Consider the following 57,671-nt stretch of genomic DNA (forward strand, 5'->3'; position numbering starts at 1 on the left):
ATGGCGGACGGCAAGGTGCTGATCTGCGACGCCAACCGCGGTCTGCTCACCCTGGATCGCAACGGCCGGATCGCCACCCTGCTGGCCGAGATCGACGGCCGGCCGATGAAGTTCTGCAACAACGCCGACATCAGCGCGGACGGCACGATCTACTTCACCGACTCGTCCACCCGGTTCGGCGTCGACGAGTGGATGGCCGACCTGCTCGAACACTCCAGTACCGGCAGTCTCTATCGGCTCACCCCCGACGGCGAGCTGACTCGTCTCGCGACCGGCCGGCCGTTCCCCAACGGCGTCGCGTTGAGCGGTGATCAGAAGACGCTGTTCTTCGCCGAGACCGCGAGCTACGGCCTCTACAAGCTCGACCTCACCAAGGACGGCGCCGAGCCCGAGCTGGTCACGTTGGTCCCGGGCCTGCCGGACAACATCGCCCGCGGCTCGGACGGCCTGATCTGGGTCACGATCGCCTCACCCCGCAACGCGCTACTGGACCTGCTGCTGCCCAAACCGCCCGTACTGCGAAAGGTCGTGTGGGCGCTGCCGGAGGCTCTCAAGCCGAAGGCGGAGGACATCATCGAGATCCAGGCGTACGACGACGCCGGCCACCAGGTGCACGATCTCCGCGGCAAACACCCCAAGTTCATGACCCCGACCGGCGTCCGCGAACGCGACGGCAAGGTCTGGCTCGGCAGCATCCACACCACCCACCTCGCCACCTTCCCAACCCCATCCCGCTGACACGCGGGGCGCCGCGGACCGTCGTATTGCGGTGCGCGGCGCCCGGCTCGGGTCAGGGTTTCGGTGGTGGCACTTCGCCGCGTGGCTGCGGCGACTCCGGTACGGGTGTGGACGTGTCGTGTCCGTTGCCGGCGACCACCAGGGAGAAGTCGTCGCCGTGGGCGGAGACGCCTTCGATCACCGCGGCCTCGACCGCCCCGCTGCCGATCTCCTTGCGCAGCATCAGCGGATCGGTCCGCAGGTCTTTGGCCAAAGCGATCGCCAGTCCGACCATCACCAGCGCGAACGGGAGCGCGGCCACGATGGTCAGGTTCTGCAATGCCTGCAGCGCCTTTGCTCCGCCTCCGGCCAGCAGCATCACCGCCGCGACAGCGCCGGTCAGCACGCCCCAGAACACGACGACCGGCTTTCTCGGTTCGATCGCCCCGCGCTCGGACAGTGTCCCCATCACGATCGAGGCCGCATCCGCGCCGGATACGAAGAAGATCGCGACCAGGACGACGACCAGCAGCGTCGTCACCGAGGACAGTGGGAAGTTCTCCAGCACTCCGAACAACTGCCCCTCGGTGGTCGACTGCCCGGCGACGTCGACGCCGGACCGCTGGGTGTTGATCGCGGCGCCACCGAAGACGCAGAACCAGACCAGGCTGACCAGCGACGGCACCAGCAACACGCCGGTGACGAACTGCCGGATCGTCCGCCCGCGGCTGATCCGGGCGATGAACATCCCGACGAACGGCGTCCAGGAGATCCACCACGCCCAGTAGAAGACCGTCCAGCCCGACAGCCATTCAGCCATCGGATCGCCGCCGCTCGCCTCGGTCCGCGCGGCCATGTCGGCGAGATCGCGGAAGTACACGCCGATCGCGGTCGGCACCAGGTCGAGGATCAGCACGGTCGGCCCGACCACGAACACGAAGAACGCGAGCGCGACCGCCAGCACCATGTTGATGTTCGACAGCCATTGGATGCCCTTGGCCACTCCCGAGACGGCCGAGACCACGAAGGCAGCGGTGAGTACGGCGATGACGCCGACGAGTACGGCGTTCCCGGTCCGGTCCAGCCAGCCGAGGATCTGAACGCCGGAGCCGATCTGCAACGCGCCCAGGCCGAGCGAGGCGGCCGAGCCGAACAACGTCGCGAAGATCGCCAGGCCGTCGATCAGCTTGCCGATCGGCCCCTCGGTCCGCTTGCCCAGCAACGGCGCGAAGGCCGAGCTGATCAGCTGCGATCGGCCGCGCCGGAAGGTGCCGTAGGCGATCGCGAGCCCGACCACCGCGTAGATCGCCCACGGGTGCAGGGTCCAGTGGAACAAGGTGGTCGCCATCGCGGTCTGCAGCGCTTCGGACGTGCCGGCTTCGACCGTCCCCGGCGGGGGAGCGGTGAAGTGGGACAGCGGTTCGCTGACGCCGAAGAACATCAGCCCGATGCCCATCCCGGCGCTGAACATCATCGCGACCCAGGAGACGGTGCGGAACTCGGGCTGCTCGTCGTCCGCGCCGAGCGGGATCCGCCCGTACTTGCCGGCGGCCAGCCAGAGCACATAGACGACGAATCCGGAGGCCAGCAGGACGAACAGCCAGCCGGTGTTGTGTTCGACCCAGGTCAGCGCCGAGGTGGACGTCGTACCCAGGCCGTCGGCGTCCGCGAAGCCCCAGGCGACGAAGGCCAGGGCGATCAGCGCGGTGACGCCGAAGACGATCCGATCGAGGCCGGAGCCGCTACTTCGGCTGCCGGGTGGTGGGGGTGCTGCAAGTGCAGGATGTTCCTGCGTCTCAGTTGCGTGGTCGGGGTTCTTTTGCGGGCTGTCGAAATCGATCGCCACAGCTGAAATCACGCCTCGCTTCGGCGCGCCTCCGTTTCCTTGGGCTAGGGGGACAACCGTCACGACCCTTCCGAAAATCGTGGCATAACGCAACTAACGTGGTTCGGACACATTCGGGCCCCCGCTCGCGTCCGCTGTACGTACGTCGGGTCCGGATACGCCGTACTGTGCGGTGCATGCGCTTCGGAATAGCCATCCTGCCGGAGTACCGCTGGGCCGACGCCGCACCGCGGTGGCGCCGGGCGGAGGACCTCGGCTTCGACCACGCCTGGACCTACGACCACCTCACCTGGAGCGGTCTGCAGGACGCGCCCTGGTACGGCACCACCCCGACGCTGACCGCGGCCGCGCTGGTCACATCGACGATCCGGCTGGGCACCTTCGTCACCTCGCCGAACTTCCGCCACCCGCTCACCCTGACCCGCGACATACTCGCCCTGGACGACGTCTCGAACGGCCGGTTCGTCTGCGGGATCGGCGCCGGCGGCGGGATCGACACGACCATCCTCGGCGGTGACGACCTCGGCCCGGGACAGAAGGTGGACCGGCTGGCGGAGTTCACCGAGCTGCTCGACAAGCTGCTGACCACCGACCGGGTGGACTTCGAGGGCGAGTACTTCGAGACCCGCAACGGCCGCACGCTGCCGGGGTGTGTGCAGCGCCCCCGGGTCCCCTTCGTGATGGCGGCGAACGGCCCGCGCTCACTCCGGCTGGCAGTCCGGTACGGCGCCGGCTGGGTGACCACCGGCGGCAAGGTGGACGATCTCGACACCTGGTACGCCGCGGTCGCGGACCTCAGCCACCGGATGGACGACGTACTGGCTGGCCGGCCGTTCGACCGGTATCTGTCACTCGACTCGAAGCAGTATTCGCTGACCAGCGTGGCCGCCTTCGAAGACGCGGTCGGCCGGGCCGCCGAGCTCGGCTTCACCGACGTGATCGCACACTGGCCCCGCGCCGAGGGCGTCTACGCCGGTACCGAGGACACCCTCGAACAGGTCGCCGCCGAGGTCATTCCCCGCTACCGCTCCTAGGCCCACGCGAGGTACTGGTTCGGCGGACGTACTCGGGCAGCAGATACCAGAAGGCGACGAACCAGGCGAGTACGAGCGCGACGACGACGATCGCGGCCGTCCGGCTCAGAACCGCGTCGAGGGCGAGCAGGACGCCGCCGGACATCGCGATCACCAGCAGGGCCAGGCCGCCGTTGGCCAGGTGATGCGCGACCGCGATCAGCTGGTCGCGGAGCTGCTGCTGGAAGACCAGCCGGTGGAACGACACCGGGGCCAGCAGCAGGCCGGCCGCGAGCGCGGCGGCGATCAGGGTGCCGGCGTACACGGCGTGGGTGAAGCTGTCCGCGTCCTGGAACCTGTTCTGGAAGGCGATGGTGAGCAGGAAGGCGAACAGGATCTGGGTGCCCGTCTGGGCCAGACGCAACTCCTGGAGCAGTTCGTTCCACTGCCGGTCCAGCCGCTGCCGCTTGTCCTCGCCCTGCCGGTCGTAGTGTGCCGTGCTCCGCTCCTCGCTCATGTCCTCACCGGTACCCAGAACCAACCCGGCCGGACACGGCGAACGGGCCGCACCCCCAGCCAGGGGTACGGCCCGTTCGTTCGGTTTTCAGAAGGTGCCCCGACCTCACCGGAGCAGCGCTGCCTCAGATCGGGCGGATGTTCTCCGCCTGCAGGCCCTTCTGGCCCTGGGTGATCTCGAACTCGACCCGCTGGTTCTCGTCCAGCGAGCGGAAGCCCGAGGTCTGGATGGCCGAGTAGTGCGCGAAGACATCCGCGCCACCGTCATCCGGGGTGATGAAGCCGAAGCCCTTGTCAGCGTTGAACCACTTGACAGTACCGACAGCCATTGTGTCTATCTCCTTGATGGCTTGAAACAAACCGCGACCCACACCTCATGAGCCACGTGTCGCCGAAAGGCCCCAGACGACAGAACCGGCCATGCAGCACAGCGAAAGTCAATGGGAGTCCAAAACTGCAACGGGACAACTGTAGCCGGTTTGGGCCGTCCTGGAAGGGGTGATCACCAACACGTGTCGCGGATAGTTGCTGGCCGCCACTCTCCGTATCGGTGCCCTGACAGCCCTTTCCGCCCGCTTTGGCGGCCCGGTGAACCGGTCCGCGGATCGCCAATCCCGCGCCGACCTGCTCGTTCGTGTGCGGCGGAAGTTCGCGGGGGCGCTGCCGGAACGGGCCGATGGCGGGTTATGCGCCTGCACGCCGGGTGATGGGCGTTTGAATCGTGTTGTTTTGATCGGCGTGTCGCGCGGGCCTGGACAAACTCCGACCGCAGCCGGGAAGGTTTGGAGCGACATCGACGCGGGGAGGACCAGGTGTTGGTCAAGGTGACCCGGAGCGGCGGATTCGCCGGTCTGCAGGTCGGCGGTGAGCTCGACACGGCCGGTCAGCCGGACCGCGAGCAGTTGGACGCGGCAATCGGCCGGCTGGACCAGAAGCGGCTCGGCTCCGGCGTCCCGCAACCCGACCGGTATGTGTACCGGGTCGAGCTGCGGGCGGCCGACGAGGCGGACCCGGTCCGGTTCACTGTCGCCGAGCAGGACCTCGACGAGACCACGGCTTGGCTCCTGGACCGGGTCCTCTCCCAGGACTGACGCTCACACGACTAGCGCCAGCTGATCTCCGGGGCGCGGAAGAAGTTGACGCTCAAGACATCCCACCGGGAGCCCTGGGCGCCGAGCCGGACCTTGTAGGCGTCCCAGCCGAGCGCGGAGGCGGGTGACCAGCCGAGCTCGGCGATCCCGGGGGCAGCCGCGGGAAGGCCTTGACGTCCTCCCCGCCGTGAAGGTCGGGGATTCCAACTACTACGCGGAGGTAGCGTGTTGAGGTTCACGCTTCGGCGAGACCCGTGGTGGCGTCTCTCGGCGTGCGCTGACGGCCCGTCCGGCCGCGATGTTGACTGCCGCGTTCACGTCCGCGTTGGCCTGATGTCCGCAGGCTACGCACCGGAAGACCGCTTGGTTCTCGCGGTTTTCCGGTGCGCAGTGCCCACAGACGCTACAGGTCTGCGACGTGTACGCAGGGTTGACTTTCTCGACCCGTCCGGCGGCCTTGTGCTCCAGGCGCTGAACGAGCAGTCCCCAGCCGTTGGCCAGGATGCCGCGGTTGAGCCCGGCTTTGGCTCGGCGACGGTTCGGCCGGTATCCGCCCGGTCGTCCGGGGTTGGGTTTGGGTCGCCGGGTCATCTGGGTAATGCGCAGGTCCTCGACGCGGATGACGTCGAACCGTCGGGCGAGGTCGGTGCTGGTCTTCTCCACCCAGTCCTTGCGCCGGTCGGCGGCCCGGGCGTGCAGCTTGGCGATCGCGGCCTTCACCCGATGGCGGCGTTTGGAGCCGGGACGGCAGCGGGCCAGCCGACGCTGCAGCTGCGTGAGCCGTGCCTGCTCGCGGTCCGACAGCCCGGGGCAGGTCAGGAGTTCGCCGGTGGACAGGGCCGCCGACACCATGATGCCGCGGTCCACGCCGACGACCTCACCGGTACCGGGTGCGGGGATCGGCTCCGGGATCGCGGCGAAGGCGAGGTGCCAGCGGCCCATCCGGTCGCGGGTGATCCGGTAGGACTTCGCGTCGGGAACGGGTCGGGACAGCCGGAACCGGACCCGGCCGACTTTGGGCACGTTGACCGCGGCCCACCTGCGGTTCAGCTTGACGATCCGGGACGCCTGACCGCCGACGATGCGGAACCCCTCGTGCACCCCGGCCTTGCGCCACGTCGGCCGCCGGTGGGTCCCGGCGTGGAAGTTCTTGACCGCCTGGTCGAAGTCCCGCAAAGCTTGCTGCTGGACGGTCTGCGACCCGGCCCGCAGCCACTCGAACACGGCCCGCGCCTCGGTCAGTTGCCGGGCCTGCTCGACGTATCCGGGTGTCGGGCGTTTGTCGGGGGGCCACATTGACCACTGCTCGAGCGCCAGGTTCCACACGTACCGGGCGTGCCCGCAGTGCGCCAACAACGCAGCCTGCTGCGCGGGAGTCGGGTCCAGCCGGTATCGGGACATGCCACTTACCTAATCAGCCGGGACCGACAGTCCCCGATCCCCGAAGGGAGGCAGTTGCGGTTCCTCCCCGCCCTGAAGGACGGGGGTTCCCCGCGATTAGCCGGATGAACTCAAGCTTGTCGCCGTTGTCCGGCCTCTCCGTCCACAGCGGCGCCTCGGTCAGCAGTACTTGTGCGCCATCGCGACCGCCTGCGGGACGTAGCTCGCGCCGAACATGACCACATGCGTGAGCAGCGGATGGACCCGGTGCAGGCCGACCCGGTCGCGCCAGCCGTCCGTCAGCGGGTGCGCCTCGTCGTACGCGTGCAGGACCCGTTCCAGTTGGGGCATGCCGAACAGGCCGAGCATGGCGAGGTCGGTCTCACGATGACCACCGTGCGCGGCCGGGTCGATCAGGTGCACCCCGTCGGTTGACCAGACGACGTTGCCGGACCACAGGTCGCCGTGGATCCGGGCCGGCTGGTCCGACGGGTCGTCGTACATCCCTGTCTCGAGCCGACGGCAGAACCGCTCGAACACGTCCAGGTGGTGCTCGTCGATCGTGCCGTGGTCGTACGCCGCCCGCACGTACGGCCGCACTCGCAGGTTCGCGTAGAACTCGCCCCACGACTTGATCGGATCGAGCGTGTGCGGCAACCCGATCGTGCCGATGTAGCCGTCGGTCTCCCAGTCGTCCGGTGGGACTCCGTAGTGCCGCGCGCCGGCGTCGTGGGTGGAGGCGAGGTGTTGGCCGAACTCGTCCGCTGCCCTACTGCTCGGGGCGACCGGGTGGAGCCTCGGCAGGGTCAGGTGAGTGGGGGAGACGTCCAGGGGTTCGACGATCGCGGCGCCGCCCGGTACGGCGAGCCAGCGCAGACCGGCGGCCTCGACCTCGAAGAACCCCTCCGGTGCGTCATGCCGCCTCTTCACAAACCTGTCGCCCGGGGCGCTCATGCACGCACTCTCCCATCCCCATGCCGCGCCGAGCCAGCACGGGCTCGTCGGCTGTGATGGCCACCAGAGCCAGGATCGCCAGCAGGCCGCCGACCAGCGCCACGCTCCGCACGCCAGTGCTGTCGAGCAGCCCACCACCGATGAACGCACCTGCCGCGATCCCGATGTTGAACGCCGAGCTGGTCCCCGCCGACGCGAGGTCGGTGCTGCCGGGAGCCACCTGGAGAGTCCTGCTCAGTACGGCGACCGCCAGCGCGCTGAAAGCCATCCCGGCAGTGGCGATGAGCAGCACTGTCGGCACCTGCCGGTGTCCGAGTGTGTAGAGACCGAGCAACGCCGCACCGATCAGGGCGAGCGGCAGGGCAACCGCGGCCCACGGATTGCGGTCGAGTATCCGGCTGACGAGCAGAGTCCCGGTCAGACCGCCCAGTCCGCTGGCCAGGAGGATCGGTCCGAGTGCACCGGAAGTGAAGCCGCTGATATCCAGCAGGAACGGCGTGACGTAGGTGTTGAATGTCAGGAAGCCGGCCACGCCGAGAGCCGTGCTGACGACCAGTACGGCGTACCGGCGAACGTCAGGAGCGCTGCCGCGGCCCGACGTGGACTCCCGGGCGTCGACGCGCGGCAGCAGACTCGCGATGCTCAGGCAGGTCGCTGTCCCGAGCACGGCCATGAGCGCGAAGGGGATCCGCCACCCGGCCTGCTCACCGAGCCAGGTGCCGAGCGGTATGCCGATCACGGGGGCGAGCGCTGAGCCGACCGAGATCTTCGCGACCACCCGGCCGCGGACAGCCGATGGGACCAGCCCGGCCGCGATCGGGAAGATGATCGACCAGAAGAGCGCGTGGGAGAGCGCCGTGAACAGCCGTGCGATCAGGAGGACCTCGTACGTCGGTGCCAGCGCGGCGCCGGCGGCTCCGACGGCCATGAGACCGAGGGTGGTGCCGAGGACGGGCCGGCGGGGGAGCCCTAGCGTCAGCCGGGCCAGTGGGATCGATGCGAGGACGACGACCACGGCGTACCCGGTGACGAGGAGTCCGATGTCGGAGCGTGAGCGGTCCAGATCGGCGGCCATCACAGTCAGCAGGCCGATCGGCAGCACTTCGATGGTCACGTAGGAGAAGGTGCCGACACCGAGCATGACCAGCGCGGCGTGGGCTCTGCGGGACGTGTTGAGCATGACGTCACCTGCGATTCCAGTAAAAGGACTTATGGTGGTAGCATGTCATGCATGGATCAGGATCGCAATGACACATTCCGGATCGTCGGCGGGCATCCGGCCCTCGAGTTGGTGAACACGGTCTCGCCGCGGGTGGCCGGTGGTGCGGCCGACGAGCAGGACTACATCCCGGTCCCCGATGAGTTGCTGGCGTGGAGTCGGCGTACCGAGTTGCTCGACGAGAGTGAGGTGGCTGCGGTCGCCGCTGCGTGGGGGAGTGCGCCAGTCACGGCCGAGCAGGCCCTGCATGCGACGGTCGAGATCCGTGAGGCTGTCTACACCGTGCTGGCCCGGCGTGATGAATCCGCTGAAGTAGCTGCTGCGCTTGAGCTTTTGTCGCTGCGTTGGTCGGCGGCCGCGGCTCGCTCGGTGCTTGTGCCCGGCGGTGCTGTCGCCGAGCTCGTTGTCGGTACGTCGCCTGCCTTGATGATCCCGGATCGGCTGGTGGCCGCAGCGGTCGACCTGGTCCGGACGGTCGACCTGCGGCAGCTGCGGGCGTGTCCGATCGACGAGGGCGGGTGCGGTTGGTTGTTCCTCGATCGCAGCAAGAACGGGTCCCGCCGCTGGTGCGCGATGGCGGATTGCGGGACCCGGGCGAAGGTCCGCAAACTCGGCGAGCGCCGGCGCCGATCGCTACCTGCATAGGTGCTGTTTACCGGTACGAACACCGCCCACTTACTATCCGCGACGGGCCGCGTGCTCACTGAGCCGTCAACGAGGCGTGTCGAAAGGTGCGAACTGTCGGTCCGACCTGTCATCGTAGGCGGCCGGGCCTTCTGACCATGAGGGCCTCACCGCCAGGAGACACTCCTGATCACGGGAAGTTGGAGGACAGATGACGCAGGTGGCAGAGCAGCCGGGCACCAGTGCCGGGCGGCTCGGCTCGGTGGTGCTGGACTGCCCGGAACCACGCGAGCTCGCCCGGTTCTACTCGACCCTGTTCGGACTGGAGATCGACGAGAACGGTGACGACGACTGGCAGAGCCTGACCAGTCCCGGGTCGTCGCTGGGCCAACGTCTTGGTGATTGGCCTACCCTCGCTTTCCGCCGCTCGGAGGACTACCTGCCCGCGACGTGGCCGGGCACCGATGCGCAGCAGCTTCACCTCGACCTGATCGTCGAGGACCTGTCCAGTGGTCACGCCGCCGTGGTCGCCCTCGGCGCCGAACCGCTCGAGCCCCTGGACGCCCCCCCGGCCGGCAACGAGCAGGGCTGGCGCGTGTACGCCGACCCGGCCGGCCACCCGTTCCGGATCTGCCTGGAGTAGCACCTGACTCGACCCGATCGGCCGGCGCGCCAACTTGGCTGCCGGCCGATCGGTTTGTCAGGTCCGGTCGGATCGGATGCCGGCTGGTTGGCGTTGTCAGGTCCAGTCGGAGCTGCCGGTGAAGGGGAAGTGCCGGCCGTCGACGTACCGGGGTTTGGGCTGGTAGCTGTTGACCCCGGGATCGCCCTGCAGGTGGAAGGCGCTCGGGTACGGCACCTCGGGATCCGTGATCCGCGTCGAGGTCGGGATGTACCGGATGGTCAGCCCGCACCGCCGGTTCGGCGAGGTGTTCGCGGTGCTGCCGTGCACGATGTTCGGGTGGTGCACCTCGACGTCACCCGGCGCCAGCACCATGTCAACGGCCTGGTCCTCGTCCACCTCGACCGCGATCTCCTTGCCCAGCACGCTTTCCACCGCCGTGTTGTCGCGCATCTCGGCGATCGCACCCCGATGACTGCCCGGGATCACCCGCACGCAGCCGTTATCCGGCGTCGAGTGGTCGACCGCGAGCCACAGCGTCACCACACTCATCGGGTCGAGCGGCCAGAACGCCGCGTCCTGATGCCACAGCACCGGCTGCCCGGAGTACGGCGGCTTCGAGATGTAGTGCGACGCGAACAGCGCGAGATCCGGTCCGACGAACTGCGAGGCGATGTCCAGCAGCCGTTGATCGCTCACCAACCGCACCCAGAACGGGTCGTCCTTCAGGAACACGTGCCCCAGCTGCTCGGGCCGGACCTCGGGATGCCGCTCTTGTAACCACTCCACATGATCATTCACTTCCTTGATCAACTCCTGGTCGATCACCTCCCGGAAGATCGCGTACCCATCGCGCTGAAACTGTCCCAGAAGTTCGCTCATACAAGAGATGATCCGCGCACGGTATACCGCAGGACTAGCAGCCCGTGCGCGAGAACTTGTAATTTGTTGATGTGAGCCAAGTACTGCGCTTCGCCCTGTGGGCGTTGGGTCGGCCGTACCACGCGGCGCGGGTGAGCTTCGCGGCGAGGACGCCGGTCTCCGAGCTGCACGCGCATGCGGACTTCTATGAGTTCATGGGGGTGGTGTCCGGTCGAGGCGAGCACCTGTTGCCGACCGGTTCGCAACCGCTGGAGGCAGGCGATGTCGTTCTGGTCCGGCCGCGGGATCAGCACGCGTTTCGGGGCACCGCGCCGGACCGGCTCGAGTTCATCAACGTGGCCTTTCCGAGCTCGGCCTGGCAAGGATTCCTCACTCTGACGCGCACCGACGCGGCCGGCACGTGGGATGCGGCCCGCACGCCGATCACCTTCCGCCCCGACGATCCGGCCGCCGCGGTCGAAGTATTTGAGCACGCACTCCGGCGCTTTCAGGACGAGCCGAGCCAGTTCGACCTTGTCCGTTTCTGGATCGACCTGCTGCCGTTGATCTCACCGGACGAGGTGGCGGTCCGCACTGACGGCACTGTCGGTCCGACGGCGCCGGCCTGGCTCGCCCGGGCCTGCGCCGCGATGCGCGCCGAGGAGAACCTCCGCGGCGGCGTACCGCGTCTCCTCGAACTCGCGGGCGTCAGCCCAGCGCACCTGTCCCGCACCGTCCGCGCGGTGTATGGGCTGACCCCGACCGACTTCGTCACCGACCTCCGGCTGGAACACGCCGCCTCGTTGCTAGCGGCAACCACCGACCCGATTGCCGCGATCGCCACCCGCTGTGGCTTCACCAGCCAGTCCTACTTCACCCGCCGCTTCACCACTGCCCACCAGGTCTCCCCGCGAACCTTCCGCCAACAGTCCCAACGCGCCTTCGTGCCCTGAGCGTCAGGCGGTCGCGAGGGCTTTGCGGATGCGCTTTTCGGAGACGGGGTACGGCGTGCCGATGGTCTGGGCGAAGAGGGAGATGCGGAGTTCCTCCAGCATCCAGCGGACTTCGAGGAGCTCGGGGCTGGGGAACTTGCCGGTCGGTACGGCGGCCAGGCGGTTGCGGTACTCGTCGGTGAGGGTCTGGACGATCGCCATCCCAGAGCGGTCCCGCATCGCGTTGGCGGCGACCTTGTCGAGGCGTTGCTCGATCCCGCGAAGGTAGCGGACGAGATCGGGGAGTCGCTTGGCACCGGTCTCGGTGATGAAACCGCGATGGACGAGACCCTCGAGCTGACCTCGTACGTCGGACAGCGCGGCCAGCAACGCCGGACTGGACGACCGCGAGATCTGCTTGTCGACCGTGCGCGCATTCGCGAGAACCTGCTCGACCTGCTTGAGGATCGTGAGCACCGTGTCCGCGAGCTCCGACCGTACGGCGTCGCGCAGTACGGAGAAGGCGGTCAGGTTCCAGGCAGGGCCGTGTGCCTCGGCCATCAGCTGATCCACGGCCGCGGAGATCGCGTCGTCCAGGAGCTCACCGACATTGCGGTGCGGGCCGGCCATCAGCGTCATCTTCTGCTGGTTGGTCAGATTCCGCTGGACCACGTCGATCACCGACGGCATGGTCAGCAGCAGGAGCCGCCGGGTGCCGTTCCACATCGCGGCCGCCTGGTCGCGTTCGGTCTCCTGCAGCCGGATCGCGACAGTCTTGCCCTCGTCGACCAGCGCCGGGTAGCCGGCGACGGTGAGGCCGTTGCGGTGCTCGGAGAAGCTGCGCGGGAGGTCGCCGAACGTCCAGTCGGTCAGGCCGGACCGCTCCAGCCCGCTGACCGCCTTCTTCGCGACCTGCGAGATCGCCGCTGTCGTCTTCGGCTTGAGCCGCTCCTTCAACCGGGCCAGATCCTTGCCCTCGGCCACGGTCTTGCCCTGGTCGTCGATCACCCGGAACGTCATCCGCAGGTGCTCGGGGACCCGGGTCCAGTCCCAGTCGGCCGGCTCGATCAGCACGTCGCGCAGGTTCCGCAGTTCGCGGGCGAGCGCGTCGGTCAGCGGTCCTGATGCCGGGTCGAGGTGGGGGAGCACCTGCCGGGCGTGGTCCGGGGCCGGCACGATGTTCCGCCGGATTGCCTTGGGCAACGACTTGATCAGCGTGGTGACCAGCTCCTCGCGGAACCCGGGCACGCTCCACTCGAACCCGTCGGCCGTCACCTGGTTCAGCACCAGCAACGGGAGGTGCACGGTCACGCCGTCGGCGTCGGTACCCGGCTCGAAGGCGTAGGTCAGGTCGAAGGTCATCCCGTTCTGGGACCAGGTGACCGGGAACTCGTCCGCCTTGATCTCGGCACCCTCGCGAACCACCAGCGACCGCTCGAAGTCGAGCAGATCGGGATCACGCTGCCGCGCCTTCTTCCACCAGGTGTCGAAGTGGCGCCCGGTGACGACCTCCGACCCGATCCGCTCGTCGTAGAACGCGAACAGGGTCTCGTCGTCGACCAGCAGATCGCGTCGCCGGGTGCGTTCCTCGAGCTCCTCGACCTCTTCGATCAGTTTGCGGTTCTCGTGGAAGAACTTGTGGTGGGTGTCCCAGTCGCCCTCCACCAGGGCGTGCCGGATGAACAGCTCGCGGCTGACCTCCGGATCCACCGACCCGTAGTTGATATTGCGCCGGGCAACGATCGGTACGCCGTACAGGGTGACCTTCTCGTACGCCATCACCGCGCCGGCCTTGCGTTCCCAGTGCGGCTCGGAGTAGCTGCGTTTGATCAGGTGCTGCGCGAGGTCCTCGGCCCACTCGGGCTCGATCTTCGCGTTCACCCGGGCCCAGAGCCGGGAGGTCTCGACGAGTTCGGCGGCCATCACGAACTGCGGTGGCTTCTTGAACAGCCCGGAGCCGGGGAAGATCGCGAACTTGGCGCCGCGGGCCCCGAGGTACTGGTGCTGGTTCGCCGGGTCCTTCATGCCGAGGTGGGACAGCAGGCCGGACATCAGCGAGATGTGCACGCTCTGCGGGTCGGCCGGTTCGCCGGAGTTGAGGGTGACGCCGATCTGGGACGCGACCTGGCGGAGCTGGGCGAAGATGTCCTGCCACTCGCGGACGCGGAGATAGTTCAGGTACTCGCTGCGGCACATCCGGCGGAACTGGTTGCCGGACAGCTCCTTCTGCTGCTTCTTCAGGTAGTTCCACAGGTTGAGGTAGCCGAGGAAGTCCGAGTTCGGATCGCGGAAGCGCGCGTGCTGCTGCTGGGCCTGCGCCTCCGCGTCGGTCGGCCGCTCGCGGGGGTCCTGGATCGACAGCGCGGCCGCGATCACCATCACCTCGCGGACACAGCCGTGCTTGTCCGCCTCGACGATCATCCTCGCCAGTCGTGGGTCCAATGGGATCTGGGCAAGCTGGTGACCGACCGGGGTGAGTCTGCGGTGCCGGTCCGCGGCCTTCGCGGATTCGATCGCGCCGAGCTCGGTGAGCAGCTGCAGGCCGTCGGTGATGCTGCGCTTGTCCGGCTCGTCGATGAACGGGAACGCCGCGATGTCACCGAGCCCGATCGCGGTCATCTGCAGGATGACGGAAGCGAGGTTGGTCCGGAGGATCTCGGGGTCGGTGAACTCGGCGCGGCCCTCGAAGTGCTCCTCGGAGTACAGCCGGATACAGATGCCGTCGCTGGTCCGGCCGCAACGGCCCTTGCGCTGGTTCGCGCTCGCCTGCGAGACGGGTTCGATCGGGAGATGCTGAACCTTGGTGCGATGGCTGTAGCGGGAGATGCGCGCGGTGCCGGGGTCGATGACGTACTTGATCCCGGGTACGGTCAGCGAGGTCTCGGCGACGTTGGTGGCGAGGACGATCCGGCGACCGCTGTGCGACTGGAAGACGCGGTGCTGCTCGGCGTTCGAGAGCCGGGCGTAGAGCGGGAGGATCTCGGTCGCGTGCGGGCCGCCGCGCTGCTGGGCGAACTTGTCGCTCAGTGCGTCGGCGGTGTCGCGGATCTCCCGCTCGCCGCTGAGGAAAACGAGTACGTCACCCGCTGCCTCGATGCTCAGCTCGTCGACAGCGTCGAGGATCGCCTGGGTCTGGTCCCGGTCGATCGTGCTCGGGTCGTCGGGGTCGTTGATCGGGCGATAGCGGACCTCGACGGGGTAGGTGCGTCCGGACACCTCGACGATCGGTGCCGGTTTGCCGTTGCCGTCCGCGAAGTGCTCGGCGAACCGTTCGGGGTCGATGGTCGCCGAGGTGATGATCACCTTGAGGTCGGGGCGGCGGGGGAGCAGCTGCTTGAGGTAGCCGAGGATGAAGTCGATGTTGAGGCTGCGTTCGTGGGCCTCGTCGATGATGAGGGTGTCGTAGCGGGACAGCAGGCGGTCGCGCTGCAGCTCGTTGAGCAGGATGCCGTCGGTCATGAGCTTCACCAATGACCGCTCACTCACCTTGTCGGTGAACCGGACCGCGAACCCGATCGTCTCGCCGAGTTCGGTGCCGAGTTCTTCGGCGATCCGCTCCGCGACTGTACGGGCCGCGAGGCGGCGGGGCTGAGTGTGGCCGATTATCCCGTGTACGCCGCGGCCGAGTTCCATGCAGATCTTCGGGATCTGGGTGGTCTTGCCCGAGCCGGTCTCGCCCGCGATCACCACGACCTGGTGATCCCGGATCGCCGCCGCGATGTCGTCCTTGAGCTGGCTGACCGGCAGCTCCGCCGGATACGTGATCTCCGGTACCGCCAGCCGCCGTTGCTCGACCCGCCGCTCGGCCTGCTCGATCGCCCCGATCACACCCTCGAGCGCCGCCGCCCGCTTCCGCGCGTCCTTAGTACCCCGAACCCGCTCCAGCCTCCGCCCCAGCTGCTCCCGGTCATACGCCATCAACCCATCAAGCCGACCAACAACCTCCCCGAGCGAAACCGTCTCCTCGGCCTCCCGGCCGCCGCGCCCTGACGCCGCCCCAGTCCCCCGCCCCGCCGTACGAGCACCGCCGGCACCGCCTGCATCCGCCGTACGACCACCACCGGCCCCGGCGTCCGCCGTACCAGCACCGCCTGCATCCCGGCTGCCGCCCTTCGACGACCCCCCAGCCGCCCGACTCGCTGTACCGGCACCACCTGCATCCGGCGTTCCGGCAGTACCCGGCTCCGGCGTTCCGGCAGTACCCGGCTCCGGCGTACCGGTTGCCCCGGCGTTCGGCGTGCGGGCTGACGGCTTGCGGCCGCGGCGCCTCGGTCGGCGGCGCGCGGCGGGGTCCTGGGCGGGACCGGTGACTGGGGAAGGACTCGACGACTCGGTCCGGGCATCAGGCATAACACCCACCAGTTTAGGCGGCGCACCCCAGCACCTCATCCGGATTAACCTCGACGCCGCTCAGTCAGGCTGCCTGGGTTCCGGGCGCCCCGCGAGCACCCCCGGCCCGCCTGTGCCGTCCCGGCCGTGGCTCTTCAGGCAGGTGTGCTCGGGGTTCGGGGTGGGTTATTGCCCGCCGGCAGGCAGAACCCCTCCCAGGTCGCGGCGAAAACCCTCCCCAGTCCATCGAGTGGTCCGCCGGGCGGCGCCGCGGGGGCGACCTTGGGCTCCGCCGGGCGGGGCCGCCGGGGCGACCTTGGGCACCGCCCAGCCACGTTTCGCGACAGCGGACGCCTGGCGGGTGCTCAAAGCGGGGTCGCGCGGGCCGATCATGGGTGTCGGGCGTTCGAGTCGTGGATTCAGGGGCGGAAATCGGCCGACGCCAGGGATCTTGAACAACATCGCGGGACCGTGAACACCGCACAGCTTGTTCAAGCCCCCGGCTACTTGTTCAAGCCCCCGGCTACTTGTTCAAGCCCCCGGCTACTTGTTCAAGTCCTCGGCTACGTGTTCGAGCTCCCGGCTACGTGTTCAAGCCCCCGGCTACTTGTTCGAGCTCCCGGCTAGGTGTTCGAGCTCCCGAGCGGCGTTGGGTTTGAGCGGGTGCGGGTCAGTCGTGGCGGGGTGGGACCTTGACGGCCAGGACTGGGACGGGGGATTCCAGCAGGACTCGTTGGGCGGTGCTGCCGAGGATTAGTTTGCCGACTGGGCTGCGGCGGCGGAGGCCGAGGACGATCATGGCGACGTCTTCGGCGGCCGCCGCCTTCAACAGCTCCGTGGCGACGTCGTTGCCGCCGTCCGCCTGCTGGATCGTCACCTCGACGCCCCGTTCACGCAATCTCGCCTCGGCGGTCGCCAGTTCGTCGGCGCTGGCGTAACGCCGGTCGAGGTACGCGTCACCCCGGCTGGTGTTGAGCAGCAGGACCGACGCTCCGCGGAGTACGGCCTCGGCGGCCGCGGCGTCGAGGGCGGCTTCACCCTCCGGCGTGGGGACATAGCCGACCAGGATCTTCACGGAGACCACTCTCCCATCCGTCCCGGTGATCCCTGCAGCGATCCACGCCGGGCCGACCGTATCTGCACCACTCACCAACATCGCTCCACCCGAGGAACTCACGCTCAGCCAGCGGCCGACCCCGGCTGTTCGGGGGTTTGGTGAGTGCTGGGGATACGCGTAGCCGACCTGGCCCGCCGCTGGCAAGTGCCGGGTCTCAGGAGTCTGTCAGCCGGCGTTTGAGGACTTTGCCGGTGGCGTTGCGGGGGAGTTCGTCGACGATGACGACCTCTCGGGGTGCCTTGTAGCGAGCCAGGTTGGTGCGGACGTGGTCGATCAGTTCGTCGGGGGTCGCCTCGCCGGACAAAACGACGTACCCGATCAGGCGCTGGCCGAACTCCTCGTCGGGTACGCCGACGACCGCCGCGTCCACGACCGCCGGGTGGCTCATCAGGCAGTCCTCGACCTCGATCGGGTACACGTTCTCGCCGCCGGACACGATCATGTCGTCCTCGCGACCGTCGACGAACAGTCGCCCCTCGGCGTCCAGGTGGCCGAGATCGCCGGTGCTCATCCGGCCGTCCACGACGGTCTTGCTGCTGCCGTCGGAGTACCCGCCGAAGACCAGGCCGCCGCCCGCGAAGATCCGCCCGGTCTCACCGGCCGGGAGCGGTCGGTCGTCGAGGTCGAGGATCCGGACCGAGCTGCCGAGGCAGGGCCGACCGACGGTGCCGGGTGCGGCCAGCAGATCGCGGGAGGACGCTATCGTGGCGATCCCGATCTCGCTTGACCCGTACGCATCGCACAGCACCGGGCCGAACTGCGCGATGAACCGCTCCGCCAACGCGGGTCCCAATGCCGAAGCGCCGGACAGAACCGTCCGCAACGACTTCAGCTCGTACTGCGCGATCGCCTCCGGACCAAGGTCGAGCATCCGCTGGAGCATCACCGGTACGGCGACGACCGAGCCGGCCCGGTTCGTGTCGATCGACGCGAGCACGGCGGCCGCGTCGTACCGGCGGGCGAGGACCAACGGGGAGCCGAGGAAGAGCGCGAGCATCGAGTTGAGCAGGCCGAGTCCGTGGAACAGCGGCGGGCAGATCACCATCGGCTCACCCGAGCGCAGACCGAGTCGGTTGAGGGCGCTCGCGGTGAGCCCGGCCAGTCCGGCAGCGGTCGGAGCCCTGGGTGCGGCCTTTGGCGTACCGGTCGTGCCGGACGTGAGGATCGTGATGTGACCAGGCCTGTCAGGGACCGGCGGTTCCGGCGCATCGGTCGCGGCCAGCTCGTCGAGCCCGCTACCACCGGCCTCACGCCAACCGGTGATGCGCGTAATGGAGGTCTCGACGGTGAAATCCTCGTCGTGGACCAGCAGATCGGGGCGATGCCTCTCCAGCACGGCTTTGAGCTGCGGCGGAGCGAACTCCGTGTTGACGAACAACACGTCCGCACCGAGTCGCGAGGCCGCGAGCGTCGCCTCCAGGAACCACCTGTGGTTCCGGCAGAGCACCGCGACCTTGCTCCCCGCAACGATCCCGTACCGCGCTCGTAGTGCGGCCGCGATCCGGGCGACTCGTTGGTCGAGCTCCTGATAGGTCAGGCTGCCTCGTTCGTCGATCACGGCGGCCCGATCGGGGTACCGGATCGCCGCGATCGCGCCGAGCGCCGCCATCGACTGGCCCCATCGGCGCAACGCCCGCTCGATCCCGACCAGGTGGCCCGGCCGGGCGGATCGCCAGACGCCCGACCTGATCAGCGCCGCCGAGACGCCACCGACCTCGGCTGCTCCTCGGACCAGCCAGTCGGGTGGCCGCATCGGGCCGATCGGTCTCACGGTTTCGTTCGATCCGTCCGGCGGAAGTACTGCTCGAACAGCCGGTCCGTCGGTACCCGGAAGAGGTTGCCCAAGGCATCGGCCGGGCGGACGAACGGCGGGGTGATGTTGTGCGGCCGCTCGGCGACGGCGGTGCACACCTGGTCCGCGGCCTGCTCGGGCGTCAGACCTGGCATCTTGTTGAGCAGGGGAGTCGGCTCGCTCATCCGGGTGTGGACGAGGCCCATGTAGACGGTCGACGTGGTCACGCCGTCATGGCGGATCTCCTGGGCGATGCAGCGCAGCCAGACGTCGAAGGCGCTCTTCGACGCCAGGTACGCCGACCAGCGGGCCATCGGGGGAGTGCGGACGCCGGCGGTCGACACGTTGACGATGTGGCCGGATCCTCGCTTGCGCATCGACGGGAGGAGTTCGAGGACGAGCTTGGCCGGGCCGAGGTAGTTGACCGCGTTGGTCCGCTCGATGTCGTGGAACCGCTGGTAGGAGTCCGCGACCGACCGGCGGATCGACTTCCCCGCGTTGCTGACGAGCACGTCGACGTGATCGTGATCCCGGAGTACGTCGGCGACGAGCTGCTCGATCGCGGCCGGGTCGGCGAGGTTGGTGGGGTAGGCGTGCGCCTTGCCGCCCGTAGTACGGATCTCGTCGGCGACGGCGTTGAGCTGGTCCGCAGTACGGGCGACCAGGAGCACGGTCGCGCCGGCGCGGGCCAGGCGTTTGGCGGTCGCCTCACCGATCCCGTACGACGAACCGGTGACCAGGACGACCTTGTCGCGGACAGCTTCGGTGAGGCGGTGGTCCGGGATCCGGGCGTGCCCGTTGATCGCTGCGACGAGCAAGGGCCAGCCGATCGGGCGCTTCTCCATGGTGAGATATTACCCGTTGGTAGCCCGGGTTGGGCAGGGTCAGACGAGGGGGACCAGGTCGTGCGGCCGGCGGTTGAGGGGCTCGACGCCGGTTTCGGTGACGATGACGATGTCCTCGATCCGGGCGCCCCAGCGGCCGGGCTGGTAGAGGCCGGGCTCGACGCTGAACGCCATGCCTGGTTCGAGGATCAGCTCGTTGCCGCTGACGATGTAGGGGTCTTCGTGGACATCGAGTCCGATGCCGTGGCCGGTCCGGTGGATGAAGAGCTCGCCGAAGCCGGCGGCCGTGATCACCGACCGGGCGGCGGCATCGATCGATTCCGCGGTCACTCCAGGGCGTACCGCGTCGACCGCTGCCTGCTGAGCCTCCTGCAGCACCGCGTACGTGGCCGCCACGTCGGCATCCCGCGGCGTGCCCACCGAGTAGGTCCGCGTGGAGTCCGAGTTGTACCCCGACGGCAGCGGCCCGCCGATGTCGACGACGACCACGTCGCCTTCCTCGATCACGCGAACGGAGACGGCGTGGTGCGGGCTCGCTCCATTCGGACCACTCCCGACGATGACGAAGTCGGCGACCTCGTGACCCTCCTCGACGATCGCGGCGGCGATGTCCGCGCCCACCTCGGCCTCGGTCCGGCCGGCCCGCAGGAACTCGCCGACGCGAGCGTGCACGCGATCGATCGCGGCTCCGGCGGCGCGGAGTTCGGCGATCTCGGCGGCGTCCTTGCGCATCCGCAACTCACGCACGATCGGTCCCGCCAGAACCTGTTCGGCGCTCGGCAGCGCGTCGCGCAGTGCGAGCACGTGCAGCGCCGGCGTGAAGTCGCTGACCGCCACCCGATCGGGCTTGCCCAGCCGCGCGGCGACCGCTGCGTACGGGTTCTCGCCGTCGACCCAGGTGAGCACCTCGACCCCAAGCTCGGCCAGCGGCACACCTGCGAACCCGGGTGCTTCGATCTTCGGTACGACGAGCGCGGGCGCGCCGTCAGCCGGGATCACGAGCGTGGTCAGCCGCTCAAAAGAACCACCGGCTTGGCCCAGCAGGTACCGCAGATCCGACCCGGGCGCAATCACCAGCCCAGTCCCACCCGCGGCCTTCCGAGCCCGCTCCAACCGCCCCCGAAGCACCCCAGCATCAACCACCTGCACAGAACGACGCGACATGCCCTCGACCCTATCCCGCTGGATCAGCTGGCGCGGAAGGTTTTTCGGTAGGCCAGGGGGGAGACGCCGAGGTCGGTGCGGAGGTGGTGTCTTAGGGAGGCGGCGGTCCCGAGGCCGGCGGATTGGGCGACTCGGTCTACGGACAGGTCGGTGGTCTCCAGCAGGTGGCATGCGTGCCGGACGCGTTGCTGCAGTAACCAGGTCCCCGGCGACTGGCCGGTCTCCGTCTTGAACTTCCGGCTGAACGTCCGCACACTCATCCGCGCATGCTCGGCCAATCCGGCGAGGCTGAGTTCCTCGTCCAGCCGCTCGAGCGCCCAGGCCCGGGTCGGCGCCGTACCGTCGCTGCCCTCGTCCGGCATGACTCGCTCGATGAACTGCGACTGCCCACCATCGCGCCACGGCGGAACGACGCAGTGCCGAGCGGCCCGGTTCGCGACCTCGCTGCCGAAGTCGCGGCGGATCAGGTGCAGGCAGAGATCCACGCCCGCGGCGAGTCCGGCCGACGTGATGATGTCGCCGTCGTCGATGAACAGCAGGTTCTCGTCGAGCCGCACCTTCGGATAGAGGTCGCGGAACATCGCGGCCCGAAGCCAATGCGTGGTGGCCGGCCGGTCGTCGAGCAAGCCGGCCGCGGCGAGTACGAAGGCGCCCGTGCAGATCGAGGCGATCCTCGTCCCGGGCCGGATCGTGCGCAGCGCCGCGGCCAGGTCGGCGGGCAACGTCCCTTCGTACCGGGGCTGCCGGATGTACGTGCCCGGGATGATCACCGTGTCGGCATCGGCCAGCGCCTCGGCGCCGTAGTCGGGGATGAGCGTGAAGCCCGCGCCCGCCCGGATCGGCGCGGCCTGCAACCCGCAGATGCGGACGTCGTACAGGGCGGTCCCGTCGGCGCGGGTGGCGGCGCCGAAGACGGTCGGCGGGATGGTCAGGTCGTAGCCGACGACGGGCTCGAGCGCGAGGACGGCGATCCGGTGGAGCTGGCCAGAACGAGGCATGGCCATATCTTGACACATGCTGGCGGTCTGGCCACTGTTTCCGGGGATGCTTCTCCGGCAGGATTCCGGAGTGACTCAGATCCTGGAGAAGAAGACGGTCCGGCTGCACCGTGCTTGGCCCGTCGCGGCCGTCGGTTTCGTCACCCTGATCGGGGCGGCCGGATTCCGCTCGGTGCCCGGTGTGCTGCTCGATCCGCTGCACGACGAGTTCGGCTGGTCGCACGCGACGATCTCGGCCGCGGTGTCGATCAACCTGCTGCTGTACGGCCTGATCTCGCCGTTCGCCGCCGCGCTGATGGACCGGCTGGGGCTGCGCAAGGTGGTCAGCGGTGCGCTGGTGCTGATCGCGCTCGGCAGTGGGCTGACCATCTTCATGGACTCGTCGTGGCAACTACTGCTCTGCTGGGGTCTGCTGGTCGGTGTCGGGACCGGATCGATGTCGATGACGTTCGTCGCGACGATTACCGGGCGCTGGTTCGTACGACGCCGCGGGCTGGTCACCGGGATCCTGACTGCCGCCGGGGCGACGGGTCAGCTGATCTTCCTGCCGTTGATCGCGCGGCTCGCCACCTCGTACGGGTGGCGTGTGCCGGCACTGGTGGCTGCCGGGGCGGCGCTGGCCGTCGTACCGCTGGTGCTGTTGTTCTTGCGGGACTATCCGAGTGACGTAGGGCTCAGGGCGTACGGGGCGCCTGAGGGGAGCGCGGCTGGGCAGCGGGTGGAGACGACCGGCAGTAGTGCCGTGCGGGCGATCACTGCGCTACGGGACGCGGCTCGTCGACCGGTGTTCTGGCTGCTAGCTGGTGGGTTCGCGATCTGCGGTGCGTCGACGAACGGGTTGATCGGGACGCACTTCGTGACCGCCGCACACGACCACGGGATGCCGGTGACGACGGCTGCCTCGCTGCTGGCACTGGTGGGCGTCTTCGATGTCGGCGGCACGATCGTTTCCGGGTGGCTGACCGACCGGTGGGATCCGCGGTACCTGCTGATCGGGTACTACGCGCTGCGCGGCTTGTCGCTGCTGGTGCTGCCGTCGTTGCTCGGGCCTACGGCTCAGCCGAGTATGTGGGTGTTCATCATCTTCTACGGGCTGGACTGGGTCGCGACCGTGCCGCCGACGGTGGCGTTGTGCCGGGAGTGGTTCGGCGTGGACGGGCCGATCGTGTTCGGGTGGGTGTTCGCTTCGCATCAGGTCGGTGCGGCGTTGGCGGCGACTGGGGCGGGGGCGATCCGGGATGCGCAGGGTGACTACAACCTCGCGTGGTACTTGGCCGGTGGGTTGTGCGCGGCGGCGGCGTTGATGTCTGCGAGCATCGGTCGTCGGATACAGCCCGCGGTTGCCGTCTAGCGTCCTAGTGCCCCGCACTAGGTCAGCTGGCTCGGCAGGATGCGTCGGGGTGGCAGGGGTTTCCGGTTTCGTTCGTCAGGCGTTGGGGTCCGGGTCCCCTGGCCGCGAGTACGTCGTACGGGTTGGCGAGGGTGCACCGATCGAGGGAGAGGCAGCCGCAGCCGACGCAGTCCTTGAAGTCGTCGCGCAGTTGTTCGAGGTGGAGGATGCGCTTGTCGAGTTCGGCCTGCCAGCACTCGGAGATGCGCTCCCAGTCCTGCCTGGTCGGGGTGCGGTTGCCGGGGAGCAGTGCGAGGATCTCCGCGACCTCGGCGAGCGGGATGCCGACTCGTTGGGCGATCCGGATCATGGCTACGCGGCGGAGGGTGTCGCGTTTGTACCGTCGCTGGTTGCCTGACGTTCGGCGGCTGATGATCAGCTTCTGCCGCTCGTAGAAGTGCAACGCGGAGATCGCCACTCCACTGCGCTCCGACAGTTGCCCGACAGTCAGCTCACCTGGCTCGAGGTCCACAACCTCAACGATAGTCAAGGGAAGTTGTCCACAGGTCCGGGGCCGGGCCCAGCGAACTGGGGGTGAAGGCGTCTAGGGTCTTCGGCATGGGTGATTCGCTGAAGTTGCCGGACGATCGGGCCGCTACCGCCGCGCAGGTGATCCGTGCCATCGCGGGGGAGTCGGCGCGGTTGCGGAGCGACCAGGAGACCGCCGTCGCCGCGCTCTGCGAGCCGAGTGCGCGCGTCCTCGTCGTCCAGGCGACCGGCTGGGGCAAGTCCGCGGTGTACTGGGCCGCGACCGCGATCCGCCGCTCGGAGGGCGCCGGCCCGACCCTCGTCGTCTCACCACTGCTCTCGCTGATGCGTGACCAGGTCGCGGCGGCGGCCCGCGCGGGTCTACGGGCGGCGACGCTCAACTCGTCCAACGTCGACGAGTGGTCCTCGATCGAGAGCGACCTGCGTTCGGGCGCGATCGACGTGCTGCTGGTGTCGCCGGAGCGGCTGGCGAATCCGGGATTCGGCCGGCGCGTGCTCGACGGGCTGGCCGGTCAGATCGGTCTGCTCGTGATCGACGAGGCGCACGCGGTGTCCGACTGGGGACACGACTTCCGGCCGGACTACCGCCGCGTGTCCGATGTGTTGCAGCGGCTGAATCCGCAGACTCCCGTGCTCGCGACCACCGCGACGGCGAATTCCCGCGTGACCGATGACGTGGCCCATCAGCTGGGGGAGTCGACTCTCGTACTACGCGGGCCGTTGGCCCGTTCGAGTCTCCAGCTCGCGGTGGTGGATGCGTTGTCGCCGCTGGACCGGTTCGCGTGGGTCGTGGATCACCTGCCGAAGCTGCCGGGTTCGGGGATCGTGTACACGTTGACGGTTTCCGACGCGCAACGTCTCGCGGCCGCGATCCAGGAGGTGCACGGCGCGGCGGCCCCGGTCGCGGCGTACACGGGTGGTCTGGAGGCGGCGGAGCGGGAGAGGCTCGAAGACGCGTTGCGGGCGAACGAGTTGAAGGCGCTGGTGGCGACGTCCGCGCTCGGGATGGGGTACGACAAGCCGGACCTCGGGTTCGTCGTCCATGTCGGCTCGCCGCCGTCGCCGGTCTCGTACTACCAGCAGGTCGGGCGCGCGGGGCGTGGGATCGACCATGCGGTTGTCGCGCTGCTGCCGTCGGATGCGGACTCGGGGGTGTGGGACTACTTCGCGACGGCGACGATCCCGGTTCCGGATCAGGTCAATCGGCTGCTGCGAGGGCTGGAGGCTTACGGTCCGGATCAGGTGGCCACGGTGCCGTCGCTGGAGGCGGAGACCGGTCTGCGCCGGGGGCGGGTCGAGCTGATGCTGAAGCAGCTGGCGGTCGACGGCGCCGTCGAGCGGGTCGAGCGCGGCTGGGTGCGGACCGGCGCGGAGTGGAGCTTCGACGCCGAGCACTACGACGGCATCGTTGCGGTACGGCGGCGCGAGGCCGACATCATGCGGGCCTACACCCGCGGCGAACGTTGCCTCATGCAACTGCTCCAGGAGTCCCTGGACGACCCGTCGGCCGAGCCCTGCGGCCGCTGTTCGGTCTGCCTCGGCCTGCTGCCGGAGCCGCTGACCGCGAGACCGTCGGCCGAGACGGTGCAGGCCATCACCCGCCTTCTCCGTGGTGAGACCCACGTGCTCGAGCCGCGCAAGATGTGGCCCGGCGGGGCGTTCGGCGCCAAGGGCCGCATCCCGCCCGCCCTGATGGCCGACCCCGGCCGAACCATCATCTACGCCGACGCCCCCGAATGGCGCGAAGTCCTCCGCGCCGCGTTCGAACCTGCGACCGCGGACCCGGCCGCCTTGGATGCTCTGAAGGCTGGGTGTGTTTCCGCGCTGTCGCGTTGGAAGGATGCGTGGTCGCGGCGGCCTGAGGTGGTGATCGGTCTCGCGGCGGCCGGCCACCAGCGGCTGACGAACGAGCTCGCGGATCACCTCGCGGAGATCGGCCGGTTGGAGCGCGCCTCGCTGACCGTGGACCCGGCCGGCTTCAACGACGACCTGTCGTCGGCAGAGGAGGCTCGCGTCTGGCGGGACGGAATCAGTGTCGACGATCTCACTTCGCAGGCGATCTCCGGGCGCTCGGTGCTGCTGGTGGTCGACGCGTCCTCGTCGCAGTGGCCGATCACGGTCGCGGCCGCGAAACTACGGGAGGCCGGCGCGGACGCAGTACTCCCGCTCCTGGTGCACCGACGGCCTTAAGGGTGGTCCTGGGAGTCCTGGGATAACTAGGACGACCGAACGACGGCCGGGCGTGGACATCCTGGTGTCGGCCCCGAGGAAGGGGCAACACCAGGAAAGGAAGTACATGTCCGACGTGCTCAACGGTGGAACGCTCACCCTGGCCGACGATCTCGTGCTGACCCGGATGGGGTACGGCACGATGCAGCTGGCCGGCCCCGGAGTCTGGGGACCACCCACCAACCGCGAGGAGGCCATCGCCGTACTGCGAACGGCCGTCGACCTGGGGATCACCCACATCGACACCAGTGACTTCTACGGTCCGTACACGGTCAACGAGGTGATCCGCGAGGCCCTGCACCCTTACCCGGACCAGGTCCGGATCGTGACGAAGGTCGGCGCCCGCCGCGGCCCGAACAAAGAGTGGTTCCCCGCGCTCAACCCCGAGGACCTGGTCAAGGCCGTGCACGAGAACCTCGACCACCTCGGCGTGGACGCGCTCGACGTGGTGAACCTGCGCGCGCCCGGCAACGAGAGCCCGACCGACGACTCGATCGCCGAAGGATTCGGAGTGCTCGCGAAGCTTCAGCAGGAAGGGCTGATCCGGCATCTCGGCGTCAGCGGTGTCTCCGCGGCGCAGCTGACCGAGGCCCAGCAGATCGCCCCGGTCGTCACCGTGCAGAACCTCCACAACATCGCGAACCGCCGGGACGACGAACTGGTAGACCGTGCCGCGGCCGAGGGGATCGCGTACGTGCCGTACTTCCCGCTCGGGGGATTCAGTCCGCTGCAGTCCGAAGTACTGGAGTCGGTCGCGGCTCGGCTGGAAGCGACGCCGCGGCAGGTTGCCCTGGCGTGGTTGCTGCAGCGATCGCCGTCGATCCTGCTGATTCCCGGTACGTCGTCCGTCGCTCACCTCCGCGAGAACGTCGCCGCCGCCGACCTGTCCCTGCCCGAAGACGCGGTCAAGGAGCTAGACGCCCTCTGACCTGCGGGAGGCGTTCGACAAGGTCAGCTGGTGAGGGCGGACTGTTGGGCCAGGCGTTCCAGCCGTTCGGCGGTTGGAGAGCCGGGTTTGGCATGGAAGATCGCCAGCAGTTGGCGCCCGTACGTGCCGGAGACGACGAACTTCTCGGAGTACAGATTGAGATGGCCGACGACCGGGTGGTTGAGCCGGTTCAGCCCGCTTTGCCGGGGCTGTACGTCGTGCCGGTTCCAGAGGTCGCGGAAGCGCTCGCTGTGCTCCGAGAGTTCGGCCGCCAGGGCCTGGAGATCGGGATCGTCGACATTCGGACTGGTCATCGCCCGCAGCCCGGCGGCACCGACGGTGGTGAGGGCCTCCCAGTCCCGGCGGAACTCCTGCTGCTCTGGGTCGAGGAAGACCGACCGTAGCAGGTTGTTGCCCACGGCATAGATCGGTGAGAGCGCGACGGCCATCGTGTTGGAGTGCAGAACGTTCATCAGCCTGTCCTGCACGTACGCCGGGGTCGTCCAGCTGTCCACGAGCTGCCGGAGGCTCGCGGATACGTGCTCGGGTCGGCCGGCGAGATCGTGTTCGTCGGCCGGCCGCGCCAGTCGATGCAGATGCGCCGTCGCGTGCTCGCCAAGCCCCAGCGCCCGCGCCAACGCATCAAGCACCTGCTCCGACGGCCGCTGATCCCGCCCCTGCTCCAGTCGTACGAGGTAGTCCGTACTGATCCCGGCAAGCATCGCCAGCTCTTCCCGGCGCAGCCCACTGACCCGCCGCCGCCCGCCCGGCAAGAACCCAACATCCTCCGGCCGCACCAGCTCGCGCCGAGCCCGCAAATACTGCCCAAGCCCATTCCCACCACTCACCCCACCAAGCTATCGCCCCCACCCCACCCACGCGCCCGCGCTACTTCCCGACCACGCGCCCGCGCCGCCTCCCGACCCCACCCCACGCACCCCCGCACGGCACCCACACCCCACGCCGCGCGGCGCCCCGCACCTCGCCATAGGGCTCAGCTGGCGGGCTCGGTCTGCTTGAACTCCGGCGCGGTTTCCGCGAACGACTTGAGGTCGGAGAGGAGCCGGGTCCAGCCGTCGTCGATCATCGAGCGGATCTTGCTGCCTGGCTCGAAGCCGGTGTGGATCACCGTCAGCTTGACCTGGTCGCCGTCCGGTTCGAGGTCGAAGCTCACCCGGGAGAGCGGTTCCTTGCTGGTGGTCTCGAAGTCCTCGTCCGTCATCTCGACAGCCTTCGCGAACTCGGGCGTGATGTGGTGCCAGGTGTACGCCAGCCGCCGGTACGGGTCGTGCTCGAGGACGACCTGGCCCTCGCCGGCCATCGTGACCTCACCCATCTTCCACGCGATCGGCGAACCGGGCTCCCAGTCGGTCTCGTGCGTCACACCCCAGTACTGCGAGGTGAACGCCGGATCCGTGAGCGCCTGCCAGAGCCGCTCCGGCGTGGTCCGGATGTAGGTGGTGTAGACGAAATCGTTGTCGCTCATGGTCTCGGACTCCAATGCTGACTTGAGGTCGGCGAACAGGTGCACCCGCCGACGGTCGTACCGGTTGATCCAGCGGTCCGCGATGGCGTTGATCGGCTCGGCGTTGAGGTAGTGCAACTTCTCCCGGCCGCGCCAGATGGTGGTCACCAGGTTGGCGGCCTCGAGCACGGCCAGGTGCTTGCTGACCGACTGCCGAGCCATCTCCAGACCGGCGCAGAGCTCGCGCAGGGTCTGCCCGTTCCGCTCGTTCAGCCCATCGAGCAACCGCCGCCGACTCGGATCCGCCAGCGCCCGGAACACCTCATCCATTCCGCATCCCGCTTCTCAGATATGCAGCCGTCCGGCTGCCTAACCGACAATAGGCAGCCGACAGGCTGCATGTCAACAGGGAGGGCGCCGGGGCGGCGGTAGATCGAAGCGCTCCACTCCGATCTACCTGAAAGGTTGCTCGTCGATCCGCTCGCGTTCCGAAGCCGACTACGTCCTGTCCAACTCCACTCGCGTGCCCACCGAACGGGAAAGACGAAACCCTGGAAGGTTTCGTTGCTGGCGGCCACGATCCGGACTTCGTCGGGGGCAGATGTTCGCTGGGTGCCTCCCGAATCGAGTCACCATCCGCGATGCCTTGGGCAACGAAATCATTAGGGCGCGTCGTCCGGGTCATGCGCGAATCTTGGAGCCTGCGCAACGCGCGGGTCACAAGCGGCCAGGTTGTCCACATCTTGGCTGGGGACAACCTGATCGCCTGTGGATAGTGGCAGGAACTTGCCAATCCTCAGATCCCTTATAGATAAGGCCTTCCGAGCTCAGAAACTGTCGGCGGCGCCCTCTAGGCTCTTCGGTATGGACAGGTGGTACGAACGGCCCGCATGGTCGATGACCGGCAGCGAAAAGCTGACGGCCCTCGACCAACTGCAGGCCGACCTCACCCGCCTGTCCACCCGCCGCCTCGAACTCCTCGCCTCCCTCGACACCGACGGCTACGCGGCCGAGATCGGCGCCGGCAACACGATCGACCTGATCGCGATCCGCCACCGCCTGGATGCCGCCGCCGTCCGCCGCGACCTCAAACTCGCCCACGCCCTCCCCAAGTACGCCGCGGTCTCCACCGCCCTCCACACGGACCCCACCACCACGGACCGCGACGCCGAAACCCCTGCACCAGGTGAGGAAACCGCGCCAGACGCGCAGCCCGCCACGGACACGGCAGCGCACGCGAACGCCGCCGCAACCGAGCAGGACGGACAGGCGGTGCCGACCAACGCGATCGCGGCGGCGGACGCGGACGGGGCGGGGGCCGATGCTGACAGCGCGGATGAGGCGGAGCAGGACGGGCCGTTGGTGTTGCATCTGGGGCAGGCGGCCGTGATCGTCGATGCGCTGGACAAGATCCCGTCGTCGGCGCGGGTCTCGGTCGAGAGCCTGCGGTTCGCCGAGGAACAGATGGTGAAGGCCGCCCAGGTGTTGCCGCCGGGCGAGCTGCGCAAACTGGGCCGGGAGGTCCGCAACCGGCTCGACACCGACGGCCCCGAACCGGCCGAGAAGCGCGCCGCCGCGAACGAACGGCTCTGGTTGAAGCGGACCGACGACGGCATCAAGTTCGGTGGGTTCCTGGCCGGTGACAACGCCGAGTTGCTGCAGACGATGGTGTTCGCCAACTCCAAGCCCCACAAGACCCCCGACGGGCAGCGCGACCCGCGCAGCCGCGGGAAACTCCAGGCCGACGGCCTAACCGACATCCTGCACACCGCCGCGGCCACCGGCGCCGCCCCGGCCCACGGCGGCATCAAACCTCACATCACCGTCACCATCTCGCTGGCCGACCTGCTCGCCGGCACCGGCACCGGCGACCTGGCCCACGGCGGCACCCTGTCGGCGGCCGCGATCCGCCGCCTCGCATGTGATGCCGGCATCATCCCGCTGGTCCTCGGCGCCAACTCCGAACCCCTGGATGTCGGCACCGAGGAGCGCTTTGTCAACCGGGCGATGCGGCGCGCCCTGAACGCCCGGGACAAGGGCTGCATCGTCTGCGGCGCCCCACCCGCCATGTGCGAGGCCCACCACATTGTGCATTGGGCCAACGGCGGCCCGACCACGGTCGAAAACCTGGCCCTGCTCTGCAAGCGCCACCACATCGACGTCCACCACGGCCACTGGACCATCGAGATGGTCAACGGTCACCCGGTGCTGTCCCGACCCGGCTGGGCCACCCCCACACCCACCCGCACCCCCAGCCCAACCCGGACTCCCGCAGCGCCGCCGGATCCCTGGGCCGCCAGCCTACCCGACGCGCCACCCGCCCCGAGGCAACGCGGTGGCTCACCCGAGCCTTCACCGGCGGCCGGGTCCGCGGAGTCATCCGGCCGTGCGGCCGGACCGTCTGCCTCGACAGGTGTGTCACCAAGCGGCGGCCCCGCCGGCTGCCCAGACCCCTGGGCCGACGAGCCAGCCACACCGCCGGGCACCGACACCGCCGGGCAACACGTGCCTAGCACCCACACCGCCGAGCCACACCTGGCCGGCACCGGGCCGACCAGCCCAGACCCCTGGTCGGACGACGATGCCACCGCGCCAGCCACCGCCAGCGGGACAGGGCACGTCATCACGCGCCCGCCCGGCCGGTCCGTGAATCCGCTTGGCGAGAGCCCTCACCCACTCGGCGACACCGCCCGCCCACTCGACAACCCCATCCTCGAACAGCTACGCCGCGAATTCGCCAACCACCCAGACCCCTGGGCCGACCCACCGGCACCACCACAAGCACCGGCCGATCGCCAGCCAGACGCGTCAGGCGTCAACCCCTGATCAACCACTGCATCCGGCGGTTGACGACACCGGCCCCAGAACCACACCGTGCCCCGCCAGGTCGCCACCGCCAACGGCGCCGACAGGGTCTGCCTGCCGGGCGTGCCAACCGGATCTGCCGGCGGGGTCGGCCGCTGGGGTGTGCCGACCGGGTACTGCGGGGTTGTGCTGGTGGGGCCTGCCGGCGGGGTCGGCCGCTGGGGTGCGCCGACCGGGTACCGCGGGGTTGTGCTGGTGGGGCCTGCCGGCGGGGTCGGCCGATGGGGGTGTGCCGGCCGGGTACCGCGGGGTGGTGCTGGTGGGGTCCGCCGAGTGGGCCCGCCAAACAGGGCCGCCAATCCCCCCGGAACGCAGAGGGCGACAACTCCACCCTCGTTAGCGTGATGAGTCCGGCGAGGGGCTTCGCTTTGGGGGAGATCTTCTTGACCAGGTGTTGATGATGGGGGAGTGGACATCACCAGCCTTGGGTATCGGACTGATCTCTTGTTGCTGGCGTTGGCTGGTACTGAGCTCACTGACAAGGGTGAGTACGTCGTGGTGCGGACGCCGGCGAATCCGACCTTCTGGTGGGGGAACTACCTGTTGTTCCGGACGCCGTTCGGGCCGGGGGACACCGCGCGGCGGGTGGAGATGTTCGAGCGAACGTTCCCCGACGCCAAGCACGGCGCGTTCGGCATCGATTCGACCGAGGGGGTGGTCGGGGCGGAGGACGAGCTTGCGGCGGCCGGGTTCTCGGTGGAGCGGAGCACGGTGATGACCGCGTCCGCAGTACGCGAGCCGGCCCGGCCGAACACGACCTTGCAGTACCGGTTCCTGACGAGTGATGACGACTGGGAGCAGTTGGTCGGACTGACCTTGGCGTCGTCGCCTATGGAGATCGGGGGGTACAACGACTTCGTCCGGCGGAAGGTGCTGGCCGAGCGGAAGCTGGTCGAGGACGGGCACGCGAAGTGGTTCGGGGCGTTCGACGGTGAGCGGTTGCAGGCGTCGCTGGGGCTGGTCTCGGACGGCAGCGGTGTCGCCCGGTTCCAGAATGTGCAGACGCATCCCGATGAGCGGTCCCGCGGGCTCGCGAGCACACTCGTCCACCGAGCCTCGACGTACGGCTTGTCCGAGCTCGGGGCGCGGACGCTGGTGATGGTCGCGGACCCGGAGTACCTCGCGATCCGGCTCTATCGCGCCCTCGGCTTCACCGATTCCGAGACCCAGATCCAGCTCACCAAACCCTCACCCTGAGCTCGTCGTCAACGGTCACGTCGACCAGCTCGAACCGGCTGCCGTCGGTCACCACGAGGCGTGAAAGGGTGGGCCTATGAGTGAGATCGTGGCTGGGCGTGGCGTTGCGCTGGTGACGGGTGGGAGCCGGGGGATCGGTGCGGCCGCGGCCGTGGAGTTGGCGCGGGACGGGTGGAATGTGGGGATCAGCTACCGCACCCGCGCGGATGAGGCGAAGCGGGTTGTGGATGCTTGTACGGAACTCGGGCGGCGCGCGTTCGCAGTGCAGGCTGATGTGGCCGAGGCCGATGACGTCGAGGGGTTGTTCGATGGGGTGACGGCCGAACTGGGGGCGATCGGTGCCGTGATCAACAATGCCGGGATCGTCTCGCCGTCCGGGCGGGTCGACCAGTACGACGTGGCGCGGCTGGAGCGGGTCTTCAGGATCAACTCGATCGGGGCGTTCCTGGTCGCGGGCGCGGCCGTACGCCGGATGTCCACGGCGCACGGTGGATCGGGTGGGGTGATCGTGAACGTGTCGTCGCGGGCCTCGGTGCTCGGGTCGGCCGGCGAGTACGTCGACTACGCGAGTAGCAAGGCCGCGGTGGACGCGCTCACGGTCGGGCTGGCGAATGAGGTCGCGAAGGAAGGGATCCGGGTGCTCGGTATCCGTCCCGGTCTGATCGAGACCGACATCCACGAGCCCGGCCGCCTCGACCGCATCGGCACCACGCCGCCTCTCGGCCGCCCTGGGACCGCCCACGAGGTCGCCGCACTGATCACCTTCCTCGCCTCCGACCGCTCGTCCTATATGACCGGCTCCACCATCGACGTAGCCGGCGGCCGCTAACAGGCCTGGCTAGGCCGGGTGGGCTAGGCGGGTGGTGGATTGGCGGCCTCGGACGGTGACGTCTTCGCCGGGGTGCCAGTGGGTGGATTCGGTGGCGGCGGCTTTTTCGACGGCTGTCATCGAGGCGAGCAGGCGGGCGGGGGTCGACTTGGCCAGCGAGCTGAGGCGGGCGGCTTCGTTCACGGGGTCGCCGATGACGGTGTACTCGTGCCGCCGTACGTCGCCGACCGTCCCCGCCACGACGATGCCGGCCGTGATCCCGATCCCGGCCGTTGCCTCGGGCAACTCGTCGGCCAGTCGCCGGGACAGCGCTCGACCCGTCTGCAGAGCACTCCCCGCGGCGTCCGGGAGTTCAGTGGGCGCGCCGAAGATCGCGAGCGCCGCGTCGCCGGCGAACTTGTTCACGAAGCCGCCGTTCCGGTCGACCTCGTCCACGACGACGGCGAAGAACCGGTTGAGCAGCTGAACCACCTCGGCCGCCGGCCGGGTCGCAGCGAGCTCGGTTGAGCCGACCAGGTCGATGAAGAGTACGGCCGCGAACCGTTCCTCGCCGCCGAGCGAATCACTCGTCAGCGCTTCGCGGACCACCTCGGTCCCGACGTACCGGCCGAAGAGATCGCGGAGGCGTTCGCGTTCGCGCAGGCCGGCCGCCATCCGGTTGAAGCCGGCCTGGAGCGAGCCGAGTTCGGTGCCGTCGAAGACCGGGATCCGTACGTCCAGGTCGCCGTTGCCGATCACGGTGAGCGCGTTCCGTACCGAGCGCACCGGCGCGACCACCGACTTGGCCGACAGCATCGCCAGCGCGCCACCGGACACCAGGACGACGGTGCCGAGGGCAAGGATGATGACGGACAGCCGGGTCGCGGACACGTTCCCCTCGAACAACGCGAGCGCGGCGGTCAGCATCAGCCCGAGCACGGGAATCCCCGATCCGACCGCCCAGAAGAACTCCATCCGGGCATTCAGACCGGCGGCGAGCAGCCGGCGCGGCGGCGGTTCGTCGGCGAGCGCCCGCGCGGCGATCGGCCGGAGCGCGAACTCCGCCAGCAGGTAGGACACCGCACAGGTCATGATGCCGCCGTCGATCGTGGTGATCACGATCCGGTGCGCGCTCTCCGGCTGCAGGAACAGCGTGATCAGGCCGAAGATCACCACCGCCAGCAACCAGAGGAACACCTCGATCAGGGTCAGCCAGAACGGCAGCCGCAAGGTCGCGATCTGCTCGCGACGGGTGGCCGGTCGGTCCCGGATGACCCAGTCCGTGACGCGCAGCGCCAGCCGGGTGCTCCACAAGCAGCCGACCACCATCGCGATCACCAGGTACGCCGGAATCACCACGATCTGGACGAACTTGAGCTCTTCGGTACTCGGCGGACCCGGCAGGATGAATACCGCGAGCACGAAGGTGAACGCGGCACCGATCAGGTTGACGCCGACCGAGAACACGCTCAGCAAGGTCTGCACCCGGAACCGCAGCATCCGCGGACTCTGGTCCGCCGGCCCGAGCAACCAGGACCCGAACGGCCGCCGCCGCAACACCACCTCCGCACTACCCTGCGACATCATGCTCACAGTCTGCTAGCAGACCCGGGTCTTCCCGCAACTGCCTTACCACTTGCTGGTTACCGTGGCGGCATGGCGGTGCGGGTGGTGATCTCGCTGGTCGCCCTCTCGGTGGCCCTTGTCGCCGCCTGCTCGGACACCGGTTCCACCGAACCACCAGCCGGTACGCCGTCCGCCGCGCCGCCCGTCTCCGCAACGCCGACCTCAACTCGCCCACCCACGAGCAGCCCCAGCAATGAGCGGGCTGACCAGACCACCGAGCCGTTGGTGCTCGCGATCCACCCGACCCGGGCGGCGCAGGACATCGATCTGGCGACCGCGAACCGCATCGCGCAAGGATCGCTGAAGACCTGGCGAGGCTTCCGGGTGGTCTCGTCGCTACGAGAGGCAGAACGGTCTCCCACGACGCTCGCCATCCTCCCCGCCTCGACCGTTGGCCCTTCGGTCCGGCCCATCACGATCGCCGGCGTCGATCCGTTCAAGGACCCCGCTCGCTATCCGCTCCGAACCAACGGCCCGCAACCCCCGGCGCAAGTGATCGACCTGACCATCGGCGGCGACGTGATGCTCGGTCGCCGGGTGGCCACGGCGGCCGCGCGTACAGGCGATGTCTCCAGACCGCTCCGCGCGATCGGCCCGCGCCTGGCCGCAGCCGATCTCACCGTCGTGAACCTGGAGAGCACCCTCGCCCGCGCGGGCACCCCGCAGCAGGGCAACGATTCGTTCGCCGCCCCACCCGGAGTACTTGCCGGCCTGCGGGCCGCGGGCGTCGACGTACTCTCCCTGGCCAACAACCACACCGGCGACTTCCAGCAGCGGGCCCTGATAGAGACGGTACGTCTGGTGCGGCAGAGCGGCATCCAGCCGGTGGGTGCTGGGAGCAACCTTCAGGAGGCGGCCCGGCCGGTCGTCGTCACGAGGGGAGGAGTGCGCTTCGGTTTCCTGGCGTTCAACGCGATCGGCGAGACCCCGAGAGCGACCGCGACGAGTCCCGGCGCCTTGTCGCTCCGGATGCCGCCGAGGACAGGTCCGCTCAACCAGGGCGATCTGGCCGCGATCACCCGCTCGATCCGGACCCTGAAGGCGTCAGCGGACGTGGTCGTGGTCATCCCGCATTGGGGCCAGCAGTACACGCACAACCCTGTGCCCGCGCAGGATACGGTCGCCACCGCGCTCACCCAAGCCGGCGCCGACCTGGTGATCGGCGGCCATCCCCACTGGGTGCAGAGCGTGCGGTTCCCGGCCGGGAAGGTCGTCGCACACTCGCTGGGCAACCTGGTCTTCGACATGGACTTCGCGCAGCAGACCCAGGAAGGCGTCCTGCTCGAACTCACCTACTGGGGCAAGACCCTCAAGGCCGCCCGCCTGACCCCGTACGTCATCGGCGCCGACTTCAGCCCCCGAATCGTCACCGGCACCAGAGCCGAACAAATCCTCACCGACATCCGCACCGCCGGCTGACTCCTAGCTGTCGAGCCAGGCCGCGACCACCCGTCCCATCCGGCCGAGTTGCGCCGGCTCCACGACCCGGGGCAGATCCCGCGGACTGTGGTACTCCGCGTACGGCGTACTCCCCAACCGCACCCCGGCCAGCCCCGCCCGCACGAAGGACCAATGATCACTCGACCTGTTCACACACGCCCGACTCGGTACGCCGACCCGCGCCGCGACCCCGCGCAACTCGTTCCGCAGCTCCACCTGATCCGCCAGCCCGGAACAGATCGGTATGACGGATCCGACGCCCACCCGATCGAGCGAGACCATCCCACGCAACGCATTCCGCTGCACCGCGGACAGCGACGCCACATAGGCCCGCGAACCGTAGTGATGCCGGTTGTCGCCGTCACCACGTGGTTCCTCGGCGCCGAAGGCAACAAATACGGTGGGAAGCTGCGGCTCCCGCTCCCGGTAGAGCTGAGCGGTACCCAGCAGCACCGAGATCCCCGACGCGTTGTCCTCCGCACCAGGAGCCTGCGGAACGGTGTCGAGGTGAGCCCCGAGCACCCGATGCGGCACAGTGGGGTCGAAGCCGGGCTTGGTGGCGATCAGGTTCCAGGTAGTACCCGCACGGACCGGGACGCCCCACGACACGCCCACGGGAACCTGAACCGCCTGCCGCCTCACCTGGTACCCCGCGTCGCGGAAGCGCTGTTCGAGCCACGCCAGCGCCCGGCGATACGTTGTACTGGTCGCCTCGCGCGGACCTAGCCCGGCCAGGTAACGCACAGTGCCCATCGCCGCAGCACTGTCGAAGGCCCGCACCTCAGTCCGAGAAGACGTAGGCCCAGCGGTCGGGGTCGGAGTCGGCGTCGCGCTTGCGGTGGGGCCGGCCGGCGCGGGGCTCGACGGCGCAGACGTGGGTGAAGACGAAGACGCAGACGCAGGCGGTGGCGCAGGGCTCGGCGAGCCGCTGGTGCAGGCGGTGGTAGCGAGCACAGCAAGCAGCGCGCCCAGCGAGAAAGTGGCAGCCCGCATGCCTCCATACTGCCTATCGTCCCCAACCCGAACCCACCTGAGCCTGGTCGGCGGTGAGCAGGTTGGCACCTTGCTGCCGGTGGCTCAAATCGGTCGCCTGAACCCCCGGATGTCCGGGTAGGGTCCACCGGACCGCCATTGTCTCGGGGAGTTTCTGTGACGCAAGACCGCCACTCGTACGCCGAACCAGCGCTGGTTCGGACCACCCACCTGGAGCTCGAACTCGACCTGGACTTCACCGCCAAGGTCGTCGAAGGCAGCGCCACCCACACGCTCGCCTGGTCCGGTTCCGACGACCGCCTCGTGCTCGACACCCGCGAGCTCACAGTGCTCGCCGTCGAAGGCTCCACCGCCGACGGCTGGGAGCCGCTGAACTTCAGCCTCGCCGACCCGGACCCCGAGCTCGGCTCCGCGCTGACGATCCACACCGCACAGCACGACCAGGTCCGCGTGAATTACCGAACCGCCCCGACCGCGACCGGCCTGCAATGGCTGGAACCGTCGATGACGGCCGGCGGCGTACTGCCGTTCATGTTCAGCCAGTCGCAGGCGATCCACGCGCGCAGCTGGGTCCCCGTACAGGACACCCCGAGCGTCCGGTTCAGCTACGCCGCACACGTCACGGCACCGCCCGACCTGATGGTGCTGATGAGCGCAGACAACGGCACCACGCCCCGCCGTACCGGCTCCTACCACGTCGTGATGCCCGAGCCGATCCCGTCGTACCTGCTGGCCATCGCGGCCGGGGACCTCGTGTTCGAGCCGATCGGGACGCGCGCCGGCGTCTGGGCCGAACCGGAGATGGCGAAGCAGGCCGCGACCGAGTTCGGTGACACCGAGGAGATGATGCGGGTCACCGAGGCGCTGTTCGGGCCGTACCGGTGGGGTCGGTACGACATCCTCGTGCTCCCGCCGTCGTTCCCGTACGGCGGGATGGAGAACCCGCGGATGACGTTCGCCACGCCGACCGTGGTGATCGGAGACAAGTCACTGGTCAGCGTGGTCGCGCACGAACTCGCGCACAGCTGGTCCGGCAACCTGGTCACTCAGGACAGCTGGGACGACATCTGGCTCAACGAGGGATTCACCAGCTACGTCGAGAACCGGATCGTCGAGGCCGTCTACGGGACCGAGTTCGCCGTGATGGAGACCGCGATCAAGCAGCACTCGACTGTGGTCAAGCTGGACCCCCTGCCCCTCGCTCAGCAGGCGGTCGAGCTGCCGGGCCTCAACCACCGGTCGGAGTACCACGGGACGACCTCGCTCGGCCCGCTGAAGGGCGCTTGGTTCCTGTCCTGGCTCGAGGAGCGGTTCGGCCGGGAGGTGTTCGACCCGTTCCTGCGCGGGTACTTCGACCGGTTCGCCTTCCGCAGCATCAACTCCGAGAACTTCGTCCAGCACCTGGAGGAACACCTGCTGCAGGACCACCCGGGCGTGGTCACGGCCGACGAGGTCGCCGCCTGGCTGGACGAACCGGGGATCCCGGCCTTCGCCGAGCGGGCCGTCTCCGCGCGCTTCCAGATCGTCGACCAGCTCCGGGACAAGTGGCTCGTCACCGGTGACGTGCCGGCCGGTGCGACGGCGTGGACGACTCAGGAGTGGTTGCGCTTCCTCGACGCGGCGCCGGACGTGCTGACCGAGTCCCAGCTGCAGCAGCTCGACCGTGTGTTCAGCCTGACCGGTACGGCGAACGGGGAGATCGCCCGGCGCTGGTACTCGATCGTTGCCGCCAGCTCCTACCTCCCGGCGTACGACGAGCTGGCCGGCTTCCTCACCCGGGTCGGGCGAATGAAGCTGGTGCTGCCCGTCTACCAGGCGCTCAGCACGACCGACGCGGGCCGCGCCTTCGCCACCGAGGTGTTCGCCGCGGCCAAGCCCGGGTACCACCCAATTACCACGGCGGCCGTTCAGAAGATGCTGGGGTGAGGTGCGTACATATCGACATGACGATGTCCGGTGGGCGGCCGGTCGCCACGCCTGAGGGTGAGCACGAGATGGCCGCTGAAGGGACTACCTCATGTCGATCCGTACGCGAACTAGCCGACGTGCAGGTAGTAGCGGTGGGTGTGGTGGAGGATCTGGTAGCCGAGGGTGTCGTTGACGCGGCGCATGGCGTGGTTGGTCGCGGCGGTGTCGGTAAGGAGGCCGGCCAGGTCGGGGTACGCGTCGCGGGCCTGGCGGATCTGCTCGGCCTTCATCCACAGGGAGAGGCCGCGACCGCGGTGGTCCGCCCGGACTACGGTGCCGTAGTGCTGCGCGTCGCCCTTGCCGTCACCGGGCACCACGAGCTCGGTGAAGCCCGCGACCTCGGTGCCGTGGAGGGCCGCGACAGTGTGGAGGTGGTCGCCCCGTTGCGCGATCACCTCCGCGGCGGATCGGCTCCGTTGGACGTCCCATGCCTCGACGCCGTACGAGATGTCACCGATCGGCGCGTCGTTCATGCCTGCTCGGGTCTCGGTGAACGACTCGATCAGGTCGTCGGGCGGCACGCCATCCCACGACACGAGGCGATAGCCGGACGGCGGTTCCGGTACTGCGGGGTGGTGGCCGGCGAGGGCGAGTCGGGTGAAGATCAGCGTGAGCCCGATCGTGAAGCCGTGTTTGGCCAGGAAGTGGTCGCCGGGGGAGTCGGCCTTGGCATCGAGGAGCACCGTGCGGGCGTCGTTCTCCCGGGCTGCTTCGACCGCGGCGTCAAGCAGGCGCGAGCCGATGCCGTGACGTCGCGAGCCCGGGTGGACCGCGAGTTCGAGCTCGGCGAGGTGGGACTGGGACGGCTTGCTGTTCAGCCGCAGGAACGCGGAGCCGGCCGGGTTGCCGTCCGCGTCGGCGGCGAGCCAGGCGAGGCGGCGGCTGAAGGCCCGGTAGTCGGGATCGGTCAGCGGCGTGATCGAGATGGACAAGCCCGCAACGTAACGAACCGGACGCGTTCGGGGCAACTAGCCCTCATAGCCAGCACAGCTCTGCAACAGCACAGTCATTGACCGCACTGGCCAGTAGTCCGCTAGCGTGCTCGCGGGCCGCCAACTGAGAGGGGAACCCGGGGTGGAACAGGTGTACGGCGTTGGCCGGCCGCGCGGTGTCGACCAGGCGCTGGACGATGCCGACCAGGCGCACGATGAGATCCGGATGCGGTCGATCGGAGACGATCACATCGGGCTGCGGGACCAGGTGCTCGATGAGCTGCGGCGGCGGATCGTCGACGGTGAGTACGCCCAGGGCGAGCGGCTGACCGAGATCCGGCTCGCGGACGACTTCGGGGTGTCGCGGAATCCGGTCCGGGAGGCGCTGCGAGTGGTTGCGGCGGAGGGGTTCGTGGAGCTCCTGCCGCGGCGTGGGGCAGTGGTCGTGACCCTCGACGAGGCGGCGATCACCGACCTGTTCGCGGTCCGTGCGCAGCTCGAGACCCTGGCTGCCGGGCTCGCCGCGGAGCGGTCGACGGAGGCTGATGTCGCCCACCTGCGCGAGTTGCTCGAGGAAGCCCGCGTCGCGACGGAGGCCGGTGACTTCGGCCGGGTCGCCGAGCTGAACTCCGCCTTCCACATCGCGGTGATCGAGCTGAGCGGCAACCGCTGGCTGTCCTCGCTGTCCGGTGCGATGTACCACCACGTCCACTGGGTCTTCCGCGTCCGGGCCGCGCAGCGCGCACCACACTCCTGGGAAGAGCACCTCCGCCTGGTCGAGGCGATCGCCGCCGCCGATCGCCCCGCCGCCACCGAAGCCGCCCGAATCCACGTAGAAGCCGCCGCCGCCGCCGCCCTCACCGCCCCCGCCTGACAAGCGGGGGAGCGGCCGACAGAGGCTCATCGGCCGACTGCGTAGCCCTGCATTCCTCGGGGGTTGGCGGCTGCGCTGATCACGCCGTCGGGGTCGCGGCGTACTGCGCACAACCGGCCCAGGCTCCAGGCGTCCGCCTCGGTCACCACGTGGCCGCGGCGTACCAGCTCGTCGCGAACCGCAGTGCCGAGCCGGCTCTCCATCGTCAGGCCGCCCGGTTCCATCGCCCGCGGGTAGAACGACGACGGGAACCCGGTCGTGTGCCAGGCCGGCGCATCGATCGCCTCCTGCAACTCCTGCCCGCCCGCCAGATGCCGGAGCAGGAACAGCAACTGCCACTGGTCCTGCTGATCACCACCCGGCGAACCACAAGCAAGCACCGGTACGCCGTCCCGCAGCACCAGCGTCGGCGTCAGCGTGGTCCGCGGCCGCAACCCCGGAGCAAGAGACGACGCCAGCCCCTCCTCCAACCAGAACATCTGCAACCGGCTACCCAAGCAGAACCCCAGCTCCGGAATCGTCGGCGACGACTGCAACCAACCACCACTAGGCGTCGCGGAGATCACGTTGCCCCACTGATCGATCACGTCGACGTGACACGTGTCGCCGCGCGTCACGCCCTCCGGCGACACCGTCGGCTCACCCGTGGTCGCATCCCCGCCAAGATCGTTGCCCACAGCAAGCGCAGGCAACTTCGGCGCGCGACCGTCGGGACTACCCGGCCGCAACTCCATCGACGCCACGTCACCGATCAGCGCGGCCCGCGAGGCGGCGTACGCGGGGGAGAGGAGCGTCTTCAGCGGCGTGTCCGCGCCGTCGCCGTACCACGCCTCGCGGTCGGCGTACGACAACTTCATCACCTCGACCGTCGCGTGCACGGCCTCCGCACTCGTCAGGTCCAGGTCCGCCGGATCGCCCAGCTCCGCAAGGACGGCCAGCGACTGCAGCAGACCGGGACCCTGACCCCACGGGCCCGTCTTCGCGACCGTGTGACCGTGCCACTCCAGCGTGGCCGCGTCCTCCCAGCTCGCCTCGAACCCGGCCACGTCATCACCCGTCACCAGGCCGGGGTGGTCCGCGCCACTGGAGTCCCGATGCGGCAGCCGCGAGAACCGGTCGATCGCCTCCGCGACAAACCCCTCGCGCCAGGTCAACCGAGCCCGCTCGACCTGGACCACACGATCCGCGCCGGCCTCCTCGGCAGACATGACCAGCCGCTCGAGCGTGACGGCGTACACGGGGTTCTTGAACAGCGAGTTAGCGCCAGGCGCTCGCCCGTCCTGCAACCACAGCTCAGCAGAGGTCGGCCAATGCGAAGTGAACAGCTCCTGCACCGTACGGACGGTGTCCCCGACCCGTCCGACGACCGGATGGCCGTTGCGGGCATACCCGATCGCTGGTTCGAGCACTGTGCGCAGCGAGAGCGTCCCGTGGTCGCGCAGCAACAACAGCCACGCGTCGACAGCACCCGGTACTGCGGCCGCAAGCGGTCCGGAGCCGGGGATCATCGACAGACCCAGCGAGCGGAAGTGCTCGATCGTCGCACCGGCGGGAGCAACGCCCTGCCCCGACAGCACCCGTGGCGTGGGGTTGTCGGCGGTCGTGATGATCGCCGGGACCTCACCGCCCGGTCCGTTCAGATGCGGCTCCACCACGTGCAGCACGAATCCCGCGCAAGCGGCCGCGTCGAACGCGTTACCGCCGAGCTCCAGGATCCGCATCGCCGACTGCGACGCCAGCCAATGCGTGGACGAGACCACCCCGAACGTACCGCGCAACGTCGGCCGGGTGGTGAAGGTCATCGAGCAACTCCTGTCTCGTTCGACTGTGTTTGAATGCTTTCCCCACCCCACCGCCCCGGTCGTTCTCTTACGTCCGGTCCGGTGCCGTCGTCGCTGACCAGGTGACAAGCGACCTGATGACCGCCCTCACCGATCACCCGGGCCTCCGGCACAACGGTCCTGCACTTCTCCACGGCTACCGGGCACCGCGTGTGGAACCGGCACCCCGGCGGTGGGTCGATCGGCGACGGCAGGTCATCCCCGAGCAGTACGGGCTGCCGCGCCCGCTGCGCCACCGGATTCGGCACCGGCGCGGCCGACAGCAACGCCTGCGTGTACGGATGAGCCGGTACGCCGAAGATCCGTTCGCGCGGGCCCTGTTCGACCAGTTGGCCCAGATACATCACGGCGACCTCGTCGGCCAGGTACTCCACCGCGGACAGATCGTGCGTGATGAACAGACACGCGAACCCCAGGTCGCGCTGTAGATCCGCGAGCAGGTTCAACACGGACGCCTGCACCGAGACATCCAACGCACTGGTCGGCTCGTCCGCGACCAGCAGCGCCGGGGACGAGATCAGTGCACGCGCGATGCTCACTCGTTGACGCTGTCCGCCTGACAACTCATGCGGTGATCGCTGGGCGACCTCCGGACGCAACCCGACCCGTCGGAGTGCCTCGGCCACGGGCCCTGTGGTGTCGCGCTGACGCATGAGCCGCAGTGGTTCGCCCACGATGTCGCCGACCGACAGTCGCGGGTCCAGTGAGCCCGCTGGGTCCTGGAACACGATCGACACGTCCCGCCGGTGCGGACGGAGCCGTCGCCGACTGAGGTGGGTGATGTCGGCATCGGCCAAGCGGACTGTGCCGCCTGTCGGTTCCAGCAGCCGGACGATGGACCTGCCGACTGTCGACTTACCAGAACCGCTCTCGCCGACCAGTGCGACCACAGAGCCCTTGCGGATCCGCAGAGAGACCCCGTCGACGGCCCGGACCGGGCCGAAGTGCATGACGAGGTCTTCGAGTTCCAGTGCGTACATCAGACCTCCACCGGTTCACGGACGGGGTTCCAGCAGGCGACGTGGTGGTTTGGGGTGCCCTCGGCCGTCAGGAGCGGTTGTTCCGTCGTACAGGTGTCTCTCGCGCGGGAGCAGCGGTCGGCGAAAGTGCACGCGTTGGGCTGCTCCGCAAGGACCGGGACCAGACCGGGGATCTCGTTGAGCCGGTGCGTGCCCGCGTGCCGCCCTGCGGACGGGGATGCGGCCAGAAGCCCTGCGGTATAAGGGTGTTTGGGTTGGGCGAACAGTTCGTTGACGTTGGCGGTCTCGACCACGCGGCCGGCGTACATGACCGCCACCCGGTCGGCCAGGTCGGCGACGACTCCGAGGTCGTGGGTGATCAGGACGATGCTGGTGCCGAGCCGTTCGCGCAGACCACGCAGTACGTCGAGGATGCCGGCCTGGATCGTCACGTCGAGCGCTGTGGTCGGTTCGTCGGCGATCAGCACCTTCGGATCGCAGGCGACCGCCATCGCGATCATCACGCGCTGCCGCATCCCGCCGGACAACTGGTGCGGGTAGTCGTCGATCCGGCGTTCGGCCGACGGGATGCCGACCAGTTTGAGCAGTTCGACGGACCGCTTCCGGGCAGTCGAGCGCGATAGGCCGTTGTGGATCCTGAGCACTTCACCGATCTGGTTGCCGACGGTGAAGACCGGGTTCAGCGAGGTCATCGGTTCCTGGAAGATGTAGGCGATCTCGCGGCCGCGGATCGAGCGGAGCGTCTTCTTGTCCGCGCCGACGAGTTCACGCCCGTCCAACCGGACCGACCCGTCGACACTCGCGGTCCTGGGGAGCAGCCCGGCGAGACTCATCGCCGTCACGCTCTTGCCGCAGCCGGACTCGCCGACCACCGCCAGCACCTCTTGGTCGGCCACCTCGAAGTCCACCCGATCGACCGCCGACAGCGGCCCGTCCTCGGTCCGGAACGTGACGGTCAGCCCACGCACCTCCAGCACCGGTACGCCGACTCCGCCAGTACCGGCCGCATTCGACCCGGCCTGACCGGTCCCCGCTGCGGTCGAGCCGACCTGGCCTGTTCCCGCTGGGGGTTCCGTGTTCACCTTCGAGATGGCGCTCATCGGCGGCTCGCTTTCGGGTCGAGTGCGTCGCGGAGGCTGTCGCCGACGATGTTGAACGCCAGCGCGATCAGCATGATCGCGACCCCCGGCATCACCGCGGCCCACGGTGCCTTGGCCGCGAACTGCTGCGCGTCGGCCAGCATCGTCCCGAGGCTCGGCGCCGGCGGCTGGATCCCGAGTCCCAGGAACGACAGCACCGCCTCGCCCAGGATCGCGGCCGGGATCGCGACCGTCGCCTGCACGATGATCACCGACGCCGCGTTCGGCAGGATGTGCCGGCCGATCACCCACAGATCACCCGCGCCCTCGACGATCGCCGCCGAGACGAAGTCGAGCGACTTCAGCCGCAACGTCTCCGACCGGACGATCCGGATCACCCCCGGGATCTGCGCGATCCCGATCGCGATCGCCGCGTTGCCGAGACTCGCACCACGGATCGCCGCCAGCCCGACCGCCAGGATCAGGAACGGGAACGCCAGCACCAGATCGGTGAACCGCGAGATCAACGCGTCGATCGTGCGGAAGTAGCCGGCCATCAACCCGAGCGGTACGCCGATCGCCAGCGACGTAGCGACCGCGAGCATCCCCACGTGCAACGACGCCCGCAGCCCGAACATGATCCGCGACAACACGTCCCGGCCGAGATCGTCCGTCCCGAGCACGTACCCCGGCGTACCGGGAGCGGCGAACGCCTGGCTCAGATGCGTGTCTGTCGGTTCATGCGGTGCGAGCCAAGGAGCGAACAACGCCGCGAATACGGCGATCCCGAGGACGACGAGTCCGGTGATCGCCAACGGGTTGCGGAGCAGCCGTCGTACCACCTTGCGACGGCGTGACGACAGCGGCGTACCGGCTGAGACGGTCACATCGGCGACAGCCATCACGCCTCACCTCGCACCCGGATGCGCGGATCGATCACCGAGTACAGCAGATCGACCAGCAGATTGATCACGATGTACGCCGTCGCGGTGACCAGCACGACCGCCTGGATCACCGGGTAGTCCCGCTGGAACACCGCGTCGACGGTCAGTTTCCCGAACCCCGGCAGCGCGAAGATCCGTTCGGTCACGACCGCACCCGAGATCAGCGCGCCCAGCTGCAGACCGACGATCGTGACGACAACGATCAGGCTGTTCCGCAACGCGTGCCTGCCGATCACCGCGCGCGGCGGCAGACCTTTCGCCTCGGCCGTACGGATGTAGTCGGCCGACAAGGCGTCCAGCATCGACGACCTGGTCTGCCTCATGATCACCGCGGCAAGCCCGGTACCGAGGATCAACGCCGGCAACACGAGATGGTGCAGATTGCCGACCGGATCGCTGAAGAACGGCACGAACCCGGACGCCGGGAACAACCCGAGCGCCACCGACAGGTACAGGATCGCCATCAGCCCGAGCCAGAAGTTCGGCACCGACAACCCGAGCAACGCGAGCGCGTTCGCGGCCCACTCGGCCGGCCGGCCCCGACGTACGGCGGCCACCACGCCGGCGCCGATGCCGATGAGGCTGGCCACCAGAATCGCGAGCGCGGACAGCTCGATCGTGACCGGGAGGGCGTGCCGGAGCATCGTGTTCACGCTCTCCCCGGTCCGGATCGATTGGCCGAGATCACCTTGCGCGGCGTGGCTGACGAACTGCCAGAACTGGACCGGCAACGAGTCGTCCAGCCCGTACTGCTCCCGGATCGCGCGCAGCGACTCCGGATCGCGGTCCTCCCCGGCCAGCGCCAGGGCCGGATCGCCGGGCAGCGCCCGGACCCCGAGGAAGACCACGATCGTTGCCAGCAGCAACGTGACCAGCGATTGCCAGAGCCGGTGCAGCAGATAGCGCCTCATCCGGACCGGCCCTTACTTGGCGAGACCGGCGAACGCGGTCCGGAGCACACCGTCCGGGTAGGTCTGGACGCCGAGCACCTTGTTCGAGACCCCGGTCAGGTTGCGCTGCCGGTACATGTAGATGATCGGGTCGGCCTGCTGCAGCTTGGCGACCACCTGACCGTAGAGCTCCACCCGCTTGGCCTGGTCCTGGGACTGCCGGGCGTCGGTGAGCAGCTTGTCCAGCTCGGGGTCGCTGTAGCCGGCCACGTTCTGGCTGCCGCCGGTGCCGACGAAGCTGAAGATGTTCGCGTCCGGGTCGACCCGGCCGGACCAGCCGAGCTGCAGCAGCTCGAAGTCACCACGGTCCTGCTGGTCGAGTAGCGAGGTGTACTCGACCGGCTTGATCATCAGTTCGAAGCCGCCCTCCTTGACCATCGCCTGCAGCGCTTGGGCAAGGCGGAGGCTGTCGGGGTTGTTCGAGGTGATCATGCTGACCTTGTACGGCGTACTGACGCCTGCCTGGCTGAGCAGTTCCTTCGCCTTCGCCGGGTCGTGGGCCGGGCACACCTGCGCGGCGTCCGAGCTGAACGGGCTCTTCGGCGAGACCGGGGAGCACGCGACGGTGTTCAGTCCGTTGAAGATCGACTTGACCAGCGCCTCCCGGTCGATCGACAGGGCGAGCGCCTGCCGGACCCGCGGGTCCTTGGCGATCGGGGTGTCCAGCTGCTTGGACGGCTTCTCGATGCCGTCCGCGTTGCCGATGTTGACGGTCAGGCCCTGGTAGCCGAGGGACTCCGACTGCAGCACGGTCATGCCGCTGACCTTCTGCACCTCCGGCGCGTCCTGGGTGGACAGCGAGTCGGCGACCTGGGCGTCACCGGACCGGAGGTTGGCCGAGCGGATGCTCGAGTCGGTGATGATCCGGTACTCGATCGCGTCCAGGTGCACCTTGTCGGCGGCGTAGTACAGCGGATCGCGGACCACCTTGATCGAGTTCTGCGCGACCCGGTTGGCGAACTTGAAGGGGCCGACGCAGACCGGACCGGTGGAGAAGTTCGCGCCCAGCTTGGCGACCGCGGCCGGGCTGAGGACCATGCCGGCCCGGTCGGCGAGCGCGGCGGTCAGCGGGGCGAACGGCTTGGACAGCTTGATCACCACGGTCTTCGCGTCCGGCGTCTGCACCGAGCTGATCGGCCCGAGCTCGCTCTTGCGGCCCGAACCCGCCAGCGTCAGACCGCGCTCGATCGACAGCTTCACCGCGGTCGAGTCCATCGTGGTGCCGTCGGCGAACTTCACGCCCTCGCGCAGCGGGATGGTCAGGCTGAGACCGTCGGCGGCGATGGTCGGCAACGCGGTCGCGAGCTGCGGCACGATCTTGGCGTCGGGGCCGAGGTCGTACAGCTTCTCGCACATGGTGTGGAAGACGTACCGCGAATAGAGGCTGCGGGACAGCGACGGGTCCAGCTTGTCCGGGTCCGCCGAGAGGGCGACCGTCAGCGTGCCGCCGTGGTTGACCTTGGCCGGATCAGCGGGATCGCCGAACACGTCCTTGGCCGTCGCGGCCGTGTCGGAAGCGCCTCCGCCGGCCTGGTTGTCGGTGCTCTGGACCGGTGAGCAGGCCGTACCCGCGACCACGAGAGCGGCGAGTACGGCTGAGGCGGCGAGTCGGTGCCGAGTGCTCCGACGGGGGCGGATCGGCGTCGACGGAGTTCGGCGGGGCATTGCGACCTCCAGGGGTTGAGCGGTTCCGTCGACTGTTTCATGTATACAAGGTGGGTGCGCAAGTGATTCCGCGAGTTTGACTCAAGCTGTTACACAAGGGATTTGAGTCGGCCCCGCCGCCGTTCCGTATACAGAAGGTCGCTGCGACCACACAGCGTCACTGAACGGCGACGAGGCCGGCCTAACTCAGATCTGCCAGCTCACGGGGTAGTGGATGACGCCGGCCGGCAGCGGACGGCCGCCGTCGAGCCCCAGCGCCATCAGATGCGGACCGGTTTCGAAGGTTGCGCTGATACCGGCCTTCGCCGCCGGCCCGAAGCCGAACCGCGGGTAGTAGTCGAGATGACCGAGCAGAACGACCGCGTGCTCGCCACGTTCTGTGGCCACCGCCAGTCCGGCGCGGATGGCGGCGCTACCGGCGCCTTGGTTCTGGTAGGCGGGCACGACCGAAACCGGTCCGAGCGACAGCGCCGGCGTTTCGTCGATGTGAACGCGGGTGAAGAGCGCGTGACCCACGATCTCGCCGTCTGATGTGGTGGTGACGATCGACAGCTCAGGCGCCAGCCAGGCGAGCGGATCGGCGCGCAGCGCGTCGACCAGGTCTGCCTCAAAGTCCCTACCGAAGGCTAGTCGGGTCAGCTCGCGAATGGTGCCGATATCGGCGGGCGTCTCGGCGCGGGTGATCCAGGAGTTGGACAACGGGGAATCCCTTTCAGATCAAGGTGATCCGCGGCCCGCCGTACAGAGGTTGGTCAGGCCGGGATGGGGGAGTCGAGCATGATGAGGAACAGGGCACTGCCCAAGGCAGCCGCCGCTCGCGCGGTCATCAACTCAACTCCCTTCCCTGATCGAAGTCCGCCGACCTTAACTGGTGGATCGTGCCGTCCGCAGCTGAATTACCACTCGTCCTGTACGGCGAACGCTGCCGCCGGGTCGCGATCCGGGGGACCGGCAGGCATCCACTGGTCGCTGTCGAGCCGATACGGATGCCACCGGCCGACCCGGTCCAACCTGAGCTGGCGCCCGCCGGCGGTCAACCTGTTGCCCTCAGCCGTCAGCTCGATCGGATCGTCCGCAGCCGCCTGTACTTCGACCCGGGCGCGCGCCAGCTCCCCGGCCTCCGGCGACCAACTGTTCTCCAGCACGTCGAGCCCCGGCGCACCGCCGTACGACCACGCCTGAACGCCGATCGCGAGTTCAGCCGGCCGCCCGGTCGCCCGCCTCAGCGCTTCGCCCAGCTCGGGATAGTCAGCAGCAAGCCGCACCGCGTCCTGCCACTCGTCCAGCACCCACGGCTCGGCCCCACCCGACAACAACGCACTGAGCTGACCCCGAGCCCGCCGCGCCGCATCCAGCACCAGCAGGGGAAGCAGCACAAGCTCCGCCAACGCCTGCGTCCCACTCACCACAAGGTCATCCAGGCCAACCTTCGTCGGCATCGCGGGCGGCTCAGGCAGAGGGCCGACGGCCGAGGCAAACGCCTCCCCAGCGAGCACGCCGATGGACCCGCGCCGCAATGCACCACCGCCCGCCCCGGGCCCGCCGTGCCCCACTCGGCTCGGCCCGTCAGGGCCGGAGCCCTCATCTGCCGGGGAGATGGCCGCTGCGCGCGGGCCGGCCGACATCCGCTGCTGCAACTCGTCGAGCAGGTCTTCCCGCGATCGGCCTCGCATCAGCAGGAGCACGAACGGGTCTTCGTCGAGCAGCCAGGCCACCTGGTAGCAGAGGCCGGCCGCGTGCTGGCAGGGGAGTTCCCACGAATCACACGTGCACGAAGGATCCAGGTCGCCGATGCCCGGCAACAGCGGGACCCCAGCGTCCCCGGCGGCGTCGACCAGGTCGTGCGGCATCTCGCCGTCGAGGAGCGCCGCGATGTGCCCGGCCCGCGCCCCGACCTGGTCGAGGAACCGCCGCCACTCGTCGTCGCTCAACCGATCGACCAGCACCACCGCGTCGTACGAGTCCTGCGGCGCGTGCACAGTCGCCGCGATCCGGCCCGGGCTGATCGTGATCGTGCCGACCTGCCCCGAGTTCGCGTACCGCCGTCCCTTCCGCAGCTGGTCCGAGTCCAGGGACGTGTCCTCCATCGCCTGCACCCAAGCCCGCGCCCACCACGACTTCCCGCGCGTACTCCGCCCCCGCTGCACCCCGAACGCCGGAAACCCCCGAGCCTCACTCACCGCACACCCCGCAATTCGACGAGGTCGGCTAGTTCGGAGTCGGTGAGCTCGGTGAGCGCGGCCTCGCCTGCGGTCAGCACCGCGTCGGCCAACGCGCGCTTGCTGTTGAGCATCGCCGCGATCCGGTCCTCGATGGTGCCTTCGGCAATCAACCGGTGCACCTGAACCGGCCGCGTCTGCCCGATCCTGTACGCCCGGTCCGTCGCCTGATCCTCCACCGCCGGGTTCCACCAGCGGTCGTAATGCACCACGTGGTCCGCCCGCGTCAGGTTCAGCCCGGTCCCCGCGGCCTTGAGCGACAACAGGAACACCGGCACCTCACCGGCCTGGAACCGCTCGACCATCTCCTCCCGCTTCCGCACCGGCGTCCCACCGTGCAGCAACTGACTCGCGATCCCACGCTCGCCGAGATGCCGCACCAGCAACCGCGCCATCTCGACGTACTGCGTGAACACGAGCACGGCCCCGTCCTCGGAAACAATCGTGTCGAGCAACTCGTCGAGCAGTTCGAGCTTGCCGGATCGCCCGGCCAGCCTCGCTCCGGCCGGTTCCTTGAGGTACTGCACCGGGTGGTTGCAGATCTGCTTCAACCCGGTCAGCAGCTTCACGATCAACCCGCGCCGCGCCATCGCGTCACTCGCCCTTACCGCGTCGAGCAACTCGCGCACGGTCGCCTCGTACAGCACCGCCTGCTCGCGGGTGAGCGACACCGGCTGATCCGTCTCGGTCTTCGGTGGCAACTCGGGCGCGATCCCCGGGTCCGACTTGCGCCGCCGGAGCAGGAACGGCCGGACCAGGTTCGCCAGCCGCCCGGCGACGTCCTCGTCCTTGTCCGCCTCGATCGGCGTCGCCCACCGGCTGCGGAACGTCCCGAGCCGGCCGAGCAACCCCGGCGTGGTCCAGTCGAGGATCGCCCACAGCTCGGACAGGTTGTTCTCCACCGGCGTCCCGGTCAGTGCAACCCGCGCGAGCGCCGGCACGGTCCGCAACGCCTTCGCCGTCCCCGACAACGGGTTCTTCACGTGCTGCGCCTCGTCCGCGACCAGCAGCCCCCACCGATGCGCCGCCAACCGCGCCGCATCCCGACGCAACGTCCCGTACGTCGTGAGCACGAACCCTTGATCCGCGCCATCGAGTGATCGGCCGGACCCGTGGAACCGGCGTACCGGAGTCCCCGGCGCGAACCGCTGAACCTCGCGCTCCCAGTTCCCCAGCAGAGATGCAGGGCAGACGACGAGCGTCGGGCCGCTGGTCTCTTCATCGGTCTGCCGGTGCAAATGCAGCGAGATCAACGTGATCGTCTTGCCGAGGCCCATGTCGTCCGCGAGGCAACCGCCCAGCCCCAGCGAGGTCATCCGCACCAGCCATTGCAGACCGCGGAGTTGGTAGTCGCGCAACGTGGCGTGCAGGGCAGCAGGCGCTTCGATCGGCTCGTCGGACCGGTCCGGGTCCGCGATCCGCGCCCGCAGATCCTCCAGCCAGCGCGTCGGCGTGATCGTTACCTGGCGACCGTCGATCTCGGTGCTGCCGGTCAGCGCGGCGCCGAGTGCGTCGATCGCGGTGACCGGTTTGAGGATCCGCTCTCGTGCCTTCCGGGCCAGGTCGGGATCGACCAGCATCCATTGGTCCCGCAGCCGAACCACGGGCCGGGTCGCCTCGGCCAGCTGGTCCATCTCCGCGTCGGTCAGTGGATCGTTGCCCAGGGCAACCTGCCAGCTGAAGTCCAGCGTGGCGCCGCCGCCGAAGAATCCAGGCACATCCGACGGCGGCCCATCCGCAGACGTGATCGCCGCCCGGGCAGTCAGCGCCCGCCCGAGACTCTTCGGCCAATGCAGATCCACGCCGGCCGCCGACAACCGCTGCGCCCCACCGGCCAGCAGCTCACCGACCTCTTCGTCGGCCAGCTCCATCCGATCCGGTACGACGGCGTCGAGCAGCCGTCCCAACGGTGCCCACACCCTCGCAGCCCGCCGGATCGCCAACGTCGCATCGATCCGCGCCCGCGGCCCGAACCCGGCAACGTCCCGAGCCCACACCTCGTCCGCATCCCGCACCAACATCGGATCCTGCAAGCTGTGCAGCTGCACCACAATCCGAAACCCCCGAGCATCCGCGAGCTCATCGGGGGAGTCCAGCTCGACCCGCAACGAGATCCGTACGCCGGTGTCGAGTCCCGCCGACACCTCATCAGCCCACGACCGCAACCGCCCAGCCTGCTGCGGCGCCTTAGCCGTGAACAACCCGGTCCCATGCGCCTTCACCGCAGCCGGCGACCGAGGCATCCCATCCGCGACGGCGTCCAGAAACTCCCGCACCAACTCCTCGGCCACAGGCATCCGCAGCTCGCCGGCCGCGGTGGCGAGATTCGCTTGGGCACCCCCCGCACCGGCCGCGCCCGGCGTGCTCGCCGTTGTGTTCTGAGGAATCGACCGAGCTTCCAGCGGCATCGCCTCAGCAAGCTGCAGTACTCGCTCGATGTCGGCCGAATCGAGCGGCCCCACCCGCCAGGCGTCGTACCCACCGGGCGATACCCCTGGTAGCAGCCGCCCCCGAGCGACGAGCTGCAACGCAACCAGCGAAGCCGCACCCCAGAACGCAGCGCTCGGATGCGCCCGCTGATCCCGCCGAGCCCGCCCGAGCACCGCCACCGCATCGGCGACCGGCACCTCGACCACCCGCACGGACCGCAGCTCCACATCGGTGCCAGCGGCAACTACCAGGGCCCAGTCCGCATGCTCACCGACGCCGAGGGGGAGCGGACCGCCGTCCGGATCCCAGAAGCCGACCTTCCCTTCCCGCGGCGGATCCGCCGGCCGGAAGACCGCCGCCAACCCCGCAACATCCCTCGGTACTACGGACGCCTCCGCCTGCGTCACCGCTGCCAATCCAGTTCCTTCCTAGCCCCGTGATCACCCTGGTCAGCCATCTCAGGAAGCCCCGACCACAACCGCCTCCGTCGACGAGTCGCCCGGCTGGTCGAACTGGGTTCGGTACAGCTCCTCGTACCGCCCGCCGGCCGCCAGCAGCTCAGCATGCGTCCCGCGCTCGAGCACCTGGCCGTCCTCGATCACGAGGATGAGATCGGCAGCCCGGATGGTCGACAACCGGTGCGCGATCACCACCGCCGTCCGCCCGGCCAGCGCCTCACCCAGCGCGGCCTGCACAGCAGCCTCGGACGTGGAGTCGAGCGCCGCCGTCGCCTCGTCCAGGATCACCACCCGCGGATGCGCCAACAGCAACCGCGCGATCGTCAGCCGCTGCCGCTCACCACCCGACAACCGGTACCCGCGCTCACCGACCACGGTCTCCAGCTGATCCGGCAGCGACCGGATCAGGTCGCCCAACCGAGCCCGGGTTAGTGCATCCCACAACTCTCCCTCGGTCGCCTCGGGCTTGGCCAGCAGCAGGTTCTCCCGGATCGAGTCGTGGAACAGGTGCCCGTCCTGCGTGACCATGCCGAGGGTCGCGCGCAACGATTCCGCCTTCACGTCCCGTACGTCGACGCCAGCGAGCCGCACCGCACCGGAGTCCACGTCGTACAGGCGCGGGATCAGCTGCGCGATGGTCGACTTCCCGGCGCCGGACGAGCCGACCAGCGCGATCATCTGCCCCGGATCGGCCCGGAACGACACCTCGTGCAGCACCTCGACCCCGCCCCGGGTGTCGAGCTTCGCGACCTCCTCCAGCGACGCGAGCGACACCTTGTCAGCCGACGGGTACGCGAACCGGACCTTGTCGAACTCGACCGAGACCGGCCCCTCCGGCACCGACCCAGCACCCGGCTTGTCCTTGATCAGCGGCTCCAGATCGAGCACCTCGAAGACCCGCTCGAAGCTCACCAGCGCGGTCATCACCTCGAGCCGTGCACTCGCCAGCGCGGTCAAGGGGGAGTAGAGCCGGGTCAGCAGCAACGCCATCGCGACGACGGCACCCGCGTCGAGCTGATCGCGCAGCGCGTAGAAACCACCGAGCCCGTAGACCACGGCCAGCGCGAGCGCCGACACCAGCGTCAGCGACGTCACGAACACCCACTGCACCATCGCCGTCCGGACGCCGATGTCCCGCACCCGGCGGGCGCGGACCGCGAACTCCAGCGACTCCCGGGCCGGCCGGCCGAACAGCTTCACGAGCGTCGCGCCCGGCGCCGAGAACCGCTCGGTCATCTGGGTGCTCATGGTGGCGTTGTAGTTCGCCGCCTCCCGCTCCAGCGCCGCCAGCCGGTTGCCGATCCGGCGAGCCGGGATGACGAATATCGGCAGGATCACCAGGGCGAGCAGGGTGATCTGCCACGACACCCCCAGCATCACGACCAGAGTCAGCACCAGCATCACCAGGTTGCTCACCACCCCGGAGAGGGTGTCGCTGAAGGCTCGCTGCGCGCCGATCACGTCGTTGTTCAGCCGGGACACCAGAGCGCCGGTCCTGGTCCGGGTGAAGAACGCGATCGGCATCTTCTGGATGTGGTCGAACACCGCCGTCCGCAGGTCGAGGATCAGCCCCTCGCCGATCCGCGCCGACAGCCAGCGGGTGAACAGTCCGAGCCCGGCCTCGGCGACCGCGATGATCGCGATCAGCCCGGCCAGCCAGAGCACCGTGCTGACCGCCTTGCCGCCGACGATCGCGTCGACCACCCGGCCGGCCAGCACCGGGGTCGCCACCGCCAGCACGGCGGCGCCGACGCTGAGCACCAGGAACGCGACCAGCAGCGCCCGGTGCGGCCGGGCGAACGCGAGGATGCGGGTCAGCGTCGCCCGGGAGAACGGGCGCTTGTCGTCAGAGGCGTGCATCGCGTGGTACATCGATGTCCACGCGGTCATTTCCATGCTCACGGCGCTGCTCCGGATCTTGGTCGGCCAGGGACTGCCGATGATCTCGCCGACCACCGACAGTTTCCGAAGGTAGAACCTCAAGTTAGCTACAGGTCAACCCCGGAACGCATCAACAGCCCTCACTGAGTACGCTGTACGAGGTAACCGCAGGAGTGTAGCCAATCCGGCGACCACGCGCACATGAATAGAGCCGGCGCACCTGAATCCGGCGTACAGGAATAGAGAATTCGGCCATGAACCAGGAGTACAGCGGCGGCGGCGACCCGGCGAAGAGCCTCGAGCTGCTCTGGGGACTGCAGGCCCGGCCGACCCGGGGACCCAAGCCGGCCCTCACGGTCGAGCGCATCGTCGACGCGGCCACCCGGATCGCCGACGCGGAGGGACTCGCCGCGATGTCGATGCGCCGGGTCGCCGACGAACTCGGTGTCGGCGCCATGACCCTGTACCGGTACGTCCCCGGCAAGGGCGAGCTCCTGGACGTGATGCTCGACAGCGCGTACGCCGAGCTGCCGCTCCGCGAGGTGACCGGCGACTGGCGGAAGAAACTGGACGAGGTCGCCCGGGAGAACCGCGAGCTCTACCTCCGCCACCCCTGGATGCTGTACGTCGCCACGAGCCGCCCGCCGCTCGGCCCCGGCGTGATGGCGAAGTACGAGTGGGAGTTGGCAGCCGTCGAGGGGATCGGCCTGACCGACGTCGAGATGGACGCCGCGGTCGCGCTGGTCAACGGCTACGTCCACGGAGCCGTCCGGAGTGCGATCGACGCGAAGCAGGTGATCCAGTCGTCCGGGATCACCGACAAGGAGTGGTGGGAGGCGCACGAACCGTTGCTGGAGAAGATCGGCGACGCGCAGAAGTTCCCGATCGCGTCCCGGGTCGGCACCACTGTCGGGCAGGAGTTCGAGGCGGCGTACGACTCCGAGCACGGCTTCGAGTTCGGCCTTGCCCGAGTCCTCGACGGCATCGCCGCCCTCCTCGCCGACCGCTGACCCACCAACAACGCGGGGTGTGGTGACGTACCGGAAAATGCAGTTGTGAGTGAGTGCTCACTCAGTTAGCCTCGATCGGGTGAGCCCACGTGCGACCCCACTGCCGCCCGACGAGCGCCGCGCGGCCATCGTCAAGGCGGCGCTGCCGTTGCTGGAGGAGCACGGCACCGACGTCAGCACCCGGCAGATCGCCGAGGCGGCCGGTGTCGCCGAAGGCACCATCTTCCGCGCGTTCGGCAGCAAGGACGCGCTGATCGACGCCGTGATGGGGACGGCGTTCGAGGCCGGCCCGCTGATCGAGGCGCTCCGGTCGATCGACCGGACCCTGCCGCTGCGGGACCGGCTGGTCGAGTCGGTCGAGATCAGCCAGACGCGGCTGCGCAGTGTCTTCAAGCTGCTGTTCGCGCTGCGGATGCGTCCAGGGCACTGGCAGCACGACGCCAAGGAGGAGCGCCGGCGCAAGGCCGACGCCGAACAGGCCAACAGCGTCATCGTCGACCTGATCCGCCCGGATGCCGGGCTGCTCCGCTACCCACCGGAGGAAGTCGCGCACCGGATCCGGCTGCTCACCTTCTCCGCCACCCACCCAATGATTTCGGACGGTCGGCCATTGACCGCCGAGGAGATCGTCGACTTCGCACTCGACGGTGTCCGCAAACACCACCCCGGGGACCTCTGATGCTACTTCGCCTGTTGCGTACGCACCTGCGTCCGTACGCCGGCTTTCTGTCCATGGTGGTGGTCCTGCAACTGATCGGGACGATCGCCTCTCTCTACCTGCCCAGCCTGAACGCCGACATCATCGACGAGGGTGTGGCCAAGGGCGACACCGGCTACATCATGCGCACCGGCGGCTGGATGCTGGCCGTCAGCCTGGTGCAGATCATCTGCACGGTCACCGCCGTGTACTACGGCGCCAAGACCGCGGCGTTGTTCGGCCGGGACGTCCGGGCCGCCGTCTTCCACCGGGTCGGGGAGTTCTCCGCCCGG

Annotated in this window: 47 protein-coding genes (2 of these 47 only partly in view); 18 read left to right on the forward strand and 29 right to left on the reverse strand. The window is 68.9% G+C overall.

Annotated elements, in window-relative coordinates:
• Positions 1–738, forward strand: partial view of an SMP-30/gluconolactonase/LRE family protein gene (locus EV643_RS25835; protein WP_133802727.1) — the 3' portion only. 243 nt of this gene lie to the left of the window's left edge; only the last 738 of its 981 coding nucleotides appear in the window; the start codon falls outside the window, past its left edge; its stop codon occupies positions 736–738.
• A 52-nt stretch (positions 739–790) separates the two neighbouring features.
• On the opposite strand, the gene EV643_RS25840 is transcribed toward EV643_RS25835, so the two are convergent.
• Complete coding sequence (locus EV643_RS25840) at positions 791–2,563, reverse strand: BCCT family transporter (RefSeq protein WP_133802728.1); 1,773 nt, start codon at positions 2,561–2,563, stop codon at positions 791–793.
• Positions 2,564–2,739: 176 nt separating this feature from the next.
• On the opposite strand from EV643_RS25840, the gene EV643_RS25845 reads away from it, so the two are divergent.
• Complete coding sequence (locus EV643_RS25845) at positions 2,740–3,597, forward strand: LLM class flavin-dependent oxidoreductase (RefSeq protein WP_133802729.1); 858 nt, start codon at positions 2,740–2,742, stop codon at positions 3,595–3,597.
• Here the strand turns inward: EV643_RS25845 and EV643_RS25850 are convergent.
• Both EV643_RS25850 and EV643_RS25855 read right to left on the reverse strand, forming a co-directional pair.
• The gene (locus EV643_RS25850) at positions 3,575–4,093 is read right to left on the reverse strand and encodes a DUF6328 family protein (RefSeq protein WP_133802730.1); all 519 of its coding nucleotides are present in this window, start codon (positions 4,091–4,093) and stop codon (positions 3,575–3,577) included. The two genes, EV643_RS25845 and EV643_RS25850, sit on opposite strands and share 23 nt — an antisense overlap.
• A gap of 124 nt (positions 4,094–4,217) precedes the next feature.
• Positions 4,218–4,421: a cold-shock protein gene (locus tag EV643_RS25855; protein ID WP_012921273.1), complete on the reverse strand. Its 204-nt coding sequence runs from the start codon at positions 4,419–4,421 to the stop codon at positions 4,218–4,220.
• Between the two features lie 483 nt (positions 4,422–4,904).
• On the opposite strand from EV643_RS25855, the gene EV643_RS25860 reads away from it, so the two are divergent.
• Positions 4,905–5,183, forward strand: coding sequence for a protealysin inhibitor emfourin (locus EV643_RS25860; protein ID WP_133802731.1), 279 nt, complete (start codon positions 4,905–4,907; stop codon positions 5,181–5,183).
• A 210-nt stretch (positions 5,184–5,393) separates the two neighbouring features.
• Here EV643_RS25860 and EV643_RS25865 read toward each other — a convergent pair whose 3' ends face one another.
• From EV643_RS25865 to EV643_RS25875, 3 genes are all read right to left on the reverse strand, one after another.
• Entirely contained in the window at positions 5,394–6,584 is a 1,191-nt protein-coding gene (locus EV643_RS25865; protein WP_133802732.1) for an RNA-guided endonuclease InsQ/TnpB family protein, read from the reverse strand.
• A 159-nt stretch (positions 6,585–6,743) separates the two neighbouring features.
• Positions 6,744–7,517, reverse strand: a complete 774-nt coding sequence (locus EV643_RS25870; RefSeq protein ID WP_133802733.1) for a fructosamine kinase family protein — start codon at positions 7,515–7,517, stop codon at positions 6,744–6,746.
• Complete coding sequence (locus EV643_RS25875; protein WP_133802734.1) at positions 7,477–8,697, reverse strand: MFS transporter; 1,221 nt, start codon at positions 8,695–8,697, stop codon at positions 7,477–7,479. The genes EV643_RS25870 and EV643_RS25875 overlap by 41 nt, the downstream gene beginning before the upstream one ends.
• Before the next feature lie 51 nt (positions 8,698–8,748).
• Between EV643_RS25875 and EV643_RS45895 the strand changes: the two genes are divergently transcribed.
• Both EV643_RS45895 and EV643_RS25885 read left to right on the forward strand, forming a co-directional pair.
• A complete protein-coding gene (locus EV643_RS45895) occupies positions 8,749–9,381 on the forward strand; it encodes a CGNR zinc finger domain-containing protein (protein WP_166665574.1) in 633 nt (210 codons plus the stop codon).
• A 190-nt stretch (positions 9,382–9,571) separates the two neighbouring features.
• The gene (locus EV643_RS25885) at positions 9,572–10,003 is read left to right on the forward strand and encodes a VOC family protein (protein WP_133802736.1); all 432 of its coding nucleotides are present in this window, start codon (positions 9,572–9,574) and stop codon (positions 10,001–10,003) included.
• A gap of 96 nt (positions 10,004–10,099) precedes the next feature.
• On the opposite strand, the gene EV643_RS25890 is transcribed toward EV643_RS25885, so the two are convergent.
• Positions 10,100–10,864 carry a phytanoyl-CoA dioxygenase family protein gene (locus EV643_RS25890; protein ID WP_133802737.1) on the reverse strand — a complete coding sequence of 255 codons (765 nt, stop codon included), beginning with the start codon at positions 10,862–10,864 and terminating at the stop codon, positions 10,100–10,102.
• A 71-nt stretch (positions 10,865–10,935) separates the two neighbouring features.
• Between EV643_RS25890 and EV643_RS25895 the strand changes: the two genes are divergently transcribed.
• A complete protein-coding gene (locus tag EV643_RS25895; protein WP_133802738.1) occupies positions 10,936–11,796 on the forward strand; it encodes a helix-turn-helix transcriptional regulator in 861 nt (286 codons plus the stop codon).
• A 3-nt stretch (positions 11,797–11,799) separates the two neighbouring features.
• Here EV643_RS25895 and hrpA read toward each other — a convergent pair whose 3' ends face one another.
• The 6 genes from hrpA to EV643_RS25925 form a co-directional block, all read right to left on the reverse strand.
• Positions 11,800–16,125: an ATP-dependent RNA helicase HrpA gene (gene hrpA / locus EV643_RS25900; RefSeq protein ID WP_255513039.1), complete on the reverse strand. Its 4,326-nt coding sequence runs from the start codon at positions 16,123–16,125 to the stop codon at positions 11,800–11,802.
• A gap of 649 nt (positions 16,126–16,774) precedes the next feature.
• A complete protein-coding gene (locus EV643_RS25905; RefSeq protein ID WP_133802812.1) occupies positions 16,775–17,179 on the reverse strand; it encodes a universal stress protein in 405 nt (134 codons plus the stop codon).
• Positions 17,180–17,375: 196 nt separating this feature from the next.
• Positions 17,376–18,992 carry an AMP-binding protein gene (locus tag EV643_RS25910; RefSeq protein ID WP_238165801.1) on the reverse strand — a complete coding sequence of 539 codons (1,617 nt, stop codon included), beginning with the start codon at positions 18,990–18,992 and terminating at the stop codon, positions 17,376–17,378.
• Complete coding sequence (locus EV643_RS25915) at positions 18,989–19,858, reverse strand: SDR family NAD(P)-dependent oxidoreductase (RefSeq protein WP_133802739.1); 870 nt, start codon at positions 19,856–19,858, stop codon at positions 18,989–18,991. Before EV643_RS25915 ends, EV643_RS25910 begins: the two co-directional genes overlap by 4 nt.
• A 39-nt stretch (positions 19,859–19,897) precedes the next feature.
• Positions 19,898–21,022 carry a M24 family metallopeptidase gene (locus tag EV643_RS25920; protein WP_133802740.1) on the reverse strand — a complete coding sequence of 375 codons (1,125 nt, stop codon included), beginning with the start codon at positions 21,020–21,022 and terminating at the stop codon, positions 19,898–19,900.
• Positions 21,023–21,045: 23 nt separating this feature from the next.
• The gene (locus EV643_RS25925; protein ID WP_370452362.1) at positions 21,046–22,020 is read right to left on the reverse strand and encodes a GlxA family transcriptional regulator; all 975 of its coding nucleotides are present in this window, start codon (positions 22,018–22,020) and stop codon (positions 21,046–21,048) included.
• Between the two features lie 70 nt (positions 22,021–22,090).
• On the opposite strand from EV643_RS25925, the gene EV643_RS25930 reads away from it, so the two are divergent.
• Positions 22,091–23,371 carry an MFS transporter gene (locus EV643_RS25930; RefSeq protein ID WP_238165802.1) on the forward strand — a complete coding sequence of 427 codons (1,281 nt, stop codon included), beginning with the start codon at positions 22,091–22,093 and terminating at the stop codon, positions 23,369–23,371.
• Between the two features lie 22 nt (positions 23,372–23,393).
• Here the strand turns inward: EV643_RS25930 and soxR are convergent, their stop codons facing one another.
• Entirely contained in the window at positions 23,394–23,882 is a 489-nt protein-coding gene (gene soxR / locus EV643_RS25935; protein ID WP_133802743.1) for a redox-sensitive transcriptional activator SoxR, read from the reverse strand.
• A gap of 86 nt (positions 23,883–23,968) precedes the next feature.
• On the opposite strand from soxR, the gene EV643_RS25940 reads away from it, so the two are divergent.
• Both EV643_RS25940 and EV643_RS25945 read left to right on the forward strand, forming a co-directional pair.
• Positions 23,969–26,089, forward strand: coding sequence for a RecQ family ATP-dependent DNA helicase (locus EV643_RS25940; protein ID WP_133802744.1), 2,121 nt, complete (start codon positions 23,969–23,971; stop codon positions 26,087–26,089).
• 106 nt (positions 26,090–26,195) lie between these two features.
• Positions 26,196–27,056 carry an oxidoreductase gene (locus EV643_RS25945; protein ID WP_133802745.1) on the forward strand — a complete coding sequence of 287 codons (861 nt, stop codon included), beginning with the start codon at positions 26,196–26,198 and terminating at the stop codon, positions 27,054–27,056.
• A gap of 23 nt (positions 27,057–27,079) precedes the next feature.
• Here the strand turns inward: EV643_RS25945 and EV643_RS25950 are convergent, their stop codons facing one another.
• Together EV643_RS25950 and EV643_RS25955 are read right to left on the reverse strand one after the other, a co-directional pair.
• Positions 27,080–27,904, reverse strand: coding sequence for a helix-turn-helix transcriptional regulator (locus EV643_RS25950; protein ID WP_133802746.1), 825 nt, complete (start codon positions 27,902–27,904; stop codon positions 27,080–27,082).
• Positions 27,905–28,050: 146 nt separating this feature from the next.
• Positions 28,051–28,851 carry an ArsR/SmtB family transcription factor gene (locus tag EV643_RS25955; protein ID WP_133802747.1) on the reverse strand — a complete coding sequence of 267 codons (801 nt, stop codon included), beginning with the start codon at positions 28,849–28,851 and terminating at the stop codon, positions 28,051–28,053.
• Between the two features lie 534 nt (positions 28,852–29,385).
• Here EV643_RS25955 and EV643_RS25960 point away from each other — a divergent pair.
• The 3 genes from EV643_RS25960 to EV643_RS25970 all read left to right on the forward strand — a co-directional run bounded on the left by EV643_RS25960 (position 29,386) and on the right by EV643_RS25970 (position 33,412).
• Entirely contained in the window at positions 29,386–31,347 is a 1,962-nt protein-coding gene (locus tag EV643_RS25960) for an HNH endonuclease signature motif containing protein (RefSeq protein WP_133802748.1), read from the forward strand.
• 447 nt (positions 31,348–31,794) lie between these two features.
• Positions 31,795–32,583 (forward strand): GNAT family N-acetyltransferase, encoded by a 789-nt coding sequence (locus EV643_RS25965; protein WP_133802749.1) that lies wholly within the window; start codon positions 31,795–31,797, stop codon positions 32,581–32,583.
• Between the two features lie 76 nt (positions 32,584–32,659).
• On the forward strand, positions 32,660–33,412 hold the full coding sequence (locus tag EV643_RS25970) for an SDR family oxidoreductase (RefSeq protein ID WP_133802750.1): 753 nt from the start codon (positions 32,660–32,662) through the stop codon (positions 33,410–33,412).
• Between the two features lie 9 nt (positions 33,413–33,421).
• Here EV643_RS25970 and EV643_RS25975 read toward each other — a convergent pair whose 3' ends face one another.
• Positions 33,422–34,978, reverse strand: coding sequence for an adenylate/guanylate cyclase domain-containing protein (locus EV643_RS25975; protein WP_238165803.1), 1,557 nt, complete (start codon positions 34,976–34,978; stop codon positions 33,422–33,424).
• Between the two features lie 69 nt (positions 34,979–35,047).
• On the opposite strand from EV643_RS25975, the gene EV643_RS25980 reads away from it, so the two are divergent.
• The gene (locus tag EV643_RS25980; protein ID WP_133802751.1) at positions 35,048–36,436 is read left to right on the forward strand and encodes a CapA family protein; all 1,389 of its coding nucleotides are present in this window, start codon (positions 35,048–35,050) and stop codon (positions 36,434–36,436) included.
• 3 nt (positions 36,437–36,439) lie between these two features.
• On the opposite strand, the gene EV643_RS25985 is transcribed toward EV643_RS25980, so the two are convergent.
• Positions 36,440–37,210 (reverse strand): M28 family metallopeptidase, encoded by a 771-nt coding sequence (locus tag EV643_RS25985; RefSeq protein ID WP_133802752.1) that lies wholly within the window; start codon positions 37,208–37,210, stop codon positions 36,440–36,442.
• A gap of 396 nt (positions 37,211–37,606) precedes the next feature.
• Between EV643_RS25985 and EV643_RS25990 the strand changes: the two genes are divergently transcribed.
• On the forward strand, positions 37,607–39,376 hold the full coding sequence (locus EV643_RS25990) for a M1 family metallopeptidase (RefSeq protein ID WP_133802753.1): 1,770 nt from the start codon (positions 37,607–37,609) through the stop codon (positions 39,374–39,376).
• 110 nt (positions 39,377–39,486) lie between these two features.
• Here the strand turns inward: EV643_RS25990 and EV643_RS25995 are convergent, their stop codons facing one another.
• Positions 39,487–40,350, reverse strand: coding sequence for a GNAT family N-acetyltransferase (locus EV643_RS25995; protein WP_133802754.1), 864 nt, complete (start codon positions 40,348–40,350; stop codon positions 39,487–39,489).
• Between the two features lie 142 nt (positions 40,351–40,492).
• Between EV643_RS25995 and EV643_RS26000 the strand changes: the two genes are divergently transcribed.
• The gene (locus tag EV643_RS26000) at positions 40,493–41,224 is read left to right on the forward strand and encodes a GntR family transcriptional regulator (RefSeq protein WP_133802755.1); all 732 of its coding nucleotides are present in this window, start codon (positions 40,493–40,495) and stop codon (positions 41,222–41,224) included.
• Positions 41,225–41,250: 26 nt separating this feature from the next.
• On the opposite strand, the gene EV643_RS26005 is transcribed toward EV643_RS26000, so the two are convergent.
• From EV643_RS26005 to EV643_RS26050, 10 genes are all read right to left on the reverse strand, one after another.
• On the reverse strand, positions 41,251–43,026 hold the full coding sequence (locus tag EV643_RS26005) for a gamma-glutamyltransferase family protein (protein ID WP_133802756.1): 1,776 nt from the start codon (positions 43,024–43,026) through the stop codon (positions 41,251–41,253).
• Positions 43,023–44,045: an ABC transporter ATP-binding protein gene (locus EV643_RS26010; protein WP_238165804.1), complete on the reverse strand. Its 1,023-nt coding sequence runs from the start codon at positions 44,043–44,045 to the stop codon at positions 43,023–43,025. Before EV643_RS26010 ends, EV643_RS26005 begins: the two co-directional genes overlap by 4 nt.
• Positions 44,045–45,145, reverse strand: coding sequence for an ABC transporter ATP-binding protein (locus tag EV643_RS26015; RefSeq protein ID WP_133802757.1), 1,101 nt, complete (start codon positions 45,143–45,145; stop codon positions 44,045–44,047). The genes EV643_RS26010 and EV643_RS26015 overlap by 1 nt, the downstream gene beginning before the upstream one ends.
• Positions 45,142–46,026, reverse strand: a complete 885-nt coding sequence (locus tag EV643_RS26020; RefSeq protein ID WP_133802758.1) for an ABC transporter permease — start codon at positions 46,024–46,026, stop codon at positions 45,142–45,144. Before EV643_RS26020 ends, EV643_RS26015 begins: the two co-directional genes overlap by 4 nt.
• Positions 46,026–46,979: an ABC transporter permease gene (locus tag EV643_RS26025; protein WP_133802759.1), complete on the reverse strand. Its 954-nt coding sequence runs from the start codon at positions 46,977–46,979 to the stop codon at positions 46,026–46,028. Before EV643_RS26025 ends, EV643_RS26020 begins: the two co-directional genes overlap by 1 nt.
• Positions 46,980–46,991: 12 nt before the next feature.
• Positions 46,992–48,683: an ABC transporter substrate-binding protein gene (locus tag EV643_RS26030; RefSeq protein ID WP_133802760.1), complete on the reverse strand. Its 1,692-nt coding sequence runs from the start codon at positions 48,681–48,683 to the stop codon at positions 46,992–46,994.
• Positions 48,684–48,869: 186 nt separating this feature from the next.
• On the reverse strand, positions 48,870–49,382 hold the full coding sequence (locus EV643_RS26035) for a GNAT family N-acetyltransferase (RefSeq protein WP_166665575.1): 513 nt from the start codon (positions 49,380–49,382) through the stop codon (positions 48,870–48,872).
• Positions 49,383–49,579: 197 nt separating this feature from the next.
• Positions 49,580–50,863, reverse strand: coding sequence for an SWIM zinc finger family protein (locus tag EV643_RS26040; RefSeq protein WP_133802761.1), 1,284 nt, complete (start codon positions 50,861–50,863; stop codon positions 49,580–49,582).
• Entirely contained in the window at positions 50,860–53,739 is a 2,880-nt protein-coding gene (locus EV643_RS26045) for an SCO1167/SCO6262 family helicase (RefSeq protein ID WP_133802816.1), read from the reverse strand. Before EV643_RS26045 ends, EV643_RS26040 begins: the two co-directional genes overlap by 4 nt.
• Before the next feature lie 51 nt (positions 53,740–53,790).
• Complete coding sequence (locus tag EV643_RS26050) at positions 53,791–55,680, reverse strand: ABC transporter ATP-binding protein (RefSeq protein WP_202869765.1); 1,890 nt, start codon at positions 55,678–55,680, stop codon at positions 53,791–53,793.
• A 245-nt stretch (positions 55,681–55,925) separates the two neighbouring features.
• On the opposite strand from EV643_RS26050, the gene EV643_RS26055 reads away from it, so the two are divergent.
• The 3 genes from EV643_RS26055 to EV643_RS26065 all read left to right on the forward strand — a co-directional run.
• On the forward strand, positions 55,926–56,681 hold the full coding sequence (locus EV643_RS26055; RefSeq protein ID WP_133802762.1) for a TetR/AcrR family transcriptional regulator: 756 nt from the start codon (positions 55,926–55,928) through the stop codon (positions 56,679–56,681).
• Positions 56,682–56,760: 79 nt separating this feature from the next.
• A complete protein-coding gene (locus EV643_RS26060) occupies positions 56,761–57,360 on the forward strand; it encodes a TetR/AcrR family transcriptional regulator (protein ID WP_238165805.1) in 600 nt (199 codons plus the stop codon).
• Positions 57,360–57,671, forward strand: partial view of an ABC transporter ATP-binding protein gene (locus tag EV643_RS26065; protein ID WP_133802763.1) — the 5' portion only. 1,422 nt of this gene lie beyond the right edge of the window; the window shows 312 of its 1,734 coding nt (coding positions 1–312); the start codon lies at positions 57,360–57,362; its stop codon lies beyond the right edge, outside the window. Before EV643_RS26060 ends, EV643_RS26065 begins: the two co-directional genes overlap by 1 nt.

Origin of the sequence: Kribbella caucasensis (assembly GCF_004361855.1) — a bacterium.
Lineage (GTDB): Bacteria > Actinomycetota > Actinomycetes > Propionibacteriales > Kribbellaceae > Kribbella > Kribbella caucasensis.

Excerpts from the sequence above, each read along its gene's own strand:
- EV643_RS26020 (WP_133802758.1), bottom strand. The coding sequence starts at position 46,026 with ATGGCTGTCGCCGATGTGACCGTCTCAGCCGGTACGCCGCTGTCGTCA.
- EV643_RS25955 (WP_133802747.1), bottom strand. The coding sequence starts at position 28,851 with ATGGATGAGGTGTTCCGGGCGCTGGCGGATCCGAGTCGGCGGCGGTTG.
- EV643_RS25980 (WP_133802751.1), top strand. The coding sequence starts at position 35,048 with ATGGCGGTGCGGGTGGTGATCTCGCTGGTCGCCCTCTCGGTGGCCCTT.
- EV643_RS25870 (WP_133802733.1), bottom strand. The coding sequence starts at position 7,517 with ATGAGCGCCCCGGGCGACAGGTTTGTGAAGAGGCGGCATGACGCACCG.
- EV643_RS25855 (WP_012921273.1), bottom strand. The coding sequence starts at position 4,421 with ATGGCTGTCGGTACTGTCAAGTGGTTCAACGCTGACAAGGGCTTCGGC.
- EV643_RS26030 (WP_133802760.1), bottom strand. The coding sequence starts at position 48,683 with ATGCCCCGCCGAACTCCGTCGACGCCGATCCGCCCCCGTCGGAGCACT.
- EV643_RS25945 (WP_133802745.1), top strand. The coding sequence starts at position 26,196 with ATGTCCGACGTGCTCAACGGTGGAACGCTCACCCTGGCCGACGATCTC.
- EV643_RS25985 (WP_133802752.1), bottom strand. The coding sequence starts at position 37,210 with ATGGGCACTGTGCGTTACCTGGCCGGGCTAGGTCCGCGCGAGGCGACC.
- EV643_RS25865 (WP_133802732.1), bottom strand. The coding sequence starts at position 6,584 with ATGTCCCGATACCGGCTGGACCCGACTCCCGCGCAGCAGGCTGCGTTG.
- EV643_RS25850 (WP_133802730.1), bottom strand. The coding sequence starts at position 4,093 with ATGAGCGAGGAGCGGAGCACGGCACACTACGACCGGCAGGGCGAGGAC.
- EV643_RS25845 (WP_133802729.1), top strand. The coding sequence starts at position 2,740 with ATGCGCTTCGGAATAGCCATCCTGCCGGAGTACCGCTGGGCCGACGCC.
- hrpA (WP_255513039.1), bottom strand. The coding sequence starts at position 16,125 with ATGCCTGATGCCCGGACCGAGTCGTCGAGTCCTTCCCCAGTCACCGGT.
- EV643_RS25925 (WP_370452362.1), bottom strand. The coding sequence starts at position 22,020 with ATGCCTCGTTCTGGCCAGCTCCACCGGATCGCCGTCCTCGCGCTCGAG.
- EV643_RS26015 (WP_133802757.1), bottom strand. The coding sequence starts at position 45,145 with ATGAGCGCCATCTCGAAGGTGAACACGGAACCCCCAGCGGGAACAGGC.
- EV643_RS25875 (WP_133802734.1), bottom strand. The coding sequence starts at position 8,697 with ATGCTCAACACGTCCCGCAGAGCCCACGCCGCGCTGGTCATGCTCGGT.
- EV643_RS26010 (WP_238165804.1), bottom strand. The coding sequence starts at position 44,045 with ATGTACGCACTGGAACTCGAAGACCTCGTCATGCACTTCGGCCCGGTC.
- EV643_RS25970 (WP_133802750.1), top strand. The coding sequence starts at position 32,660 with ATGAGTGAGATCGTGGCTGGGCGTGGCGTTGCGCTGGTGACGGGTGGG.
- EV643_RS26050 (WP_202869765.1), bottom strand. The coding sequence starts at position 55,680 with ATGACCGCGTGGACATCGATGTACCACGCGATGCACGCCTCTGACGAC.
- EV643_RS25885 (WP_133802736.1), top strand. The coding sequence starts at position 9,572 with ATGACGCAGGTGGCAGAGCAGCCGGGCACCAGTGCCGGGCGGCTCGGC.
- EV643_RS26005 (WP_133802756.1), bottom strand. The coding sequence starts at position 43,026 with ATGACCTTCACCACCCGGCCGACGTTGCGCGGTACGTTCGGGGTGGTC.
- EV643_RS45895 (WP_166665574.1), top strand. The coding sequence starts at position 8,749 with ATGGATCAGGATCGCAATGACACATTCCGGATCGTCGGCGGGCATCCG.
- EV643_RS25960 (WP_133802748.1), top strand. The coding sequence starts at position 29,386 with ATGGACAGGTGGTACGAACGGCCCGCATGGTCGATGACCGGCAGCGAA.
- EV643_RS25920 (WP_133802740.1), bottom strand. The coding sequence starts at position 21,022 with ATGTCGCGTCGTTCTGTGCAGGTGGTTGATGCTGGGGTGCTTCGGGGG.
- EV643_RS25975 (WP_238165803.1), bottom strand. The coding sequence starts at position 34,978 with ATGATGTCGCAGGGTAGTGCGGAGGTGGTGTTGCGGCGGCGGCCGTTC.
- EV643_RS26055 (WP_133802762.1), top strand. The coding sequence starts at position 55,926 with ATGAACCAGGAGTACAGCGGCGGCGGCGACCCGGCGAAGAGCCTCGAG.
- EV643_RS25890 (WP_133802737.1), bottom strand. The coding sequence starts at position 10,864 with ATGAGCGAACTTCTGGGACAGTTTCAGCGCGATGGGTACGCGATCTTC.
- EV643_RS25915 (WP_133802739.1), bottom strand. The coding sequence starts at position 19,858 with ATGGAGAAGCGCCCGATCGGCTGGCCCTTGCTCGTCGCAGCGATCAAC.
- EV643_RS25940 (WP_133802744.1), top strand. The coding sequence starts at position 23,969 with ATGGGTGATTCGCTGAAGTTGCCGGACGATCGGGCCGCTACCGCCGCG.
- EV643_RS26025 (WP_133802759.1), bottom strand. The coding sequence starts at position 46,979 with ATGAGGCGCTATCTGCTGCACCGGCTCTGGCAATCGCTGGTCACGTTG.